Annotated in this window: 64 protein-coding genes, 2 tRNA genes and 1 pseudogene (2 of these 67 only partly in view); 26 read left to right on the forward strand and 41 right to left on the reverse strand. The window is 61.8% G+C overall.

The features are described from left to right. From ACYCCG_RS11990 to ACYCCG_RS12005, 4 genes are all read right to left on the reverse strand, one after another. On the reverse strand, positions 1–609 hold the start of the coding sequence (locus tag ACYCCG_RS11990) for an SLC13 family permease (protein ID WP_339443016.1). Its footprint begins 1,221 nt before the window's first position; only the first 609 of its 1,830 coding nucleotides appear in the window; its start codon is at positions 607–609; its stop codon lies off the left edge, out of view. A gap of 126 nt (positions 610–735) precedes the next feature. Continuing rightward, positions 736–1,128 carry a glycine zipper domain-containing protein gene (locus ACYCCG_RS11995; protein ID WP_016498896.1) on the reverse strand — a complete coding sequence of 131 codons (393 nt, stop codon included), beginning with the start codon at positions 1,126–1,128 and terminating at the stop codon, positions 736–738. 73 nt (positions 1,129–1,201) lie between these two features. Continuing rightward, positions 1,202–1,384, reverse strand: a complete 183-nt coding sequence (locus ACYCCG_RS12000; protein WP_176682320.1) for a hypothetical protein — start codon at positions 1,382–1,384, stop codon at positions 1,202–1,204. 244 nt (positions 1,385–1,628) lie between these two features. Continuing rightward, complete coding sequence (locus ACYCCG_RS12005; RefSeq protein ID WP_459670522.1) at positions 1,629–1,919, reverse strand: RcnB family protein; 291 nt, start codon at positions 1,917–1,919, stop codon at positions 1,629–1,631. Positions 1,920–2,036: 117 nt separating this feature from the next. Here ACYCCG_RS12005 and ACYCCG_RS12010 point away from each other — a divergent pair, with 117 nt between their 5' ends. Together ACYCCG_RS12010 and ACYCCG_RS12015 are read left to right on the forward strand one after the other, a co-directional pair. Further along, the gene (locus tag ACYCCG_RS12010; protein ID WP_176682322.1) at positions 2,037–2,387 is read left to right on the forward strand and encodes a hypothetical protein; all 351 of its coding nucleotides are present in this window, start codon (positions 2,037–2,039) and stop codon (positions 2,385–2,387) included. A gap of 182 nt (positions 2,388–2,569) precedes the next feature. After that, positions 2,570–3,391, forward strand: a complete 822-nt coding sequence (locus ACYCCG_RS12015; protein WP_176682323.1) for a class I SAM-dependent methyltransferase — start codon at positions 2,570–2,572, stop codon at positions 3,389–3,391. Here the strand turns inward: ACYCCG_RS12015 and ACYCCG_RS12020 are convergent, their stop codons facing one another. The 4 genes from ACYCCG_RS12020 to ACYCCG_RS12035 form a co-directional block, all read right to left on the reverse strand. Further along, on the reverse strand, positions 3,392–4,159 hold the full coding sequence (locus tag ACYCCG_RS12020) for an SDR family oxidoreductase (RefSeq protein ID WP_021782185.1): 768 nt from the start codon (positions 4,157–4,159) through the stop codon (positions 3,392–3,394). 36 nt (positions 4,160–4,195) lie between these two features. Next, the gene (locus tag ACYCCG_RS12025) at positions 4,196–5,263 is read right to left on the reverse strand and encodes a phosphotransferase family protein (RefSeq protein ID WP_459670525.1); all 1,068 of its coding nucleotides are present in this window, start codon (positions 5,261–5,263) and stop codon (positions 4,196–4,198) included. A gap of 184 nt (positions 5,264–5,447) precedes the next feature. Continuing rightward, positions 5,448–5,765 (reverse strand): SCP2 sterol-binding domain-containing protein, encoded by a 318-nt coding sequence (locus tag ACYCCG_RS12030; protein WP_003251077.1) that lies wholly within the window; start codon positions 5,763–5,765, stop codon positions 5,448–5,450. A 56-nt stretch (positions 5,766–5,821) separates the two neighbouring features. Continuing rightward, positions 5,822–6,532, reverse strand: a complete 711-nt coding sequence (locus tag ACYCCG_RS12035; protein WP_176682325.1) for a histidine phosphatase family protein — start codon at positions 6,530–6,532, stop codon at positions 5,822–5,824. A gap of 197 nt (positions 6,533–6,729) precedes the next feature. Here ACYCCG_RS12035 and sohB point away from each other — a divergent pair, with 197 nt between their 5' ends. The 4 genes from sohB (at position 6,730) to ACYCCG_RS12055 (ending at position 8,966) form a co-directional block, all read left to right on the forward strand. Next, positions 6,730–7,755 carry a protease SohB gene (sohB, locus tag ACYCCG_RS12040; RefSeq protein ID WP_339443011.1) on the forward strand — a complete coding sequence of 342 codons (1,026 nt, stop codon included), beginning with the start codon at positions 6,730–6,732 and terminating at the stop codon, positions 7,753–7,755. A gap of 154 nt (positions 7,756–7,909) precedes the next feature. Continuing rightward, a tRNA-Cys gene (locus tag ACYCCG_RS12045) sits at positions 7,910–7,983 on the forward strand. Between the two features lie 350 nt (positions 7,984–8,333). Beyond that, complete coding sequence (locus ACYCCG_RS12050) at positions 8,334–8,531, forward strand: hypothetical protein (protein WP_176682367.1); 198 nt, start codon at positions 8,334–8,336, stop codon at positions 8,529–8,531. Positions 8,532–8,666: 135 nt separating this feature from the next. Then, positions 8,667–8,966: a hypothetical protein gene (locus ACYCCG_RS12055; RefSeq protein WP_210023739.1), complete on the forward strand. Its 300-nt coding sequence runs from the start codon at positions 8,667–8,669 to the stop codon at positions 8,964–8,966. A gap of 127 nt (positions 8,967–9,093) precedes the next feature. On the opposite strand, the gene ACYCCG_RS12060 is transcribed toward ACYCCG_RS12055, so the two are convergent. Beyond that, complete coding sequence (locus ACYCCG_RS12060; protein WP_209966990.1) at positions 9,094–10,191, reverse strand: SDR family oxidoreductase; 1,098 nt, start codon at positions 10,189–10,191, stop codon at positions 9,094–9,096. 72 nt (positions 10,192–10,263) lie between these two features. Between ACYCCG_RS12060 and ACYCCG_RS12065 the strand changes: the two genes are divergently transcribed. Further along, the gene (locus tag ACYCCG_RS12065; RefSeq protein ID WP_209966988.1) at positions 10,264–10,635 is read left to right on the forward strand and encodes a MerR family transcriptional regulator; all 372 of its coding nucleotides are present in this window, start codon (positions 10,264–10,266) and stop codon (positions 10,633–10,635) included. A 31-nt stretch (positions 10,636–10,666) separates the two neighbouring features. Here the strand turns inward: ACYCCG_RS12065 and ACYCCG_RS12070 are convergent, their stop codons facing one another. The 3 genes from ACYCCG_RS12070 to adhP all read right to left on the reverse strand — a co-directional run bounded on the left by ACYCCG_RS12070 (position 10,667) and on the right by adhP (position 12,487). After that, complete coding sequence (locus ACYCCG_RS12070; RefSeq protein ID WP_245355039.1) at positions 10,667–10,903, reverse strand: hypothetical protein; 237 nt, start codon at positions 10,901–10,903, stop codon at positions 10,667–10,669. 277 nt (positions 10,904–11,180) lie between these two features. Beyond that, entirely contained in the window at positions 11,181–11,387 is a 207-nt protein-coding gene (locus ACYCCG_RS12075) for a DUF6434 domain-containing protein (protein WP_019438758.1), read from the reverse strand. An 89-nt stretch (positions 11,388–11,476) separates the two neighbouring features. After that, entirely contained in the window at positions 11,477–12,487 is a 1,011-nt protein-coding gene (gene adhP / locus ACYCCG_RS12080) for an alcohol dehydrogenase AdhP (RefSeq protein WP_459670530.1), read from the reverse strand. Between the two features lie 392 nt (positions 12,488–12,879). On the opposite strand from adhP, the gene ACYCCG_RS12085 reads away from it, so the two are divergent. Next, complete coding sequence (locus ACYCCG_RS12085; protein ID WP_003250932.1) at positions 12,880–13,074, forward strand: hypothetical protein; 195 nt, start codon at positions 12,880–12,882, stop codon at positions 13,072–13,074. A 1-nt stretch (position 13,075) separates the two neighbouring features. On the opposite strand, the gene ACYCCG_RS12090 is transcribed toward ACYCCG_RS12085, so the two are convergent. Together ACYCCG_RS12090 and ACYCCG_RS12095 are read right to left on the reverse strand one after the other, a co-directional pair. Continuing rightward, positions 13,076–13,489 carry a DoxX family protein gene (locus ACYCCG_RS12090; RefSeq protein WP_209966984.1) on the reverse strand — a complete coding sequence of 138 codons (414 nt, stop codon included), beginning with the start codon at positions 13,487–13,489 and terminating at the stop codon, positions 13,076–13,078. A 104-nt stretch (positions 13,490–13,593) separates the two neighbouring features. After that, positions 13,594–13,678, reverse strand: a tRNA-Leu gene (locus tag ACYCCG_RS12095). Positions 13,679–13,878: 200 nt separating this feature from the next. Here ACYCCG_RS12095 and ACYCCG_RS12100 point away from each other — a divergent pair. The 4 genes from ACYCCG_RS12100 to ACYCCG_RS12115 all read left to right on the forward strand — a co-directional run bounded on the left by ACYCCG_RS12100 (position 13,879) and on the right by ACYCCG_RS12115 (position 17,215). Then, a complete protein-coding gene (locus ACYCCG_RS12100; RefSeq protein WP_209966981.1) occupies positions 13,879–14,154 on the forward strand; it encodes a hypothetical protein in 276 nt (91 codons plus the stop codon). Positions 14,155–14,238: 84 nt separating this feature from the next. Continuing rightward, positions 14,239–15,399: a two-component system sensor histidine kinase NtrB gene (locus tag ACYCCG_RS12105; protein ID WP_339443009.1), complete on the forward strand. Its 1,161-nt coding sequence runs from the start codon at positions 14,239–14,241 to the stop codon at positions 15,397–15,399. A gap of 5 nt (positions 15,400–15,404) precedes the next feature. After that, positions 15,405–16,850 (forward strand): ATPase domain-containing protein, encoded by a 1,446-nt coding sequence (locus ACYCCG_RS12110; RefSeq protein WP_209966977.1) that lies wholly within the window; start codon positions 15,405–15,407, stop codon positions 16,848–16,850. Positions 16,851–16,861: 11 nt separating this feature from the next. Beyond that, positions 16,862–17,215: a response regulator gene (locus tag ACYCCG_RS12115; protein ID WP_339443008.1), complete on the forward strand. Its 354-nt coding sequence runs from the start codon at positions 16,862–16,864 to the stop codon at positions 17,213–17,215. A gap of 39 nt (positions 17,216–17,254) precedes the next feature. On the opposite strand, the gene csrA is transcribed toward ACYCCG_RS12115, so the two are convergent. From csrA to ACYCCG_RS12155, 8 genes are all read right to left on the reverse strand, one after another. Further along, complete coding sequence (gene csrA, locus ACYCCG_RS12120) at positions 17,255–17,452, reverse strand: carbon storage regulator CsrA (RefSeq protein ID WP_012051904.1); 198 nt, start codon at positions 17,450–17,452, stop codon at positions 17,255–17,257. 253 nt (positions 17,453–17,705) lie between these two features. Further along, entirely contained in the window at positions 17,706–18,728 is a 1,023-nt protein-coding gene (locus tag ACYCCG_RS12125; RefSeq protein ID WP_339443007.1) for a DNA topoisomerase IB, read from the reverse strand. A gap of 57 nt (positions 18,729–18,785) precedes the next feature. Then, positions 18,786–19,877, reverse strand: coding sequence for a molybdenum ABC transporter ATP-binding protein (modC, locus tag ACYCCG_RS12130; RefSeq protein ID WP_209966971.1), 1,092 nt, complete (start codon positions 19,875–19,877; stop codon positions 18,786–18,788). A 1-nt stretch (position 19,878) separates the two neighbouring features. Then, positions 19,879–20,559, reverse strand: coding sequence for a molybdate ABC transporter permease subunit (gene modB, locus ACYCCG_RS12135; RefSeq protein ID WP_209966969.1), 681 nt, complete (start codon positions 20,557–20,559; stop codon positions 19,879–19,881). Further along, entirely contained in the window at positions 20,559–21,317 is a 759-nt protein-coding gene (gene modA / locus ACYCCG_RS12140) for a molybdate ABC transporter substrate-binding protein (RefSeq protein WP_209966968.1), read from the reverse strand. Before modA ends, modB begins: the two co-directional genes overlap by 1 nt. A gap of 82 nt (positions 21,318–21,399) precedes the next feature. Continuing rightward, entirely contained in the window at positions 21,400–22,485 is a 1,086-nt protein-coding gene (locus ACYCCG_RS12145; RefSeq protein ID WP_459670536.1) for an NAD(P)H-dependent flavin oxidoreductase, read from the reverse strand. A gap of 51 nt (positions 22,486–22,536) precedes the next feature. Next, positions 22,537–22,707, reverse strand: coding sequence for a hypothetical protein (locus ACYCCG_RS12150; protein WP_012051910.1), 171 nt, complete (start codon positions 22,705–22,707; stop codon positions 22,537–22,539). 7 nt (positions 22,708–22,714) lie between these two features. After that, positions 22,715–23,017: a DUF1883 domain-containing protein gene (locus ACYCCG_RS12155; protein ID WP_003250918.1), complete on the reverse strand. Its 303-nt coding sequence runs from the start codon at positions 23,015–23,017 to the stop codon at positions 22,715–22,717. Between the two features lie 159 nt (positions 23,018–23,176). On the opposite strand from ACYCCG_RS12155, the gene ACYCCG_RS12160 reads away from it, so the two are divergent. From ACYCCG_RS12160 to gorA, 5 genes are all read left to right on the forward strand, one after another. Beyond that, positions 23,177–23,536: a hypothetical protein gene (locus ACYCCG_RS12160; protein WP_176682380.1), complete on the forward strand. Its 360-nt coding sequence runs from the start codon at positions 23,177–23,179 to the stop codon at positions 23,534–23,536. A 77-nt stretch (positions 23,537–23,613) separates the two neighbouring features. Continuing rightward, on the forward strand, positions 23,614–24,264 hold the full coding sequence (locus ACYCCG_RS12165; protein ID WP_459670537.1) for a c-type cytochrome: 651 nt from the start codon (positions 23,614–23,616) through the stop codon (positions 24,262–24,264). Further along, on the forward strand, positions 24,261–25,175 hold the full coding sequence (locus ACYCCG_RS12170; RefSeq protein ID WP_209966962.1) for a c-type cytochrome: 915 nt from the start codon (positions 24,261–24,263) through the stop codon (positions 25,173–25,175). The genes ACYCCG_RS12165 and ACYCCG_RS12170 overlap by 4 nt, the downstream gene beginning before the upstream one ends. 236 nt (positions 25,176–25,411) lie before the next feature. Then, positions 25,412–26,251: a UTP--glucose-1-phosphate uridylyltransferase GalU gene (galU, locus tag ACYCCG_RS12175; RefSeq protein ID WP_014590484.1), complete on the forward strand. Its 840-nt coding sequence runs from the start codon at positions 25,412–25,414 to the stop codon at positions 26,249–26,251. A gap of 97 nt (positions 26,252–26,348) precedes the next feature. Beyond that, positions 26,349–27,704, forward strand: a complete 1,356-nt coding sequence (gene gorA / locus ACYCCG_RS12180; RefSeq protein WP_021784247.1) for a glutathione-disulfide reductase — start codon at positions 26,349–26,351, stop codon at positions 27,702–27,704. A gap of 112 nt (positions 27,705–27,816) precedes the next feature. Here gorA and ACYCCG_RS12185 read toward each other — a convergent pair whose 3' ends face one another. From ACYCCG_RS12185 to ribBA, 6 genes are all read right to left on the reverse strand, one after another. After that, a complete protein-coding gene (locus tag ACYCCG_RS12185) occupies positions 27,817–29,124 on the reverse strand; it encodes a substrate-binding domain-containing protein (RefSeq protein ID WP_209966960.1) in 1,308 nt (435 codons plus the stop codon). A 156-nt stretch (positions 29,125–29,280) separates the two neighbouring features. After that, positions 29,281–30,429 carry an ABC transporter ATP-binding protein gene (locus tag ACYCCG_RS12190; RefSeq protein WP_209966958.1) on the reverse strand — a complete coding sequence of 383 codons (1,149 nt, stop codon included), beginning with the start codon at positions 30,427–30,429 and terminating at the stop codon, positions 29,281–29,283. 19 nt (positions 30,430–30,448) lie between these two features. After that, positions 30,449–31,258 carry an ABC transporter permease gene (locus ACYCCG_RS12195; RefSeq protein ID WP_176682386.1) on the reverse strand — a complete coding sequence of 270 codons (810 nt, stop codon included), beginning with the start codon at positions 31,256–31,258 and terminating at the stop codon, positions 30,449–30,451. Between the two features lie 6 nt (positions 31,259–31,264). Continuing rightward, entirely contained in the window at positions 31,265–32,182 is a 918-nt protein-coding gene (locus ACYCCG_RS12200) for an ABC transporter permease (protein ID WP_176682387.1), read from the reverse strand. After that, positions 32,179–33,204 (reverse strand): ABC transporter substrate-binding protein, encoded by a 1,026-nt coding sequence (locus tag ACYCCG_RS12205; protein ID WP_209966956.1) that lies wholly within the window; start codon positions 33,202–33,204, stop codon positions 32,179–32,181. Before ACYCCG_RS12205 ends, ACYCCG_RS12200 begins: the two co-directional genes overlap by 4 nt. 331 nt (positions 33,205–33,535) lie before the next feature. After that, a complete protein-coding gene (ribBA, locus tag ACYCCG_RS12210; protein ID WP_176682388.1) occupies positions 33,536–34,657 on the reverse strand; it encodes a bifunctional 3,4-dihydroxy-2-butanone-4-phosphate synthase/GTP cyclohydrolase II in 1,122 nt (373 codons plus the stop codon). A 78-nt stretch (positions 34,658–34,735) separates the two neighbouring features. Here ribBA and ACYCCG_RS12215 point away from each other — a divergent pair, with 78 nt between their 5' ends. Further along, positions 34,736–35,029: a DUF1330 domain-containing protein gene (locus tag ACYCCG_RS12215; protein WP_459670546.1), complete on the forward strand. Its 294-nt coding sequence runs from the start codon at positions 34,736–34,738 to the stop codon at positions 35,027–35,029. Between the two features lie 204 nt (positions 35,030–35,233). On the opposite strand, the gene ACYCCG_RS12220 is transcribed toward ACYCCG_RS12215, so the two are convergent. Beyond that, entirely contained in the window at positions 35,234–36,253 is a 1,020-nt protein-coding gene (locus tag ACYCCG_RS12220; protein ID WP_339444295.1) for an alpha/beta hydrolase, read from the reverse strand. A 146-nt stretch (positions 36,254–36,399) separates the two neighbouring features. Here ACYCCG_RS12220 and ACYCCG_RS12225 point away from each other — a divergent pair, with 146 nt between their 5' ends. The 6 genes from ACYCCG_RS12225 (at position 36,400) to ACYCCG_RS12250 (ending at position 40,435) form a co-directional block, all read left to right on the forward strand. Beyond that, positions 36,400–37,284 carry a LysR family transcriptional regulator gene (locus ACYCCG_RS12225; RefSeq protein WP_209966950.1) on the forward strand — a complete coding sequence of 295 codons (885 nt, stop codon included), beginning with the start codon at positions 36,400–36,402 and terminating at the stop codon, positions 37,282–37,284. A gap of 26 nt (positions 37,285–37,310) precedes the next feature. Then, entirely contained in the window at positions 37,311–37,712 is a 402-nt protein-coding gene (locus ACYCCG_RS12230; RefSeq protein WP_209966948.1) for a hypothetical protein, read from the forward strand. Positions 37,713–37,809: 97 nt separating this feature from the next. After that, positions 37,810–38,031, forward strand: a complete 222-nt coding sequence (locus ACYCCG_RS12235; protein WP_003256222.1) for an MbtH family protein — start codon at positions 37,810–37,812, stop codon at positions 38,029–38,031. After that, positions 38,028–38,747 (forward strand): thioesterase II family protein, encoded by a 720-nt coding sequence (locus ACYCCG_RS12240; protein WP_459670551.1) that lies wholly within the window; start codon positions 38,028–38,030, stop codon positions 38,745–38,747. The genes ACYCCG_RS12235 and ACYCCG_RS12240 overlap by 4 nt, the downstream gene beginning before the upstream one ends. Positions 38,748–38,804: 57 nt before the next feature. After that, on the forward strand, positions 38,805–39,356 hold the full coding sequence (locus ACYCCG_RS12245) for a hydrolase (RefSeq protein WP_176682394.1): 552 nt from the start codon (positions 38,805–38,807) through the stop codon (positions 39,354–39,356). Next, positions 39,353–40,435, forward strand: a complete 1,083-nt coding sequence (locus ACYCCG_RS12250; RefSeq protein WP_459670570.1) for a DUF1615 domain-containing protein — start codon at positions 39,353–39,355, stop codon at positions 40,433–40,435. The genes ACYCCG_RS12245 and ACYCCG_RS12250 overlap by 4 nt, the downstream gene beginning before the upstream one ends. Before the next feature lie 286 nt (positions 40,436–40,721). Here the strand turns inward: ACYCCG_RS12250 and ACYCCG_RS12255 are convergent, their stop codons facing one another. The 9 genes from ACYCCG_RS12255 to ACYCCG_RS12295 form a co-directional block, all read right to left on the reverse strand. Continuing rightward, the gene (locus ACYCCG_RS12255; RefSeq protein WP_339444298.1) at positions 40,722–41,585 is read right to left on the reverse strand and encodes a metal ABC transporter solute-binding protein, Zn/Mn family; all 864 of its coding nucleotides are present in this window, start codon (positions 41,583–41,585) and stop codon (positions 40,722–40,724) included. Then, a complete protein-coding gene (locus tag ACYCCG_RS12260; protein ID WP_252458560.1) occupies positions 41,582–42,481 on the reverse strand; it encodes a metal ABC transporter permease in 900 nt (299 codons plus the stop codon). Before ACYCCG_RS12260 ends, ACYCCG_RS12255 begins: the two co-directional genes overlap by 4 nt. Further along, a complete protein-coding gene (locus tag ACYCCG_RS12265) occupies positions 42,481–43,227 on the reverse strand; it encodes a metal ABC transporter ATP-binding protein (RefSeq protein WP_021784231.1) in 747 nt (248 codons plus the stop codon). Before ACYCCG_RS12265 ends, ACYCCG_RS12260 begins: the two co-directional genes overlap by 1 nt. Further along, a complete protein-coding gene (locus ACYCCG_RS12270; protein ID WP_459670554.1) occupies positions 43,224–44,126 on the reverse strand; it encodes a metal ABC transporter substrate-binding protein in 903 nt (300 codons plus the stop codon). Before ACYCCG_RS12270 ends, ACYCCG_RS12265 begins: the two co-directional genes overlap by 4 nt. 16 nt (positions 44,127–44,142) lie before the next feature. After that, positions 44,143–44,712, reverse strand: a complete 570-nt coding sequence (locus tag ACYCCG_RS12275) for a DUF6162 family protein (RefSeq protein WP_252458558.1) — start codon at positions 44,710–44,712, stop codon at positions 44,143–44,145. Next, a complete protein-coding gene (locus ACYCCG_RS12280; RefSeq protein WP_252458557.1) occupies positions 44,709–45,029 on the reverse strand; it encodes a hypothetical protein in 321 nt (106 codons plus the stop codon). The genes ACYCCG_RS12275 and ACYCCG_RS12280 overlap by 4 nt, the downstream gene beginning before the upstream one ends. Next, positions 45,026–45,565: a thiamine pyrophosphate-binding protein gene (locus tag ACYCCG_RS12285; RefSeq protein ID WP_459670557.1), complete on the reverse strand. Its 540-nt coding sequence runs from the start codon at positions 45,563–45,565 to the stop codon at positions 45,026–45,028. Before ACYCCG_RS12285 ends, ACYCCG_RS12280 begins: the two co-directional genes overlap by 4 nt. Then, the gene (locus ACYCCG_RS12290) at positions 45,562–46,755 is read right to left on the reverse strand and encodes a PepSY-associated TM helix domain-containing protein (protein WP_459670559.1); all 1,194 of its coding nucleotides are present in this window, start codon (positions 46,753–46,755) and stop codon (positions 45,562–45,564) included. The genes ACYCCG_RS12285 and ACYCCG_RS12290 overlap by 4 nt, the downstream gene beginning before the upstream one ends. A 174-nt stretch (positions 46,756–46,929) precedes the next feature. Beyond that, entirely contained in the window at positions 46,930–48,264 is a 1,335-nt protein-coding gene (locus tag ACYCCG_RS12295; RefSeq protein WP_209966927.1) for a lysine N(6)-hydroxylase/L-ornithine N(5)-oxygenase family protein, read from the reverse strand. A gap of 174 nt (positions 48,265–48,438) precedes the next feature. Here ACYCCG_RS12295 and ACYCCG_RS12300 point away from each other — a divergent pair, with 174 nt between their 5' ends. Then, complete coding sequence (locus ACYCCG_RS12300) at positions 48,439–48,885, forward strand: hypothetical protein (protein ID WP_459670562.1); 447 nt, start codon at positions 48,439–48,441, stop codon at positions 48,883–48,885. A gap of 361 nt (positions 48,886–49,246) precedes the next feature. Here ACYCCG_RS12300 and pbpG read toward each other — a convergent pair whose 3' ends face one another. Together pbpG and ACYCCG_RS12310 are read right to left on the reverse strand one after the other, a co-directional pair. Then, on the reverse strand, positions 49,247–50,173 hold the full coding sequence (gene pbpG, locus ACYCCG_RS12305; RefSeq protein WP_459670573.1) for a D-alanyl-D-alanine endopeptidase: 927 nt from the start codon (positions 50,171–50,173) through the stop codon (positions 49,247–49,249). 131 nt (positions 50,174–50,304) lie between these two features. Further along, positions 50,305–50,451, reverse strand: a pseudogene (locus ACYCCG_RS12310) (site-specific integrase); the annotation flags it as partial. Positions 50,452–51,071: 620 nt separating this feature from the next. On the opposite strand from ACYCCG_RS12310, the gene ACYCCG_RS12315 reads away from it, so the two are divergent. Next, a complete protein-coding gene (locus tag ACYCCG_RS12315; protein WP_021784220.1) occupies positions 51,072–51,551 on the forward strand; it encodes a carboxymuconolactone decarboxylase family protein in 480 nt (159 codons plus the stop codon). On the opposite strand, the gene pdxR is transcribed toward ACYCCG_RS12315, so the two are convergent. Further along, a protein-coding gene (pdxR, locus tag ACYCCG_RS12320) for a MocR-like pyridoxine biosynthesis transcription factor PdxR (RefSeq protein ID WP_367250743.1) crosses the window boundary here: on the reverse strand, positions 51,544–52,663 show its 3' portion. 314 nt of this gene lie beyond the right edge of the window; the window shows 1,120 of its 1,434 coding nt (coding positions 315–1,434); its start codon lies beyond the right edge, outside the window; it ends in the stop codon at positions 51,544–51,546. The genes ACYCCG_RS12315 and pdxR overlap by 8 nt on opposite strands.

A 52,663-nucleotide genomic window follows, 5' to 3' on the forward strand; every position in this document is an offset into this window, starting at 1 on the left:
TTCACCGTTGAGCCAGTGCCGGGTCAGCAGCATGTAGCCAATGCCCAGCACCAGCACCACCAGGCCGAACGGGGTAAAGCTGAAAAAACTGAACCCCGCTTCGCCATGGCGGACCAGCTCGCTGTGCACCACCACGTTGGGCGGTGTGGCGACCAGGCTGAGCATGCCACTGATGAGGCCGGCAAAAGCCAGTGGCATCATCAGGCGGCTGGGTGAGAGCTGCATGCGCGCAGCGATGCTCAGCACCACCGGGATGAAAATGGCCACCACGCCGGTGGAGCTCATTATCGATCCCAGCCCGGCCACCGCCACCATCAGCAGTACCAGCAGGCGTGCTTCGCTATTGCCGGCCCGCTCGCTCATCCATTCGCCGATGCGATAGGCAATGCCGGTGCGCACCAAGCCTTCGCCAATCACGAACAGGGCGGCGATCAGCACCACGTTGGGGTCACTGAATCCGGCCAGGGCCTGTTCTACGGTAAGGATGCCGAGTAGTGGCAGGGCGAGAATCACCAACAGCGCAACCACGTCCATGCGTGGGCGGTTGATGACGAACAGGGTAATCACGAGGGCCAGCAGGCCGAGGACCCAGAGCAACTCATGGTTCATGGGGAGGGGGTGTTCCTTCACACGGGGGCACGATAGACAGTAGCAGTCAGTGTGCCAGCTTGCAGTGAAGGGGGTGTTGATGTGCTGCAACAAAAAGGGCCGCTATGCGGCCCTTCGGTCACGGGCTCAGTGACGGTGGCGGCGGTGCTTCTTGCTGCCGCGGTTGTCGTCGCCCAGATGGTTGCCGAGGGCTCCACCGGCCGCGCCGCCCAGGCCGGCACCCACGGTCGAACCGGTCTTGCCGCCTACTGCGCCGCCCAGCAGCGAGCCACCGGCCGAGCCCAAGCCACCGCCGATGGCGGCTTCGGTACGGTTGCCCTTGCGTGCACCGACCGCGCTGCCGGCTGCGCCGCCAACGCCGGCACCGATGGCTGCGCCGGTCTTGCCGCCGAGCTGTTGGCCAACAACGTTGCCCAGGACACCCCCCAGACCGCCGCCAATGGCGGCAGTACCGTCACCGGCGAAAGCGCCCTGGCACAGCAGCAGGCCGAGGGCAAGGGAAGGCAGAGTCAGACGCATGATACGAACCTCAAAGGAATCATCAGGATAAGTCGCCGCGCAACGGGCGGCAGGTCAGGGCTGAAAGGACGCTTCAGCGGTAGTAGCGGTCACCGCGGTATTGCCGATCATCGTCGTCGCGGTCATGGCGATGGTGGTGGCGATGGTCACGGTCGCGGTCACGCCAGCCGTCGTCATCATGGTAGCGATGGCTATGGCAGCCTGCGGTCAGCAGGACAACAGCAACCAGAGAAAGGCTTGCAAGACGCGTGAGCACGATATAGGTCCTTGATCCGCATAGGTTTACGGGGCACCTTCTAAGACTGTGGGTCGATCGATTTGGTTTCCCGGACGGGCAAAAAAATTGTGCTTCACGCGATCAGCGCCAAGGCGCCCGCCTGCAACAACGGGCTGTGGCGCTGACCGGCATCGATCGGTCCAAGCGTATCAACGCGCTCTGAGCGTACCTGGCCGGCGGCGAAGTGCTCTGCAATGGGTCGCCTTGGTCAGGGTGTGCAGAATCAGGATGCCGGTTGAATCGCCAGCACCACGCCATTGGTGATCTGCACCAGCACGTAGTGCTTGCCCATGCGCACCCAGTGGCTTTCCTTTTCCGGCTCGGGCAGGCCCTTGGCTTTCCAGTCCTTGATGGCCTGGTCATCGCGTTTGTACTGGTCCGGAGCCTTGTCGCCGACGTTCAGTTCGCGGTTGTGGGTTTCGGGGGCGGTGATTCTCTCTTCGCTGGAGGGGGCGGCGCTGACGCTCAGAGGCAGGCAAGGCAGGGCGGCGAGTAGCAGATAGTGCAGTTTCATGATGCGTTCCTTGTGACGGCATGTCTTATCTGCGACAGCGGCAAGTGCCTGGCAATTCACTCGGGATGCCTGCCAGTGCTAGAGTCGCCTTCTTTTTCGCGACCCCGAGGATGGAACATGCGTGCGATTCTGCCGTTGGCTGCGGTGCTGATGCTGGCCGGTTGCGCTTCTGCGACCATGGAAACCGCGCGTGGCGGCAAGCCGACTGCGCAGTTCGACTCGCACAAGGCACCCGCGCTGGTTGCCCAGTGCATCCAGTTCAGTTGGCAGGAAGAGCAGGTGTTCGGTGACGACGCCAGTGGCTACATGGAACCGCGCAAGCAGGGCGGGTTCACCGTGTATACCCGTGAGGCCGAAGCGTTCGTGGACGTGTATCCGCAGTCGGGCGGGGCGCGTGTGGATTACTACGCGAAGAGCAACGACGGCGTGGCCCTGCAGCGCCGGGCGGCAGCTGCAACCTGCCTGTAACGGCTGGCGCTTGTGCTGGCTTTATCACCACTCCTGCAAGGGCCCGCGTATTCAGGGTAGTGAGCAAGGCATTTGTTGCCACAGCAGAGGGCGCGCGGGCTTTACACTTTTTATCAAGACAGTTGTGTTGCAGGGGGCGCGGTGACGGCTAGCATAAGGCGCTTCCACACAAGGACGACTCCATGGACCGCTCACTGCAACTCAACCGCATCAGCTGGGATGAACGTGCCCCGTTGCACGCCGCTTCGAAGGACTACGAAGTCGAACGCCTGGTCCAGCAACACGGGCACTTGTCCGAAACCGTACGCTTCGACCTGCCACTGCTCGGCGACATCGACGGGCTTGAGACGGTCCATTTGCAGTGCCACATCGGCACCGACACCCTCTCGCTGGCGCGCCTTGGCGCCAAGGTTTGCGGCCTGGATTATTCCAAGGCCTCGCTAGCCGAGGCACGGGCTTTGGCCGAGCGTTGCGCGCAGCCCATCTCGTATGTCGAGGCTGACGTCTATGCCGCCGACAAGGTACTGCCGGCGGGTACTTTCGACCTGGTCTACACCGGTATTGGCGCGCTCTGCTGGTTGCCTCGCATCGAGCCGTGGGCGCGCACCGTCGCGGCACTGCTTAAACCGGGCGGGCGGCTGTTCCTGCGCGACGGGCACCCGATGCTGATGGCCGTCAACGAAGACCATCAGGATCGCCTGCAGCTCGAATATCCGTACTTCGAGCACGAATCGCCGACGGTGTGGCACACCGACCAGACCTACGTCGAAACCGATCAGCGCCTGGCCCACACCGAAACCCACGAATGGAACCACGGCCTGGGCGAAGTGATCACTGCCTTGCTGGCCCACGGCCTGCAGTTGACTGCGCTGGTCGAGCACCAGAGCATCCCCTGGGAGGCGCTGCCGGGGCAGATGGTCAAGGGCGAAGACGGTGAATATCGCCTGCGCGAGCAACCGGCGCGCCTTCCCCTGAGTTACACCTTGGTCGCCGTCAAAGCCTGATCAGGACAGGAAACCACCGTCGACATTGAGCGTGGTGCCGGTGGTGTAACTGGAGGCATCGCTGGCCAGGTACAGCACCGCGCCCGCCATTTCCTTGGGGTCGGCCACGCGCTTGAGCGGGATCTGCTGCAAGGCGGCATTGAGGATGGCTTCGTTCTTCACCAGTGCCGAAGCGAACTTGGTGTCGGTCAGCCCCGGCAGTAGCGCGTTGCAGCGAATACCGAACGGCGCACACTCCTTGGCGAACACCTTGGTCATGTTGATGACCGCCGCCTTGGTCACCGAATAGATGCCTTGGAACAGCCCGGGCGAAACACCGTTGATCGACGCCACGTTGATGATGCTGCCGCCGCCGTTCTCGCGCATCAGCTTGCCAGCCTCCACCGACATGAAGAAGTAACCACGGATGTTCACGTCCACGGTCTTCTGGAACGCCCCTGGGTCAGTGTCCAGCACATTACAGAATTGCGGGTTGGTGGCTGCATTGTTGACCAGCACGTCCAGTCGCCCGAACTGTTCGCGAATGCCGGCGAACACCTGCTGAATCTGTTCCAGCTCACCAATGTGGCAGGCCACAGCCGTGGCCTTGCCGCCGGCGGCAATGATGGCGTCGGCCACCTGCTGGCACCCTTCAAGCTTGCGGCTGGAAACAATCACATGGGCCCCTTGCTGCGCGAGCAAGTGGGCGATGGCCTCGCCGATGCCTCGGCTGGCGCCGGAAACAAAGGCAATCTTGCCGTCGAGGTCGAACAGGTGGGTCTTGGACATGCTGTTTTCCTTGTTATCCGTCGTCGTGGGCAGTGCTCAGAAGCTGGACTTGGCGATGACCTGCAAGGTCATTTGTTCCAGCAAACGGTTCATGTGAATGAACTGGGCGAAACGCTTGTCCTGGGTCTGGCCGTGGTAGTAGCGGTAGTAGATTTGCTGAACGATCCCTGCCAGGCGGAACAGGCCATAGCAATAGTAGTAATCGAAGTTGTCCAGGCGGATGCCGGAGCGCTCGGCGTAGTAATCGACGAACTGGCGGCGGCTGAGCATGCCCGGCGCGTTGCTTGGCTGGCGGCGCATCAGTTGCACTGGCGCCGGGTCGCCGGCTTCGATCCAGTAGGCCAGGCAGTTGCCCAGGTCCATGAGTGGGTCGCCCAGGGTGGCCATCTCCCAGTCCAGCACACCGATGATGCGCATGGGGTTGTCAGCATCCAGGATCACGTTGTCGAAACGGTAGTCGTTGTGCACGATGCCTGGGCGCGGGTGGTTGGCGGGCATTTTGTCGTGCAGCCAGGCGGTTACTTTTTCCCAGCGTGGTGCATCCGGTGTCAGGGCTTTTTCATAACGGCTGGTCCAGCCCTCGATCTGGCGCTGCACGTAGCCCTCCGGCTTGCCCAGGTCGGCCAGGCCGCAGGCGGTGTAGTCCACTTGGTGCAGCTCGACCAGGCGGTCGATGAAGCTTTTGCACAGGGCTTCGGTCCGGCTGGCGTCCAGGTTCAGTTCGGCCGGGATGTCCGAGCGCAGGATGATGCCCTTGACCCGTTCCATCACATAGAATTCGCCGCCGATCAGGCGGGTGTCGGTGCAGTGTGCGTAGGCCTTGGGGCAATAGGGGAAGCCACTGTTGAGCTGGTTGAGGATGCGGAACTCACGACCCATGTCGTGGGCCGACTTGGCCTTTTGACCGAAGGGAGGTCGGCGCAGCACGAACTCGCGGTCCGGGTAGCTGACCAGATAAGTGAGGTTGGAGGCGCCGCCAGGGAACTGGCTGATGCTCGGCAGGCCGTGCAGGCCGGGGATATTGGCTTTGAAGTAAGGGTCGATGACGGCCGCGTCGAGTTCTTCGCCGGGGCGTACCTGGGTGGACTGGTCGGTGAGCGTCATGCGTCTTCCTTATTCTCGATAGCAAGTACTATTGGGTAATCTAATGGTCCGCCGAGGTTGGAACAATCGTGCCATATGCCATATAGGTGAGGGTGTTGCTGGTGGATCACTGCACCGAATGCAGGCCAAAAAAAACCGAAGCCTGGCAGGCTTCGGTTTTTTGATCATCCGGTACTCCCAGCCCTCAGGACGGGAACAGTTCGCTGAGTTTCATCGACAGCATCATGTCGCCCTCAACCCGCAGCTTGCCGCCCATGAAGGCCTGCATGCCGTCGGTTTCGCCGCTGACGATACCCTTCAGCGTTTCGGCGTCCATCACCAGGGTGCAGTTGGCATCCGGGTTTTCGCCTTCCTGCAGGTCGCAGGTGCCGTCCTTGACGATCAGCGCGTAGTGCTTGTCTTCGTCGGTGATGTTGAAGCCGAACACCAGGTCCAGGCCGGCGGCAGCGGATGGGTTGAATTTCTCTTGCATCTTTTTGACGGCATCAGCTACGGAGGTCATGGCGCATTCCTTATAGAGTGATTTACACGTCCCCGCAGGGACACAACAAGCCGGGCTTATCGGTAGGTGACAAGCTCCGGCGCCCTCAACAGCTGCACATGGGCCTGGCTGTTGAAGGAAGTCAGTGCCACGTCGCGGCCGCGAAACTTCAGCTGGCTGAGCGACGTGTTGATGATCTGCCAGTTCAGCGCGAACGCCTGGCTGGGGGTAATACCGGTAACCAGGTGGAGCAGGGCGGCAATGGTGCCACCCGAGGTGAAGATAGCAACATGATCGCCGCTGCCGGCGCTGTCCAGCACGCGTTGCAGGCCCCCTTGTACGCGTGACGTAAACGAATGCCAGGTTTCCAGGCCATTATCGGCATGCTCGCCATCGTGCCAGCGCTGCACCATCAACGCGAACAGACGCTGAAACTCGCTGCGGTGCTGTGCGGCATTGCGCAGCACATGCAGGGCATCGGGCTCTTCCGGCAGCAGGTCGGGCAATAGGGCACGGATCACACCGTCGGCATCGAACTCATTGAATGCGGCGTCGGTCTCAACCGCCGGCACCGGGCAGCCGTTGGCGTGCAGCGCCTGCAGCGCCAGCCGAGCGGTATCCTGCTGGCGGCGCAGGTCGCCAGCCACGCAGCGGTCCAGCCGCACGCCCAACTGGGCCAGGTGTTCACCCAAGGCCTGGCTCTGGCGCACGCCCACGGGCGAGAGGACGTCGTAGTCATCGGCACCGAAGGAGGCTTGGCCATGTCGAATCAGGTAGAGATTGCCCACGGAAGGTTCCGGCCTGTTGGAGGTTGCTGCGAGGTTAGGATGCGGCACACGGGCTGTCAACGAAAAAACATACAAGCGTTTGAAAAGGTTGTTTGAAAGATGTTGCCAGCGTTTACACCGGCTGGCAGCTCTACAGGCGCAACGGTATGCTTGCAACAGTGACGCGCCGTAGTGGCGCAGGCATTTAAGGAGTCAACGTGGAGTTTCTTGCCGAATACGCAAGCTTTCTCGCCAAAACCGCCACCCTGGTCATCGCCATCCTGGTGGTGCTGTCTGCCATCGCCGGGCTGCGTGGCAAAGGTCGGCGCAAATCGGGCGGGCAATTACAGGTCACCCGCCTGAACGATTTTTACAAGGACCTGCGTGAGCGCCTGGAGTCCGGCCTGCTCGACAAGGCCCAGCTCAAAGCACTGCGCAAGCGGCAGGCGAAGGCAGAAAAGCAGCAGAAGAAGGGCAAGGCCGAGGCCGAGGACAAGAGCCGGGTATTCGTGCTGGATTTCGATGGCGACATCAAAGCCTCGGCCACCGAAAGCCTGCGCAACGAAATCACCGCACTGCTGACGCTCGCCACCGCGCGTGACGAAGTGGTACTGCGCCTGGAAAGCGGCGGTGGCCTGGTGCACAGTTACGGCTTGGCTGCATCGCAACTGGCGCGTATTCGTCAGGCGGGCATCCCGTTGACCGTGTGCATCGACAAGGTGGCTGCCAGTGGCGGCTACATGATGGCCTGCATCGGCGAGAAGATCGTCAGTGCCCCATTCGCCGTACTGGGGTCTATTGGCGTGGTGGCGCAGTTGCCCAACGTCAACCGCCTGCTGAAAAAGCACGACATCGACTTCGAAGTGCTGACTGCTGGTGAATACAAGCGCACCCTGACCGTCTTTGGCGAAAACACCGAGAAGGGCCGGGAGAAGTTCCAGGAGGACCTGGACATCACTCACCAGTTGTTCAAGGATTTCGTCTCCCGCTATCGTCCGCAACTGCACATCGACGAAGTCGCCACTGGCGAAGTCTGGCTGGGCGTGGCGGCGCTCAATCGCAAGCTGGTGGACGAGCTGCAGACCAGTGACGAGTACCTGAGCGAACGCGCACGCAACGCCAACCTGTTCCACCTGCACTATGCCCAACGCAAGAGCCTGCAGGAGCGTATTGGCATGGCCGCCAGCGGTACAGTGGAGAACACGGTGCTGGGCTTGTGGAGCAAACTCAGCCGCCTGCGCTAACACCTTGAACCTGTTGAAATTTTTTTTCGTTCAGGGGGTTGCAAGGTTAAAAGAATGAAGACATAATGGCGCCCATCGAAACGCAGCAAACTTCGAAAAAGGTTCAGCGTTTCAAGGAGATAGCAAAGCGCAAGCAGCTAGATCCGACCTTTGAGGCCGAGTAGCAAAGTGGTTATGCTCCGGATTGCAAATCCGTCTACGCCGGTTCGATTCCGACCTCGGCCTCCACCATTCGAAAGCCCCGCAGATTAACGTCTGCGGGGTTTTTCTTTATGGGTCGAAAAAACCAAGAGCTCGGTAACTTTTGGCATGGAGTTCCGAAACCTCTTAGCCAACCTTGAGTCGCAGTACTGCGTGATCAGGGCCGGCGTGCTGGGGGCCATTATGTCTAGTCAAACACTGAGCGCAGCTGCTTGAACCCGTAGATGTTGGCGGATGACCCGGTCCGGCTTGCGCTCGTCGTGTTGTTGTTCGGTCACTTCGTGGTTCTTGCGTGCAGGCGCCGCCTTTGCCGGGGACGCGTTATCGTTGAATTAGCGGTGATATGCTTCGCCGCTTACCAAACAGGGAGGGTGGTAATGAAACTGCGGGAGGGGCACAAGGCGTTTCAGGAATGGTTCACGCCGAGGCGGCGTAGGCGAGCGGGCGGAATCTTACTCGCCATCTGGGCTGTCGGCATCTTCATCTACCCTGGCCAGCACTGGATCTATGTATTGACGCCAGGGATCATGTGGTTCTTGAGCGCATGGCCGCCGGAGCTTCACGACAAGCGCTGAGTCTCTGGCGGGGCTGCTGAATAGCCGATTGTCCGATTCAGCTCACAGATGAGTCAGACGAATTTGCGTAAAACTGCACGTTCGCTATGGTGGCAATAAACCACCTGACTACAACTAAAGTCGTAGGAGCGCCTCATGAGAATACGCGGTGATGTTTTCTGGGCCTGGGCTGACCCGACGCTTCATCACCGAACTCACGACGAGACACTCGACGATGGGACATACATTGATGTCCAGACGCGGCTGTCGCGGACAGGCAACACGCAGATGTTCATCGGGGTGTACGCCCCAGGCGGCATGGCTATCCATGAAGAGACCTTCGATTCTCGCCCTGGCGAGTCGATGACCAGGGCGTTGGCGTGGGGCGTTGGTCGGGCCCGACGTGTCGCCACTGAAGGTGCGCCTGCCGTAGGCGTTCTGGCTGCCTCGAAATAGCGGCCAGGCGCGCAGCGCCGGAGGTCGAGCGGTGACTTACTGTCATCAGCGAAGACGCAGTGCATGAAACCCCTGCGTCTCCAGACTTCCAGCAAGCCGGCAGGGAAGGCTTCATCGGCCTGGCCCGTTATCCTCGCTGGCCAGCGCCTTCTCTTTTGGACTTTTTCATCAAGTAGTCGCTGACATAGCGCACCGTGTTTTCCAAGGCCTGCGTCATGTCGGGATGGGTAAACGCGTACTTGCGCTCCAATTGCCTGCTGTTTCCCATGTCGAAGCGCTGCGTCTGAATAAAGTTCAAGGACTCGGCGCTGATCGCCAAGCGGGTCGCCAGTCCTGGAATCGTCAATATCGACCTGAGCAACCCTATGGGTACATGGCGGCGGGGGGCCTTGACCTTTAGCGTGTCTGCGATCTGCAAAAGCATTCCCTGCAAGTTCGGTGTTCGCTCATACAGCGCCAGAACTTGCCGGTTGGCCATGGAGGGGTCGAACGCCACGCAAGTTATCATGTTCACCAGATAATCGACGCTGACCAATGGCAACCAGTGACTGGCGGAACCGGGAACAGCTTTGAACCGGCCTTGTGCCAGATTGCGAATGAGTTCGGCAAGCGGTTGTCCGTCCAGGATATGCCCGTTCTCGCTGTGGCCGCACACCGTAGCAGGGTGAACAATCGTGTAATCCGCATCCGCGTCTTGCATATAGCGGATGACTGCAAAATGGGACTCGAGTTTGCTGCCTTCGTAGCCGCCTACACGGGCGTAGACCGCGGGCCAGTTTGTGTTTTCAGGGCACTGAATATCAACCCCGATACTGGCAAGGTGGTTGAGGTTTTGCAGCATGAAGCCGCCTACCATGAGCAATCGGATGCGCTGGTCGGCCGCAAGCCTGGCCACTCTCAAAGCACCTTGGACATTGACTGTGCGGGCGCGTTCCGGTGTCAGCCCCCAGGAAAATTCCGCCGCGAGATGGAAAAATACAGCGGCCGAAGTGACGCATTCTTTGTCTGATTTGCTGAGGCCAAGCCCCTCCTGGCTGATATCGCCTTCAACGGCATGGATATACTCAGGGTTACCCCCCAGTTGGCCTACCTGCTCCTTGAGGCGCTCGATGTTGCCGGGGCTGCGCATCAGCACCCAGGTCTTGTGTCCTTGCGCAGTAAGACCGGCCAGCAAGTGTTGCCCCACAAAGCCGCTGCCGCCGGTGACAAAGCATTCCACACTCATGTTTGAATCCTTGTTTGGATGATGGGCGCAGGCTAAGGTGTAGAGCCTGCTCTACAGTCAAGGATTTTTAACGTGAATATTGGAGAGTTGGAGCGCCGGAGTGGGCTCAGCCGCCATGCATTGCGCTATTACGAACAGCTCGGGCTTATCGAGCCACACCGACAAGCCAACAACTACCGCAGTTACAGTGAACAGACCGTTGTTGACTTGGCCTTCATACAGAGCGCCCAGAGCGGGGGCTTTTCACTTGCTGAGATCGGGGGCATCCTTGCGGCCAGGCGGGGTAACACGATCGACTGCGCGCAAGGCGCCGCCTTGGTCGCCGCCAAGATGGCCGAGATTCAAACGAAGATCACCACGCTACAAGCCGCTTATGTTTTTCTGGACGCGGAGCGTGCGAAGCTTGAAGCCAGTGCAATTGCCAATGGGCAGATGATTCCTTGACGTCCTGTCCATGACCCTTTTCGATCGAGCATCAGCCTTCAGGTAAGGTTACACCGCAGATAAACTCATGCGTCCCCAAGCGGTGCGAGCCGAATTCCACCACGTAGCCATCTCCTCTGCGCTCCGCCTCTGCCATGGCCGTTTTCTGGTCAGCATAAACGTCGACGAAATGCCATGGATGTCGGTCTCTCAGGACCCCCCATCCGATTACCCAGCCTTCCCGCGAAGGGTCCGGCGGCAGGTGCTTCGCCAAGCTTCGAATGGACATACCTAGCTCCTCAATATGCACAGGCTCGCCATTGCAGGCTGAGCACTTTTCTTGAACCTCACCTCGCGGGCGTCGGTCTTTAGCATGAAGGATGAGTGATATTTCCAGGTTTGCTGATCAAATATTGAAATGTTCGTAGTCTATGGTTGAACGCAAGCCAATTTCACCAGCGAGGGAGTGAGGAAATGGATTATTCCAGCATGGTTGAATCGTTGGACAAGATGTTGAAAGCAACGGCTGCAGCCAAAGGCTGCCTCCAGCCGTCAGATGCAAAGTGTCACCCATACCTCCGTAGCCATTCATCCGCGACGTCACCCATGGTTGATGGGGTGCCACTTTTGATCCAAAGCATGAATCCACGGTCGAACTTGAATGCCGCCCCGCACTCGCTGAGCAGAAACTGACGAACCTTCTGCGTGTTACGGTAATGCTTGTCCAGTGGAGTCGTACGGGTAATCGGCCCAGCGTGCCAGTCGACGGTCATGGTCTGTTCCTTGACTATTGAGAAGGCAAAAGCCCGTAGGTGGTCATCTACGGGCTTTGCGATGGTTTCAAATAATCTGGGTCGGCCTGTCAGCCTTCGAACTGTATCACCATCCGGCCTTTGATCTTGCCCTCGAGCATCTCGTCAAAGATCTGGTTGATATCCTCGATCGGTCGCAGCGTCACCTTGGGCACCACTTTGCCTTCAGCGGCGAACTGGAAGGCTTCCTGCAGGTCCTGGCGTGTACCTACCAGCGAGCCCACTACTTCGATCCCATCAAGCACCAGGCGGGGAATATTCAGGTCCATGGACTCCGACGGAAGCCCGACGGCCACCAGTCGCCCGCCAGCGCGCAAGGCATCGACGGCCGAGTTGAACGCGCCTTTGGCCACGGCAGTCACGACGGCAGCATGTGCGCCACCGGTCTTGGCCTGGATGACCTTCGCGGCGTCTTCGTTGAGCGGGTTGACGACCAGATCCGCGCCCATCTCGCTGGCGAAGCGCAGTTGCTCTTCGTTGACGTCGATGGCGATGACTTTGGCGTTGAACACGTTCTTGGCATATTGCAGGGCCAGGTTGCCCAGACCGCCGAGCCCGTAGATGGCGATCCATTGGCCGGCGCGAACGTTGGAGATCTTCACTGCCTTGTAGGTCGTGACGCCAGCGCAGGTGATGCTGCTGGCGGCAGCGGAGTCGAGGCCGTCGGGTACTTTAACCGAGTAGTCGGCCTTGACGATGCAGGCCTCGGCCATGCCGCCGTCCACGGTGTAGCCGGAATTCTTCACGGCGCGGCACAGGGTTTCGTTGCCGCTGTTGCAATATTCGCAGTGTCCGCAGCCCTGATAGAACCAGGCAACGCTGGCACGGTCGCCTGGCTTGAGCGAGGTGACGCCCGGGCCAACTTCCTGGACGACACCAATACCTTCGTGGCCCAGTACTACACCGGTCTTGTCACCAAAGTCGCCATTTTTCACGTGCAGGTCGGTATGGCACACCCCGCAGCACTGCATCTTCAGCAGCGCTTCGCCGTGTTCGAGAGGGCGCAGGGTTTTCTCTACCACGTCCACGCGACGGCCAGGTGCAACGACAGCAGCTTTCATAAGAGCCTCCGTGTATATCCGATGTGAGCTTGGGTTATCGCCGGGACAGCATAGACCTTGCCTGGCCAGGCAAAACTGCTTCAGGTCATGGTCGTGGTGGACGCGCCCATAAAATGCCTGCTTAGGCCTGACTGGCATGTGCGGAAAAAAGAAAAGCCCGCGGCAATGATGCGGCGGGCTGCAAGAACGTACGGAGCAGGGTCAGTGTGCCCATCCGGATGTCGGCATTTCGTGAAAACCATAAAAAAGCCCGCCATAAAGGGCGGGCAAAAGACGTTTGAAGGGAGAGCCTGCAGGCTGCGCCGTGCCGGTTAACCCAGGATTAAGCGACAATGCATTGACCCGGCACCCTGATCAGCCTATACAGGCCTGCCATTATCCCAGGAGCCAGCATGCGCGACGAAGACGACCTGCACGAGCCCGAGCACGATCACCTGCTCGACCACGAATTTCTCTACGACGACGTGGAGCCCGAGGCAGATGCCCAGGGCGCCGAGGATGAAGTGGAGGAAGACGAGGAAACGCTGGATGATCTCGATGATGAAGAGCGCGATCACCCAGCCTGGTTCGACGACTGCGACGACTGACTCAGCGACCGTCCACCGAGAACCGTCCGGGCCCGCTTACCGCCAGTAGCAGCAGGCCGCCCATGATGCTGAGGTTTTTCAGAAACTGGGTCATGTTGGTGCTGCGCTCGGGGTCGACCATGTTCCAGAACGGGTGGCCAAGCAGCGCCGTGCCCAGTACGAACAGCGCGAACAGGAACGCCAGTGGCCGCGTGTAGAAACCGAGGATCAACAGGATTGCGACGACGAACTCCATGATGACAGCAATCCCTGCTGCCAGCATCGGGGCAGGGGCGCCGAGCGAGGTCATGTAGCCTACCGTGCCTTCGAAGCCGGTCAGCTTGGCCCAGCCAGACAAGACGAACAGGATCATCAGCAGTATGCGGGCGATCAGGATAATGATGTCGCGTTGACCATCGAACAGGGAGTAGCGCATGGCGGCGTTCCAGTGGACGGGTACAAGCTCCACTTTAGCAGCTGCGCAAGACATTGCCGTCAGGCAGCAAAAAGGCGCCGCAAGGGCGCCTTTTCAACGAAGTTTGGTGCGAGTGGCGGGACTCGAACCCGCAAGGCTCACGCCGACAGATTTTAAGTCTGCTGTGTATACCAATTCCACCACACTCGCACGCTTGAAGGGGTCGCAACGACCAGCTCGCTTCTAGGCAGAAGGGCTTCGCAATCAAGCGCGCTTTATAACCCATTGTTATAGTTGAGTCAACTGCAGCACCTATGATCAACAGATAGAAGGGTCGATCGAACGGGCAATTGACACCTTGCCATCACTGCGCCAGTGTTGCCCATTAATGGATCCAAGAGTGCTCCGTAATGACTCAGGGCCGAGTTGGCGAAGGTGTGGTGCGTCCACGGTTATTCTGGCGGCTGGTGTTCGCGCAGGTGCTCGTGCTGGGTGCATTTCTTTACATCAGCCTGATCAGCCTGGGCGGGTACCTGTTGTTGCTGGGCTTCGATGCAGAGCACTCACAGCAGCAGCGTATGTTGGCACTGGCCGGCGGTGGTATGATCATGGTGCTGAGCCTGTGGTTGCTGAAAGTGGCCATGCCGCGTCGCATCAGCCCGGCGCTGACCGAGCCGGAACGCTGACAGCCTGTAGTCGTTCAGCGGTCTACTGGCAGGCGCTCCGGGCTACGCTCATTTCCTCCCTCCTGCTGTGCCAGTGGAGTTTGCATGGTTCCAGCTGACTGCCTCGACTATTCCGTCATGCCTGCCCATCGTTATGAACAGCTGGTTCAGTCGGTGGTGGATTATGCCATCTACATGCTCGACCCTTCCGGCCATGTGGTGTCGTGGAACGCCGGCGCACAACGGATCAAGGGTTACCGTGGAGATGAAGTGATCGGCAAGCACTTTTCGTTGTTCTTCACCCCCCAGGATTGTGCGGATGGCCGCCCCGAGCGCCTGCTGCGCCAGGCGCTGGAGCAGGGTGGGGCGCAGGACGAAGGCTGGCGGGTGCGCAAGGACGGTACACAGTTCTGGGCCCTGGCTGCACTGGATGTGATCCGTGATGAAAATGGCCAGATCATTGGCCTGGCCAAGGTGACACGCGATATCACTGACCGTCGCGAGTCGGCGCTGCAGCTGGACGCAGTGCGCGCCCAGCTGTTCCAGGCGCAGAAGCTTGAAGCCCTCGGCCAGTTGACCGGTGGTCTGGCGCACGACTTCAACAACATGTTGACCATCATCATCAGCTCGGCCCGCCTGGCGCTGGCCACCCAGGACCCGGCTCGCGCCCAGCGCATGTTGCAGCACATCCTCGATGCCAGCCAGCGCGGTACCGAACTGACCCAGCAACTGCTCAGCTTTGCTCGTCACCGCAAGTTCGATGTGGCCAGCGTTGCCCCGGCAGACGTGGTGACCGCTACGCGTGGCCTGCTTGAGCATGCTTTGCCAGGCTCAATTGACTTGGAGGTATTGCTGCAACCGGACCTGCCGCTGATCGAGGTGGATGCCGGGCAACTGCAGATGGTGTTGCTCAACCTGTTGTTCAATGCCCGTGATGCCATCGAGGGGCATGGCCGGATCAGCCTGACTGTCGATGTGGTCGAGCTGCTCGGCGAAGTTGAAGGGCTCAAGGGCAGCTTCGTACGCTTCAAGGTGGAAGACAGCGGCGAAGGTATACCCAAAGAGATACTGCCGCGTATCTTCGAGCCGTTTTTCACCACCAAGCCTTTCGGCAAGGGTACCGGCCTGGGGCTCAGCCAGGTCTATGGTTTCGCCCGGCAAAGTGGCGGTGCGATTTATGTCGACAGCGAGCCTGGCCGGGGAACTTGCATGCGACTGTACTTGCCAATGTATCAGGACCAGACGGATAGCCCACTCGACAGGTAGACAACATGGCACAGGCACTGAAGCGGCTGGTAACGGGGATCGACGGGCTCGACGCGTTGCTCAAGGGCGGCCTGATCGCTGGCGCCTCCTACATTATCCAAGGGCCGCCGGGGGCCGGTAAGACCATCCTTGCCAATCAGCTGGCCTGTGGCCACGTGCGTGGCGGTGGTCGGGTGCTGGTGGCCACGTTGCTGAGCGAGTCGCATGAACGCTTGTTCCAGTATCTGTCCACGCTGGACTTCTTCGACCCGGCGCTGGTCGGCGAACAAATCCAGTTCGTCAGTGCCTTTGATACGCTTGAGCAGGACGGGCTGGATGCAGTGGTGCGCTTGCTGCGTCAGGAAATTGCCCGGCAACAGGCCAGCCTGCTGATCGTCGACGGTGTGCTCAATGCTCGGGTACGTGCGGAAACCGCGCTGGACACCAAAAAGTTCGTCTCTGAGCTGCAGGGGCATGCAGCCTTTGCCGGCTGCACCGTTCTGCTGTTGACCAGTGCCCGGCTGGACGAGGGCAGCCCGGAACACACCATGGTCGATGGCGTGATCGAACTGGGTGAGCAACTGGTGGGCAGCCGCGCAGTGCGCCATGTTCAATTGCGCAAGACCCGTGGTAGTGGTGCGTTGTCGGGGCGTCACGAATGCCTTGTCGATGAGTCCGGCATGCAGGTTTATCCTCGCCTGGAAGCGTTGTTCAGCCACCCCAGCCAGTTGGGCAGCGGCACTTTGGCGCGTATCAGCAGCGGTGTGCCAACCTTCGATGAAATGCTTGGCGGTGGCTTGGCCACTGGGTCAGTCAGCCTGTTGATGGGGCCTTCGGGAAGTGGCAAGACGTCATTGGGCCTGGCCTTTCTCGGTGCCAGCACCCCGCAGGAACCGGGGTTGCATTTCGGTTTTTACGAAACGCCCGAACGCCTGCGCAGCAAGGCCGCTTCGCTCGGTTACGATTTTGCCGCGATGGAACAGGGTGGTAGCTTGCAACTGTGCTGGCAGCCGACCACCGAGGGGTTGCTGGACCAGGTTGGCGCGCGGCTGCTGGAGTGTGTGGCGGCGCAGGGCAGCAAGCGCGTGGTGATCGACAGCCTTGGCGCATTCAGCCGGCTGGCAATTGACTCGACGCGGCTCAATGCGTTTTTCCGCGCGCTGGCGGGTGAGTTGCGCGCGCGCGATGTCAGTGTGATCCTGACCTGGGAGATGCGCGACATCTTCGGCGCGGAAATCAGCGCCCCCGCACCGGACCTGTCGAGTATCGTCGACAACCTTATGCTGATGCGCTTTGTCGAACTGGACTCGCAACTACGGCGCATGCTGTCGGTCCTCAAAGTACGTGACAGCCATCATGACCCGGCATTGCACGAGCTGCTGATCGGGCCGCAAGGCATTACCTTGCGCAAGGCGTTCGAAGGTGCCTGTGGTGTGCTCTCGGGAACGCCGATGCCGCAGGGGAGCGGGTGACGGACGAGCCGATGAACACCATCCTGATTGTCGATGACGAATACCTGATCGCCGATATCCTCGGTTTTGCCCTGGAGGACGAAGGTTTCCAGGTGGAAAAGGCGAGCAATGGCTGCAAAGCACTGGAGGCGTTGAAGGAAAAACGCGTGCAGCTGGTGATTACCGACTACATGATGCCGCTACTCAATGGCGAGGAGTTGGCGCGTGCCATACGCGAGGACCCGGCGTTAAGCGAGTTGCCGGTCATCCTCATGAGCGGCGCGCAGGCCAGCCAAGGATGTCCGGCCCTGTTTGCCGCAATATTCGACAAGCCATTCGACATGGATGAGATGATCGCCACGGTGCATCAGTTAATGGGCGCCTGAGGCTGGCGGTCGAGCGCATCCATGCCCCTTAGGGGAGGCTCAATGCGAGTCTTCGTGTTTCTCCGGAGCCGGGCTGCCGGCCTGGATGCGTTTGAAGATCTCTTCTCGATGGACCTGGACATCTTTCGGTGCATCGATACCGATCCTCACCTGCATCCCTTTGACGCCCAGAATGGTGACTTTGATGTCATCGTTGATGACGATGCTTTCGCCAACCTTACGGGTGAGTATCAGCATGTAGTTCTCCTTGGTAATGTAAGAGTCCGCAGGGCTAGTTGCCGCGGCGGCGGGAGCTTGTCCCTCTTCCTTCTCATTAAAGACGCTTTCGGCGGATAGGAATTCCCCGACAGACAAATTCTGTTGCGTGTCTTCAGTTGCAGGTGCCAAAGCAAACCGTCAACGGTTTGTCGGCCAAGGCGCTCGCTGCCAAGAATAGGGGGGTTGGCGGCTAATGGGAAATTTCTTCGCATCATGGGCTGAATAGACAAGCTCAATGGTCGTCCTGTTCCTCGAGAGCCTGAAGAAACAACAGCAAGGCCACTTCCTCCGGGTCCAGGCCTTTGCGCGCACGTTTTTTCGGCAGATTGGCCAGGCGCCCCAAGGCATAGTGCTCCAGGACTGCCGGGTGGATGTAGCAGCGCCTGCACACGGCCGGCGTATTGCCCAAGCGTGTGGCGACCTGGCGGACTATCGCGGCGACCTGGCGTTTGGCTTCACTCTCCGGCTCCCAGGCCAAGGGCCTCAGCAGGTTCAATGCCAGGCTGCTGCCGGCCCAGGTGCGATAGTCCTTGGCGGTGAAGTCGGCGCCGGTCAACTGCTGCAAAAACTGATTGACCTCGCTGGAGCCGACACTATGGCGCTGGCCGTTTTCATCCAGGTACTGAAACAGCGCCTGCCCAGGCAGTTCCATGCAGCGTTTGAGCAAGTTGGCCAGGCGCCGGTCATTGACGGTGACGCTGTGTTCGACGCCGCGCTTGCCGCGGAACTGGAAGCGAATGTTGCTGCCTTTGACCTGTACATGGCGATTGCGCAGGGTGGTCAGTCCATACGACTTGTTATCGCGCAGGTAGCGCTGGTTGCCAATGCGAATCAGGGTGTGGTCCAGCAGGCTCACTACCAGCGCCATTACCTTTTCCCGGTCCAGCCCTGGCCGCGCCAGGTGGGCTTGCAACTGTGTGCGCAGCGTTGGCAGGGCCTGGGCGAACGCAAGCATGCGCCCATATTTGTGCTGGTCGCGCAGTTCGCGCCACTGCGCGTGGTAGCGGTACTGCTTGCGGCCACGGGCATCGCGGCCGGTGGCTTGCAGATGGCCTTGCGGATCGGCGCAGATCCACACATCGGTGTAGGCCGGGGGAATCACCAGTGCGGCGATGCGCGAGAGGGTGTCGCTGTCGCGTACCCGTTGGCCATCGGCATCCAGATAGATGAAGCGGTCGCGCCAGCGCCGACGGGTCAGGCCCGGCTGGCTGTCGTCAACGTAGTGCAGGGTGCGCGGCATGGGGCAGTCGAGCATGGGCTGCAGGCCTCGATCAGGTCACTGATCAATGGACAATATGCGCGCGAAGGATGCTCAACCCAAAAGGGCAACCGACTTGATCTGGGCGAACAGTACCTGCCCTGGATGCAAGCCGAGCTGGTCTGCCGAGAAGCGGGTGATGCGTGCAAGCAGGGCATTGCCCCCGGCATCCAGGCTGACCAGCACATGCGCCGGGTTGGCCGCCGGGCGGCTCTCGCGTACGCGCACCGGCAGGCGGTTGAGGATGCTCGATGCGCTGTCCGCCGCCAGTGCCAGGCTGACGTCCCGGGCCTGCACCTTGACGCGCAGGGTGCTGCCCATCTCCTGCGCAGCGTGGGTGATGCGCAGCAGCGGCCCGCTGCTGCCGGGCAGGCGTAGGTCAAGCAGGCCGTAGTGCGGGTCGTGCCCTACCACCATACCCTCGAACACTACGCCGGCATCGTCGCCCTGGGCCAGCGACAGGTCGAGGCGAGCCAGAGTCTCGCCGATCGGGCCGCTGGCGATCGCTCGGCCTTGTTCCAGCAACACCAGGTGGTCGGCCAGCCGCGCGACTTCATCCTGGGCGTGGCTGACATAGATCAGCGGGATGTCCAGTTCGTCGTGCAGGCGCTCCAGGAAGGGCAGTATCTCGCGCTTGCGCGGTCCGTCGAGGGCTGCCAGCGGCTCGTCCATCAACAGCAGCCGTGGGCTGCTGAGCAGGGCGCGGGCAATACCCACCCGCTGCGCCTCGCCACCAGACAGGGTTGCCGGGCGGCGGTCCAGCAAGTGGCCGATACCCAGCAGTTGGCAAGCCTGGTCGAGGCTGACCTTGCGTTCAGCGGGCGCTACCCGGCGCCAGCCGAACGCAAGGTTGCCGCGCACTGACAGGTGCGGGAACAGGCTGGCTTCCTGGAACACATAACCCACCGGGCGCAGGTGCGGTGCCTGGAAGTAGCCACGGGTGCTGTCTTCCCAGACTTCGCCGTTGACTTCGATATAGGCGCTGGCGGCCCGCTCCAGCCCGGCCAGGCAGCGCAGGCAGCTGGTTTTACCAGAGCCGGAGTGACCGAACAGGGCGCTGATGCCGCGCCCGGGCAGGTGCAGGTTGACGTCCAGGGTAAAGTCGTCGCGTGCCAGTTTCAGGCGCGCCACAATCGATGCGGTCATTTCAGCTCCAGCCAGCTTTGCCGCGGCGTCCAGCGTACAGCAGGAGCAGCACCAGGAAAGAGAACACCAGCATGGCACCGGCCAGCCAGTGGGCTTGCGAGTACTCCATGGCTTCGACGTGATCGAAAATTTGCACCGAAACCACGCGGGTCTTGTCGGGGATGTTGCCACCGATCATCAGTACGACGCCAAACTCGCCCACCGTGTGGGCAAAGCCGAGGATGCTGGCAGTGACGAAGCCAGGGCGGGCCAGCGGCAGCACCACATGAACGAAGGTGTCCCATGGGCTGGCGCGCAGGGTAGCGGCGACTTCCAGGGGCCGCTGGCCGATCGCGGCAAAGGCATTCTGCAGTGGTTGCACCACGAACGGCATGGAGTACACCGTCGAGCCAATCACCAGGCCTGTGAAGCTGAACACCACACTGCCCAGGCCCAGCGCCTGGGTGGCCTGGCCGAGCCAGCCGTGCGGGCCAAGGGCGATCAACAGGTAAAAGCCGATCACCGTCGGTGGCAGTACCAGCGGCAGTGCCACCACCGCGCCCACCGGCCCGCGCAGCCATGAGCGCGTGCGGGCAAGCCACCAGGCGACGGGTGTGCCGATAACCAGCAGGATCAGGGTGGTCAGGCTGGCCAGTTTTACGGTCAGCCAGATGGCGCCCAGGTCACTGGCGTCCAGTGGCATCAGCGTTCATAACCATAGGATTTGATCACCGCTGCGGCTTTCGGACCTTTGAGGTACTCGACCAGTGCCTTGGCGGCCGCATTGTCCTTGCCTTTGTTGAGGATGACGGCGTCCTGGCGGATCGGGTCATGCAGATTGGACGGCACGATCCAGGCCGAGCCATTGGTTACCTTGCCATCCCTGTAGATCTGCGACAGAGCGACGAAGCCCAGCTCGGCGTTGCCGGTGGAGACGAACTGGAAGGCCTGGGTGATGTTCTGGCCTTCGACGATCTTGCCTTTGGTGGCCTCGGTGAGCTTCAGCCTGTCCAGTACCTGGGTGGCGGCCAGGCCGTAAGGTGCCGCTTTCGGGTTGGCGATGGACAGGTGTTTATATGCGTTCTTCTTCAGCACTTCACCCTTGGCATCTACGTAGCCTTCCTTCGCAGACCACAGGGCCAGAGTGCCGATGGCGTAGGTAAAGCGCGAGCCGGGTACGGTTTCCTTTTCCGCTTCAAGCTTCTTGGGGGTGGTGTCGTCAGCGGCGAGGAACACCTCGAACGGTGCACCGTTCTTGATCTGCGCATAGAACTGCCCGGTGGCGCCATAGGCCGCGACCAGTTTGTGGCCGGTGTCCTTTTCGAAGGCCTTGGCGATGGCCTGGACAGGGGCTGTGAAGTTGGCTGCGACCGCGACCTGGACTTCGTCGGCCCAGGCCGTGTTGAACGCGAGCAGGCTGGCCAGGGCAGTGACGGCCAACTGGGGCGAGCGAATACGCATGAAGACAGCTCCTTGAGATTATCGTTATAGCCTTAACTATATAGCGATAAACCATTGGCCGTGAAGAGGGCAGGCCTGCTTGTCAGAATGCCTGGTGACCAATCACTGCCAGTGCTTTCCCGGCGATCTCCCGGGTCAGCTCACCCGCGGGCATGTGCCGCCCCAGCCGCAATGCCTGGCCCGACCAAAGATTGCTGAAGTCACTGTTACCCTGGGGATCGGTGATCGCCCGTAAAGGCATCAACGCCCCACCCGCCAGGGGGAAGCGCGGTGCAAGCTCACTCATCGGCCCCAGCTCACGCATGATGCGATTGTTGATGCCCCGCGCCGGGCGGCCGGTGAAAAGGTTGGTCAACGCGGTGTCGCTGGCAGGCGCGCTGTCCAGCGCCCGGCGATGCGCTGGCGACACCTTGGCCTCGGGGCAGAACAGGTAAGCCGTGCCGATCTGCACTGCCGAGGCACCCAGGGCCATTGCCGCCAACAGCCCACGGTGGTCGCCGATACCACCGGCGGCAATCACCGGCACGCTGACGGCATCGGCCACCTGCGGTACCAGAGCGAAGGTGCCTATCTGGCTGGTGATGTCATCGCTGAGGAACATGCCGCGATGGCCACCGGCTTCATAACCCATGGCGATGATAGCGTCGCATCCATTGCGCTCCAGCCAGACCGCTTCTTCCACGGTCGTGGCGCTGGACAGTACCTTGGCACCGCTGGCTTTTACCCGCTGCAGCAGTTCGGCCTGAGGCAGGCCGAAGTGGAAGCTCACCACCTCAGGGCGCAAGGCTTCGACCAACTGGCAGCTCTGCTCGTCGAAAGGCGCGCGGTTGGACACTGGCGTGGGCGCTGCGAAATCGGCGCCCACTTCGCTGTAATAAGGCTCAAGTGCCTGCTTCCAGCGCGCATCGCGCTCGGCATCGGGCGCTGGCGGCTGGTGGCAGAAGAAGTTCAGGTTCAGCGGGCGCCCCGGGCAGCCGGCGCGGAATGCAGCGATCTCGGCGCGCATCTGTTCGCCGCTGAGCATGGCGCAGGGCAGGGCGCCCAGACCACCTGCCAGGCCCACGGCAATGGCCATGGCCGAGCCGGTGGCCCCCGCCATGGGGGCCTGCAGAATGGGCAGCTCGATGCCCAGCAGGTCGAGGATACGGCGGTCTGGCCAATGGCTCATGCGATTCTCCTTGCGTAGGGCGAGCGATGCGGCGGGGGCTTGCGGCGAGTCTTACAGGGCCTTGCTGACCTGGATGTCGCTGATTTTCTCGGCGTCTTCGCCGTGGATCTTGCGCAGGGCTTCGAGGGCTTGCTCTTGCGAGGCATCGGGCATCAGCGCGAAATCCCAACGACGCTGGCCGTCGAGCTTGTATTTGATGACGTACTTGATGGTCTGGGTCATGGTGGCCTTATCTGAGTTTCGACGACGAACGACGGATGATCTTGATCTTGTGGGTCAGGGTTGGCTTGCGGGTGACCGAGATCGGGCGAGTAGTGACGGTATCGATGGTGATGTTCCAGAAGCCGGTGCTGGGTACGGTGATCTTTGCCGGAAACTTCTCGAAATGGCCGCCGTGGTAGGTATGACGGCCGCCGTTCTTGAAGCTGCGGAAGTTGGCGTCGTTCATCAGGCGGATATTGCAGCGCTGGGAGCACTCGATGACGACAATATCGTCCTCATTGAGGTGCTCGCGCTGGTGTACGAATTTCATGTGATGCTCCGCAAGGTTTGGATCTGCAAAAGCAAAAGATACCACGATGTGCCGTTAGACTGCCGCGTTGATCGCCGGGCGTAGATAATTCTGCCAAAGCAGGGAGCAAAACCGCCTGGATGTGGTCGAAGCGAATTCTTGAAGGCAGAGGTGCAGCAAATGAAGTGGATGGTGGCGGCGTTGTCGGTGACGCTCGGTGGCTGCGTGAGCGTCGCAGAGCTGGAGCAATCGCGTGAAACGATGGATGTGATCTCTGGCAAGAGCCCGCGCGCCTATGCCGATTGCGTAAAGGAGAAGCTGGCCGATACGCGTGACCCGCTGACCGAAGAGCCGCGTGGCGACGGCCTGCGGCTGATCGTCCCGCAGAAAATCACCTCAGGTGCTGGCCCGGCGGCGCTGGTGGATATCGACGAGCGCGGCAGCGGCAGCAGCATCAAACTGCACGAGCGGCTGAATAACTTCCCGCTGCGCCTGGGGGATGTGCGCACCGCCGCCACCGAATGCATCTCCGGAAGTTGATCTGAAGCAACGGGTGCTCCTTTCTCTGCTTATATGTTTTGAGCCTAAACATATAACAAAAGAAAAGGAGATTCGTGATGACACCGTTGAGACGCGTGGTGATCGGCAGCCTGCTGATCCTGGCCTGGCCCACGGCACATGCCGCTGACGGTCAGAAGGTGTTCACCCAGGGTGGGGCCAACCCCGCCGCCATGGCCTGCCTTGGTTGCCATGGCCCGGACGGCAAGGGTATTGCCGCTGCCGGCTTTCCACGTTTGGCCGGGCTTCCGGCCGGTTACATTGCCAAGCAGTTGCATGACTGGCGCAACGGCAGCCGCAAGCAGCCAGTGATGGAGCCCTTGGCCAAGGCCTTGAGCGAAGATGAAATCAAGGCCGTCAGTACCTACCTGGCCAGCCTGCCGGCAGCACCCGCTGGCGACCTGCGCCGGCAGCAGATTGCCAATGACCCTACCACCCGCATGGCCCTGTACGGCGACTGGAGTCGGCAGATTCCCGGCTGCGTGCAATGCCACGGGCCGGGTGGCGGTGGGGTGGGCGAACACTTCCCGCCCTTGGTCGGCCAGCCCGCCAGTTACCTGGTGGCACAGCTCAATGCCTGGCGCGACGGCAGCCGCAGCAATGACCCCAATCAGCTGATGGTCGGCGTGGCCAAGGCCATGACCGATGAGGAGGTCAAGGCCGTTGCCGAGTTCTTCGCCCGCCCCGTCAGCCAGGAGGTCACGCCATGAAAACCATGATTCCAGTCTTGTGGCTGCTGACCGTGGGCAGCGCCCAGGCCACGCCGATCGCCATGGAAGACCAGTCGCAGTTGAAGGTTCCCGGTGTGCAGGCGGCACCGCAGTTCGTGCCGCCCGCTGAGCGTGAGTTGCCCGATAATGCTTTTGGCAAGATGGTGCGTGAAGGCCATGCCTTGTTCGTCGACACCCGCCGATTGATGCCCGAGGCTGTGGGCAACGGCATGAACTGCAGTAACTGCCACCTCGATCAGGGGCGATTGGCGCATTCGGCGCCGCTGTGGGGCGCCTACCCGATGTACCCGGCGTACCGCAAGAAAAATGACAAGGTCAACACCTTCGCCGAGCGTATCCAGGGGTGTTTTCAGTTCAGCATGAACGGCAAGCCGCCGGCCGCTGACAGCCCGCAGATGACCGCGTTGGCAGTGTATTCATACTGGCTGTCGACCAAGGCACCGACCGGTGTGGAGATTGCCGGACGTGGTTATCCGGAGGTGGCACAACCCAAGGGTGGTTATGACTTCAAGCGCGGCCAGCAGGTTTACCGTGAACAATGCGCGATTTGCCATGGCGATAACGGTGAAGGGCAAAAGGTCGCAGGCGAATACGTCATGCCACCGCTGTGGGGCAAGGACTCCTACAACTGGGGGGCTGGCATGCACCGCATCAACACCGCTGCGTCGTTCATCAAGTACAACATGCCGCTGGGCAAGCCAGGCAGCCTAAGCGACCAGCAGGCCTGGGACGTGGCGGCGTGGATCAACCGCCACGAGCGGCCACAGGACCCGCGGCTGGTGGAAGGGTCCATCGAGAAGACGCGGGTGAAGTTTCATGCCAATGATGGGGTGAACCTGTATGGTCAGCAGGTCGATGGGGTGCTGATCGGACAAGGGACGGGGAGTTGATGTAAGTCTTAGGCGGCCTCTTTGCGGATGAACCCGTCGACGAGGCCGCCACAGGCACGCTGATTTGCCTGTCATCCAACGGTCATGTATGACAGCAATATTTACGATCCCCCGGAACTATCTACACTGGGATATCTCTATGATGGCATCGGTCGTTATCGGGGGCATTGTAAGGTCACTGCCGCCTGATTAGACTGCGCCGAATTCCACAGGCCTAGCCTTTTGTAAGGACGTATATGATCAAAAAATGCTTGTTCCCGGCAGCCGGCTACGGCACTCGCTTCCTGCCTGCTACCAAAGCCATGCCCAAGGAAATGCTGCCGGTGGTCAACAAGCCACTGATCCAGTACGGCGTTGAAGAAGCACTGGATGCTGGCCTGAACGAGATCTCCATCGTTACCGGGCGCGGCAAGCGGGCCCTGGAAGACCACTTCGACATCAGCTACGAGCTGGAAAACCAGATCAAGGGCACCGACAAGGAAAAATACCTGGTCGGTATTCGTCGTCTGCTCGACGAGTGCTCGTTCTCGTACACGCGCCAGACAGAAATGAAAGGCCTCGGCCACGCCATCCTCACTGGCCGCCCACTGATCGGCGACGAGCCGTTCGCGGTGGTGTTGGCGGACGACCTGTGCGTCAACCCGGAAGGTGACGGCGTGCTGACGCAGATGGTCAAGCTGTACAAACAGTACCGCTGCTCGATCGTCGCCATCCAGGAAGTCGATCCGCAGGAAACCAACAAGTATGGTGTGATCGCCGGTGAGATGATTCGCGACGACATCTTCCGTGTGACCAACATGGTCGAAAAACCGGCCCCCGAAGACGCGCCCTCGAACCTGGCGATCATCGGCCGTTACATCCTGACCCCGGATATCTTTGACATCATCGCCAATACCAAACCAGGCAAAGGCGGTGAAATCCAGATCACCGATGCCCTGCTGCAGCAGGCCAAAGATGGCTGCGTGATTGCCTATAAGTTCAAAGGCAAGCGTTTCGACTGCGGTGGTGCCGAAGGCTACATCGACGCGACCAACTTCTGCTTCGAGAACTACTACAAGACTGGCAAGGCATACTGATTAGCCCTGCTAGCCTCAAAGCCATCCTTCGGGGTGGCTTTTTTGTTTGCTGCGGCCAACGGCGGTATGCTGGACGCCTGCCTAGGAGAGTGAATACATGGCCTTCGATTTTGATCTGTTCGTGATTGGCGCCGGGTCCGGTGGTGTGCGCGCAGCGCGTTTTGCTGCCGGTTTTGGCGCAAAAGTGGCAGTGGCTGAAAGCCGCTACCTGGGGGGGACCTGCGTCAACGTCGGTTGTGTGCCGAAAAAGCTGCTGGTGTACGGCGCGCACGTTGCCGATGAACTGGAGCAGGCCGCAGGTTACGGCTGGACGTTGGAAGAGGGGCATTTCGACTGGGGCACCCTGATTGCCAACAAGAATCGGGAAATCGAGCGCCTTAACGGTATCTACCGTAACCTGCTGGTCAACAGCGGGGTGACCCTGTTGCAGGGCCACGCGCGTCTGACGGGTGCCAATGAAGTGGAAGTGGACGGTCAGCGCTACACCGCCGAGCACATCCTCATCGCTACCGGTGGCTGGCCGCAGGTACCGGACATCCCCGGCAAGGAACTGGCCATCACCTCCAACGAAGCCTTCTACCTCAAGAGCCTGCCGCGCCGCGTGCTGGTGGTGGGCGGGGGTTATATCGCCGTCGAATTCGCCGGCATCTTCCAGGGCCTGGGTGCCGACACCTCACTGCTGTACCGTGGCGACCTGTTCCTGCGCGGCTTCGATGGCTCGGTGCGCACCCACCTGAAGGAAGAACTGGAAAAGCGCGGCCTTGACCTACAGTTCAACGCCGACATCCAGCGCATCGACAAGCTTGAAGATGGTCGCCTCAAAGCCACGCTCAAGGACGGTCGCGAGCTGGTCGCCGACTGTGTGTTCTATGCCACTGGCCGGCGCCCGATGCTGGACAATCTGGGCCTGGAAAACACCGGCGTCGAGCTGGATGCGCGCGGCTACATCCGGGTTGATGAGCAGTACCAGACCACCGCGCCCTCGATTCTTGCCATTGGCGATGTGATCGGCCGTGTGCAGTTGACCCCAGTGGCCTTGGCTGAAGGCATGGCCGTGGCGCGGCGCCTGTTCAAACCCGAGCAATACCGCCCGGTGGATTACCAGAACATCCCCACTGCGGTGTTCAGCCAGCCGCCAATCGGTACCGTGGGCTTGACCGAAGAACAGGCGCTGGAGGCCGGGCACAAGGTGCAGGTATTCGAAAGCCGCTTCCGGGCCATGAAGCTGACCCTGACCGACATTCAGGAAAAGACCCTGATGAAGTTGGTGGTGGATGCCGAGACCGACAAGGTGCTGGGCTGCCACATGGTCGGTCCAGACGCTGGCGAGATCATTCAGGGCCTGGGCATTGCGCTTAAAGCCGGTGCGACCAAGCAGCAGTTCGACGAAACCATCGGCGTGCACCCGACGGCGGCTGAAGAGTTCGTCACCATGCGTACAGTCACCCGCTGATAACGCGGAACCTGCTGTACAGCCTGTAGAAGCAGCCTTGTGCTGCGATGGGGCCCTTGCTCGGGCCTCTTTGCAGCAAAAAGGCTGTTACAGGGATGTGTACGGGGCCGGATCAATACACCCACACTTCGACCCGCCGGTTGCGCAGCCGGCCTTGCTCCAGTTCATTCCCGGCCACTGGCAATTCATCGCCCATCCCGGTCACCTGAAGCACCTCCACTCCACCGCGTGCCAGTTCGCGGCGCACCGCTTGCGCGCGCAGGCGGGAGAGCAGGGCTGCGCGCCCGGGGGTTTCCTTGGGGTCGCCGAACCCCACCAGCACTGCCTTGCCCTGCAGCTTTCCGGCCAGGCGCAGGTACTCTGCCACCCGCTGCACGTCGCGCAGGGCCTTGTTGTCCAGGTTGGCGCTTCCTTCCTGGAACCGGAAGTTCACACTCAGCCGCTGCGCCTGCTGGGCCAGGGTGCGATAACGCGGTGGCATGTCGCGTTGGGGGGCGACAGACAGGGCCTTGATCTGCTGCGAAACGAAACCCTGCTGGGCGATGATCGCCTGGCCGGCCGGGCTCTGAGCGAAATCGGCCAGGGCCTTGGCCTGGGGCTTGGGGTTGGCTGGCAAGTAAAAATACAGGCGCCGCGAGAGCGGGTAGTCCTCACTGGCCACCCGTGCGCGCTCCGGCAGCATGGCCGGTGCGTCGCCCTCGGCCACCGCCAGCACCTTGGCCCCGTGTACGGCGGCCAGGCTGCTGAAACCGATGGCCTGGCGGTCGGTACCCACGTGTACCGCCAGTTCGTCGCTGGACTCGAAGCGCCTGGCCTTGGCCGAAATTTCGGCGTGCTGAGGTTCCAGCACCAGTGCCTTGAAGGTCTCGAAAGTCCCGGAACGGTCGTCTCGGGCATACAGGTGAATGGCCCCGCCAGGTACGCCCAGTTGTTCCCAGCGCTGGATCTGCCCAGAGAAAATTTCCGCCAGTTGCCGGGTGTTCAGTTGGGGTATTGGGTTGTCGGGGTGGACGAAGACTGCGACGCCGTCGAGGCCGATCACGTGTTCGGCGCCAGCTGCGCGCAGGTCACCCAGCGCCTGCAACTGGCGGACTTCACTGTCGTTGATCGGCCGCGAGGCAGCGGCCAGGTCCGCTTCGCCACGGCCCAGCGCGACAAAGCCGGTGCTCGAGCCGTGGGCGGCAATGTCGATGCGCAAGCGCTGGCCGTGCACGTCGCGGGCGGTAATCACCCGCTCGTTGGCCACCTTGCCCGGCTGTTGCTCGATGGCTGTGGCCTGCTGCGCGCGCAATTGCCCCTGTACCAGCGCCGGCAGCAAGGCCGCACCGATGGTATTGGAGCCTTGCACGCGCAGGTGCAGGGGCTCAGCCAAGGTTGCGAGAGGTAACAGGGTGAGCAGCAAGACAAGCAGGCGGGGCATGCCGGGTGGCCTGTGGCATAGAGTTGGCCGGCAGATTACGACAGTGGCGTGATGATAATGTGACGGGGGCGTACGCCTCCAATCGTGCAGCGCCTGTCGGATCGTGCGCCGCGCGGACGGTGCTCGATCTGGCAGGCGCTGCAACGCAGAAGAGCGTTAGTGCGCCCCGGCTGACTTGCTCAGGTCGCTCTCGGCCCATTCGGTATAAATGCACGCGTCTGCCACTGCCCAGCGCACCTTCACGCTGTCGCCCGGCTGCATTGGCATGCCCGCAGCCGACAGTGCCTTCACGGTCAGCTCGGTACCCCCGGAAGTCACCACATGGCAGGTCTGGCTTTCACCCAGGAACAACACTTCGCCAACCTTGGCACTGACCTCGTTCCAACCCGCCGGCAGCGGTTCACGCGTGGCCTGTTCAGCGGTCAGGGCCACGGCCTTTTCCGGGCGCACCATGATCAGTGCATCCTGCGAGGCGGCCAGCCCCGGGGTCAGGCGAATAGCCACTGGCTGGCCCTCGAAGCTGCCCGCGCCGTTGCTGCTGGCCTTGATCCGCAGGAAGTTGGAGTTGCCCAGGAACGATGCGACAAAGGCATTCGGCGGATTCTGGTACAGGTCGTAACCGGTGCCCAGGCCGACGATCTTGCCGTGGCTGAAAATGGCGATGCGCTGGGACAGGCGCATGGCTTCTTCCTGATCGTGGGTGACGTAGACGATGGTGATACCCAGGCGGCGGTGCAACTGGCGCAGTTCGTCCTGCAGGTCTTCACGCAGCTTCTTGTCCAGTGCGCCGAGCGGCTCGTCCATCAGCAGGATGCGCGGCTCGTACACCAGCGCTCGTGCAATCGCCACGCGCTGCTGCTGGCCGCCCGACATTTGCGAGGGTTTGCGGTGGGCGAACTGCTCCAGTTGCACCAGCTTGAGCATGGCGTCGACGCGCTTGGCTGTTTCGGCAGCGCCGAGTTTGCGAATGGCCAGTGGGAAGGCGATGTTGTCACGCACATTCAGGTGCGGGAACAGCGAATACCGCTGGAACACCATGCCGATGTCACGCTTGTGCGGCGGCACGTTGACCAGCGACTGGCCGTCGACCAGGATCTCGCCGCTGCTCGGTGTTTCGAAGCCGGCCAGCATCGACAGGGTGGTGGACTTGCCCGACCCGCTGGAACCGAGGAAGGTCAGGAACTCGCCGTCCTGGATCTCCAGGTCGAGGTTGTCCACGGCGGTGAAGTCGCCGTAGTGCTTGTTCAGGCCGCGCAGGCTGACCAGGGCCTTGCCGTGCGCGTTGTCTTTGATCACTGCACTCATTGTTGTTATCTCCGCGCACTCAGGCGTTGGTTTCGGTGCGCCGGCGCAAGGCGGCGGCAATGAACATGACAAGCAGCGACAGGCCTATCAGCAGGGTCGAGGCCACGGCGATCACCGGGCTGAGGTCCTGGCGCAAGGTGGTCCACATCTTGACGGGCAAGGTCTGCAGGTCGGGGCTGGCCATCATCACGCTCAGCACCACTTCATCCCACGACACCAGAAAGGCGAACAGGCCACCTGCGATCATGCCGGGGCGAATGGCCGGGAAGGTCACCTTGAAGATGGCTTGCAGGCGCGAGGCGCCGCAGATCACCGCGGCATCCTCTATCGACTGGTCGAACAGCTTCAGCGAGTTGATGATCGAGATGATGGTGAACGGCAGGGCGACGATCACGTGGCTGACCACGAACGCAAACAGCGTGCCGGTATAGCCAAGCTTGAGGAACAGCGCGTACACCGCCACGGCAATGATCACCAACGGTACGATCATCGGCATGGTGAAGAGCCCGTACAGCAGCTCGCGGCCCGGGAAGCGGCCACGCACGAGGGCGAACGCGGTGGGCAGGCCCAGCAGTACGGCGGCGACCGTGGTCAGCGCGGCCACCTTCAGGCTGGCCAGCGCGGCCTCCATCCACTCCGGGTTGGAAAAGAACTGGCTGTACCACTTCAAGGTCCAGCCGGGTGGCGGGAACACCAGCCACTGGGATGAGCCGAACGACAGCAGCACGATGAACACCACCGGCAGCAGCAGGAAAGCCGCAATCGCCCCGGTGGTCAGGTACAGGCCCGTACGCAGCGGGCGGCCCATGGCATTGGGAGACAGGAGCATGGCGGATTACCTCGGGTTGCCAACCGGGGATTCCGGCTGCAGCTTCAGGTACAGGTAGAAGAGCACCAGGGTGATCGCTACCAGGAGTGCGGCGGCGGCGCTGGCCAGGCCCCAGTTGAGGAACGACTGCACCTGCTGGATGATGAATTCGGGCAGCATCATGTTCTGCGCACCCCCCAGCAGCGCCGGGGTGACGTAGTAACCGAGCGACATCACGAACACCATCAGTGCCCCGGAGAACAGCCCCGACCGGCACAGCGGCAGAAACACCTTCCAGAAGTTGGTCCACGGGCTGGCGCCACAGATCGAACCTGCCTGTAGCACCATCGGGTCTATGGCGTGCATGGTCGCCTGCAGTGGCAGCACGATGAACGGGATCATGATGTAGCTCATGCCGATCACCACGCCGGTGAGGTTGTGCACCATTTCCAGCGGGGCATCGATGATGCCCATGGCCATCAACGCCTTGTTGATCACCCCCGAGCCTTGCAGCAGCACCAGCCACGAGTAGGTGCGCGCCAGCAGGCTGGTCCACATCGACAGCAGCACGATGTTCAGCAGCCAGCGGCCCCAGCCCTTGGGCACCAGGGTGATTGCCCAGGCCAGCGGGAAGCCCAGCAGCACGCTGATCAGGGTAACCACGCCGGCCACCGAAAAGGTGTTGAACAGCACACGCGCGTAGGCCGAGTTGGCAAAAAGCTGCTCGTAATTACCCAGCCCCGGGGTGGGTTCCAGCACCCCGCGCAGCAACAGGCCGATCAGCGGCGCGAAGAAGAACACGCCGAGGAACAGCAGGGCGGGCAGCAGGTTGCGGCTGCCTTTCCAGCGCTGGCTCAGGCTTGCGCGGCGTGGGGCGGTGCCCGGGGCGCCGGCACCCGTGGGGGCACCTTGCGCATTGTGCAGGGCGTTGATGGCGACTTTCATTTGACCAACCACTCATTCCAGCGGGCCGCGATGGCTTGACCGTTCTTGGCCCAGTAGGCGAAGTCGAGGGTGACCTGGTCCTGGGCGTAGGCAGTCGGCAGGTTTGGCGCGAGGTCTTTGTCCAGTTTGGCCACGCTGTCGACGTTGACCGGCGCGTAGGCAGTCTTGTTGGCGAATTCGGCCTGGCCTTCGGCGCTGCTGGCGTTGGCCAGGAATTTCATGGCCGCGTCCTTGTTCTTGGCGCCTTTGGGGATGACCAGGAAGTCGGCCATGACCAGGTTCTGCTTCCAGCTCACGCCCACCGGTGCACCGTCTTGCTGCAGGGCGTAGACACGGCCATTCCAGAACTGGCCGAGCGAGGCTTCACCCGAGGCCAGCAGTTGCTGCGACTGGGCGCCACCGCCCCACCAGACGATGTCTTTCTTGATGGTGTCGAGCTTCTTGAAGGCGCGGTCCAGGTCCAGCGGGTACAGCTTGTCGGGGGCTACGCCGTCCGCCAGCAGGGCCAGTTCCAGCACGCCTGGGCTGGGCCATTTGTACAGGGCTCGCTTGCCGGGGTAGGTCTTGGTGTCGAACAGCGCGGTCCAGTCCACCGGCTTGTTGGCGCCGAGCTTGCCTTCGTTGTAGCCGAGCACGAAGGAGAAGAAGAATGAGCCGACGCCATGATCGGAGACGAAGCGTGGGTCGATCTTGTCGCGCTTGATCTGGGTGAAGTCGAGGGGTTCGAGCAGGCCTTCACTGGCAGCACGCAGGGCAAAGTCGGCTTCGACGTCGACCACGTCCCACTGCACGTTGCCACTCTCGACCATGGCCTTGAGCTTGCCATAGTCGGTGGGGCCGTCCTGCACGACCTTGATGTTCGTGGTCTTGGTGAACGGTACGGCCCACGCTTCTTTCTGGGCGTCCTGGGTTGTACCACCCCAGCTGACGAAATTGAGGCTGTCGGCGGCCTGAGCGGCCTGACATGCCAGGGTCAGCAGGCTGGCAGACAGCACTGCGGTTACACGTTTGCTTAACAGCATGGTTACGCCCTCGTTGCTTTTGTTATTCGAGGCGGGGCTCTTGGTGCGCCCGCCAATGGTGTTCGGGGAGCAGCTAAAACAAAGTGTTCTGGTGGCCGTTTTTAATTGTAGGTGCCGGCCTGCAGACTCAAGGTCTACGGGATATCATATTATGGTATTCCAAGATTTTGGCAAGAGGTCTGGGGCGACCGGCCATCACTCCGCCCTGTCAAAAGCACCAAGGGCCCTGTAGGAGCGGGTTCACCCGCGAATGCGTCGGTGGCGTCGCCATCGCATTCGCGGGTGAACCCGCTCCTACAGAGCCTCGATAAATCAGTTGCTTATGTTGCTTTTAGCTTGCAATCCCGGGCTCGAACGGGATGCTCTGCACCACCTCCAGCTCATACCCCGCCAGACCCGCGTATTTAAGCGGAGGCCCCAGGTGACGCAGCTTGCCCACGCCAAGGTCCTGCAGAATCTGCGCCCCGGTGCCCACTTCGGAATACACCTTGGACTGGCCACGTTGATAGGGCCGCACAGGGTGGGTCAGTTGTGGTACGCGCTCCAGCAGGGCCTGGGAGGATTCGTGGTTGGCCAGGATCACCACCACGCCAGCACCTTCATCGGCCACCCTCTGCAGCGCCGCCCACAGCGTCCAGTTGGCGGGGCCTGCGTATTCGGCACCTACCAGGTCGCGCAGCGGGTCAATCACATGCACCCGCACCAGGGTCGGTTGTTCGCGGCGAATGTCGCCCATGACCATGGCCATATGCACGCCACCTTCGATGCGGTCTTCATAGGTGACCAGGCGGAAGGTGCCATGCACAGTCGGTAGCTCGCGCTCGCCGATGCGCTTGATGGTCTGCTCGGTGCTCAGACGGTAGTGGATCAGGTCGGCGATGGTGCCGATCTTGATGCCATGCCGGGTGGCGAACACTTCCAGGTCGGGGCGGCGGGCCATGGTGCCGTCGTCGTTCAGCACTTCAACGATGACCGAGGCCGGGCTGAAGCCGGCCAGGCGCGCCAGGTCGCAACCGGCTTCGGTGTGGCCGGCACGCGTCAGCACGCCGCCTTCGCGGGCGCGCAGGGGGAAGATGTGGCCAGGTTGCACCAGGTCTTCGGGGCGGGCGTTGGGGGCCATGGCGGCTGCCACGGTGCGTGCCCGGTCAGCGGCGGAAATGCCGGTGGTGACTCCGGTGGCCGCCTCTATCGACACGGTGAACGCGGTGCTGAACACGCTACCGTTGGCCGGAACCATCTGCTCCAGGCCCAGGCGCTGGCAGTGATCGTCGGTCAAGGTCAGGCAGATCAGCCCGCGCGCCTCGCGGGCCATGAAGTTGATGGCCTGGGCGTCGCAACGCTCGGCGGCGATCAGCAGGTCGCCTTCGTTTTCCCGGTCCTCGTCATCCACCAGCAGGACCATCTTGCCTTGCCGGTAGTCCTCGAGAAGTTCCTCGATGGTGTTGAAAGCCATGGTGCACGCTCACTGTGGTGGGGTGAATTTTATGGTATACCATCATACACAAATATCGCCGTAACAGGAGAGCAGCACATGAAGGCCTACTGGATCGCCCATGTGGACGTGACCGACCCCGAGCAATACCAGCAGTACACCCAGCGCGCCCCGGCTGCCTTCAAGGCATTCGGTGGCCGCTTCCTGGCCCGTGGCGGGCGCAGCGAAGCGATGGAAGGGAGGGTTACGCCTCAGCGTAGCGTGGTGATCGAGTTCGATTCGTACGAGCAGGCCGTCGCCTGTTACCGCTCTGCGCTGTACCAAGAGGCATGCAGCCATCGCCAAGGGGTGGTGAAGGCTGAGGTGATCATTGTGGAAGGGTTCGAGCCCTGAGCAGGATTTGCCGGCCCTTTCGCGGGCAAACCCGCTCCTACACAGGCCACCACAGAATTTGACGGTTGTGGTGGCTGTGTAGGAGTGGGTTTACCCGCGAAAGGGCCGGACCTGCCGCACCGATGGCAGATTCATTGAAGCCTGCGGGCCGTTTCCGCAAATAGAAGCAAAAGACCCGCCCAGGCGGGTCTTTTGCTCATCGCCTCACTGCAGATGCACTTTAAGTTCGTTGCCCGCCTGCCGCAGCGCCGCCTTTACTGCCGGCACTTGGCTCAACGGGTTGAGCAGCCCATAGTCATGAATCATTCCGTTGTAGCGCACCGAGGTTACTGTCACGCCCGCCGCATTCAACTTGCGGGCATACGCCTCACCTTCATCCCGAAGCACATCGAACTCAGCCGTTTGCACCAGGGCCGGTGGCAAGCCCTTCAGCTGTTCGGCGGACGCCCGCAGCGGCGAGGCGTAAATCTGCGCCCGCGCCTTTGCATCAACGGTGTAGTTGTTCCAGAACCACTTCATCATCCCGGTGGTCAGGAAGTGTCCTTCGGCAAACTGCTTGTACGACGCTGTCTCGAAGCTGGCATCGGTCACCGGCCACAGCAGCAACTGGAAGCGCAGGGCAGGGGTACCGGCCTCTTTGGCCTTGAGTGCAACCACCGCCGCCATGTTGCCGCCAACGCTGTTGCCGGCTACAGCCAGGCGCTTGCCATCCACGCCGAGCTCCTTGCCATGCTCGGCCACCCAACGGGTCGCGGCGTAGGCCTGGTTGATCGCCGTCGGGTAATGCGCTTCCGGTGACGGCGTGTAGTCCACATAGACCGCCACCGCACCCGAGCCGACCACCAGGTCGCGGATCAGTCGCTGGTGGGTCGGGAAGTCGCCCAGCACCCAGCCGCCGCCGTGGAAGAACATGAACACCGGCAGATCACCTTTCACATTGGTCGGGCGTACCACTTGCAGCTTGATCGAATGGCCATTGGCCTGAATGGTGCGTTCCTTCACTTCGATCCCCGAGAGGTCGACCTTGACCGAGGCCTGGGCGCCGGTCAGTACCGCGCGGGCATCGTTCGGGGTGAGCTGTTCCAGCGGTTTGCCACCCCCTTTCTCCAGGGCTTCGAGGAAGGCCTGGGTGTGTTGTTCCACACCTGGGCTGCCGGCGGCGAAGGCACTGGAAACGGACAGGGCCAGAAGGGAGGTGGTGAGGACTTTGTGGACAATGTTCATGAGCGAATCCTTTTCTGTGCAAGTGTTGGAAGTGGGCGTCTTGCCTGGCCTGTGGGGCCATCGCTGCGACTTGTGCGTAGATTAGGCAGATGCGCTTGTGGGAAAAAGCCGCTATAAAGTGTTTGACTGTCACCAAGAACGAGACAATGAACCCTTACGAAGACATGCGGATCTTTGCCCAGGTGATGGAGGCCGGCAGTTTCACCGCTGCCGCCGACCGTCTGGGCATGTCCAAGCAATCGGTCAGCCGGCGCCTGATGCAGCTTGAAGAGCGCCTGGGCGTGCGCCTGCTCAACCGCTCCACCCGGCGCCTCGATGCCACGCCACTGGGGCAGCACTACTACCAGTCTGCCCTGCGCCTGCTGGGTGAAGTGCAGCAGGTCGAGCACGACATCAGCGGCCAGGCCCAGGTCCTGCGCGGCACCTTGCGCCTCAGCGCACCGCTGTCGTTTGCCATGGCGCACCTGGGCTGCCTGCTGACCGAGTTTCTGCAGTTGCACCCCCAGGTCGATGTGGAGGTAGACCTGAGCGACCGCGCCGTGGACCTGATTGGTGAAGGCTATGACCTGGCGCTGCGGATTGGTGCACTGGAGGACTCCAGCCTGATCGCCCGGCGTATCGCCAGTGTCGAGCGGGTCTACTGTGCGAGCCCGGCGTATTTGCAAGCACGGGGAGTGCCGGGAAAACCGGATGAGCTCGCCGCGCATGATTGCCTGCCCTATGGGCATTCGCGGCAGGTGCAGTGGCAGTTCCACAAAGGTGGCAAAGCCCAGGCAATTCAGGTGACCGGGCGCATGCGGGCGAACAATGGTGAGTTGCTGCGGGGCGCTGCGATTGCCGGGATGGGGGTCACTTACCTGCCGACCTTTATCGTTGGGCAGGCGTTGGCGGAGGGGCAACTGGTGGCGGTTCTGGATGAGTGGCGCCCGCCCGCGCTGCAGCTGTCGGCGGTGTATCCGCAGCACCGGCAGGTGGCGCGGCCGGTGCAGGGTTTTGTCAGCTTCCTGCGCGCGCGGTTGGCGCAGCTCTGACCGTCGCTACAGGCTATGCTTGCCCTATGAGTACACCTGTTCCTATACGCCAACCTTGCCCTCCTGGTGCCTGTGACTGCGGCCGCGAACAGCTGGCCGACCATCCGCAGGCCGCCCGGCGCATTCTCCTGCTGACTCGGCAGGAAGAAAAACGCCTGCTCGAACGCCTGGAAAACCTGAAGGACCTGGAAGACCTTCAACGTCTGCAGCAGCGGCTGTACGAAAACCTCGGCATCCGCGTGCACATCGCCCCCGGTTACAACGAGGTACGGACCATGCGCGGCATCGTCATCGAACTGGACGACCAGCCCGGGTTGTGCCGCAAGACCCGGCAGTCTATCCCTGCGGCGATCCGGCGCGGGCTGGAGCGTAATCCGCAGGTTGCGTTCCGGTTGCTCGATACGCACGACCTGTTGCGCGATACCTGAGCGTCAATTCCGTTAATTTTTACACCGCTTGCTACGTCTACTTGAAAGCCACCCTGCGCCAGGCGCGCAGCGGCATCATCACTTAAGGAGACAGGCAATGACTTCCGTTTTCGACCGCGACGATATCCAGTTCCAGGTAGTGGTCAACCACGAAGAGCAATACTCGATCTGGCCCGACTACAAAGCTATCCCCAACGGCTGGCGTGCCGTGGGCAAAAGCGGCCTGAAGAAGGACTGCCTGGCCTACATCGATGAAGTCTGGACCGACATGCGCCCGCTGAGCCTGCGCCAGAAAATGGCCGAAGCTGCCGCCCAGTGACCGTGCTGAACCTGCTGTGCCTGCCGTACTCCGGGGCCAGCGCCATGGTCTACAGCCGCTGGCGGCGCAAGCTGCCAGCCTGGTTGCAGGTGCGCCCGGTAGAGTTGCCCGGGCGGGGTGCGCGCATGGGCGAGTCGCTGCACACCGACATGCAAGGTCTGGCGCGGCAACTGGCCAGCGAGCAGCGCCTGACGGCAAGCGCTCCTTATGCGCTGCTCGGCCACAGCCTGGGCGCTCTGCTGGCCTTTGAGCTGGCCCATGAGCTGCAGGCATTGGGCTGCCCGGCGCCGCTGGCCTTGTTCGCCTGCGGCACCGCGGCACCTACCCGGCGTGAGGACTACGATGGCAACAACTGGCGCGAGCCCAAGAGCGACGCCGAGCTGATCAGCGAGTTGCGTGAGCTGCAGGGCACGCCTGAGGAAGTGCTGGCCAACGCAGAGCTGATGAGCCTGACCTTGCCGACCTTGCGCGCCGATTTTCTGTTGTGCGGCACTTACACATACCGCCAGCGAGCGGCGTTGCAGTGCCCCCTGCATGTGCTGGGTGGTTTGGATGACCGGGCCAGCGATGAGCAACTGCAGGCATGGCGCAATGAAACCCACGGCGCGTTCTCGCTGCAGATGTTCCCGGGTGGCCATTTCTTCATCCATGAGCAGGAAGACCGTGTGCTCGCTGCGCTGACCGCGTCGCTGCAACCGCTTCGGCTGTCCGCCTGATTGACGTCACCGCTTGCCTGGGGGAGGCTAGGGTTTTTCCCAGGCAAGAGGCAGGCAATGCTGATCGATCCACTCAAGGCCACGCTGCTGGTCGTCGACATCCAGGAAAAACTCATCGGTGCCATGAGCGACCCCGAAGGCACTCGGGCACGGGCCCGCTGGTTGCTGGCGGCGACTGCCGAGCTGGCGCTGCCGACGGTGATTTCCGAGCAGTACCCCAAAGGCCTGGGTCATACCCTGGCCGAACTGCTGGTCGCAGCCCCGACAGCCGACGTGGTGGAGAAAAGTCACTTTTCCTGCGTGGCCGCCGAGTGCCTGCCAGCCAGCTTGATGGCGCGCGAGCAGGTGATCGTCTGTGGCATGGAAACCCATGTTTGCGTGCTGCAGACCGTGCTCGGCCTGCTGGCGCTGGGCAAGCAAGTGTTCGTGGTCGAGGATGCCTGCGACAGCCGCACCCCGGCCAGCAAGGCCGCAGGTCTGGCGCGCATGCGTGCCGCCGGCGCGCAGGTGGTGACCCGCGAGATGGTGCTGTTCGAATTGATGGGCAGTGCCGGGCACCCGCAGTTCCGCCACATCAGCAAAACCTACCTGATCGGTGAACAGCCCTGAACGGCCGGTTACTCGCCATTGCGGTGACGGCCGTGGCGCTGTTGCAAGGCTGTGCCGGGCGCCGCGAAGACGCGCCCGAAGCGGACCCGGCCAAAATCCGCGCGCAACTGCTGCGGCTGTTGCCCGCCCAGGTCAAGGACCGCGAGGGTTGGGCCAAAGATATCCAGACAGCCTTCGAAGCCCAGCGCATAGCGCCTAGTAAAAGCAACCTGTGCGCCGTGCTTGCGGTGACCGAACAGGAGTCGACCTTCACTGCGGACCCGCAGGTGCCCAACCTTGGGCGTATCGCCCGCCAGGAGATCGACCGCCGCGCCGCGCGCCTGCATATTCCCAAGCTGCTGGTCGACGGTGCGCTGAAGACGCCGTCGGGCAACGGCCAGAGCTACCAGCAGCGTTTGCGGGCGGTGCGCAGTGAAAAGCAGTTGAGCGAACTGTACGACGAAGTCGTGGCTCGCGTGCCGCTGGGCAAGACCTTGCTGGGTGGGCTGAATCCGGTGCACACCGGCGGGCCGATGCAGGTCAGCATCGACTTCGCCGAAAAGCATGCAAGGGATTACCCCTACAGCCATGAAGGCACGATCCGCCAGGAAGTGTTCAGCCGGCGCGGCGGCATGTATTTCGGTATTGCCCACCTGTTGGACTACCCGGCCAACTACGAGCGCCAGCTTTACCGGTTTGTCGATTTCAACGCGGGCTGGTACGCCAGCCGCAATGCGGCATTCCAGGCGGCGTTGAGCAAGGTCACGGGGGTGAAGTTGGCACTGGACGGCGACCTGGTGGCGCCGGGGGCGATCATGCCGGGGAGCACCGAACTGGCTGCGCGCAAGCTAGGGGTAAAGCTGGGGCTGCGTAACCCGCAGATCCGAAGCCAGCTGGAGGAGGGTGACAGCCTGGCGTTCGAAGACAGCAAGTTGTACAGCGGGGTGTTCGCCCTGGCAGATGCCAAAGCCGGCAAACCGTTGCCCCGCGCGGTGCTACCGGGCATCGAGCTGAAGAGCCCGAAGATTACCCGCAAGCTGACCACGGCCTGGTTTGCCGGGCGGGTGGATGTGCGCTATCAGCGGTGCATGAAGCGTTAGCCCGGCAGTTACCGCGATCCTTGAGCGGGTTACCCGCGAATACGGTGGCGGCTGCAACAGTAAACGGCGGGTGTAAATTGGCCAGCCGGGCCGGCCCTTTCGCGGGTGAACCCGCTCCTACGAACCACCGATGCGTGTGTAGGAGCGGGTTTACCCGCGAATACGGTGGCGACTGCAACAGTGAACGGCGGGTGTAAATTGGCCAGCAGGCCCGGCCCTTTCGCGGGTGAACCCGCTCCTACGAACCACCAATGCGTGTCCACTGCAGCCGCGCGACCCTGTGCGATCAGCGCTCGCCCAATGCCCCGACGACCTGGTCGACACTGGCCTTGAGCCCCGCAATCGCATCCTCAGGGTCACTCTCCACCACCACCAGCCTGGCCCCGGCTGCCTTGATCACCTCGGCCACCGCCGCACTCGGCTGACGATGGTCCAGCACCAGCGCCACGTCCTGCGCCTTCAGGTTCTCCCCCAGCGCCTTGAGTGCGGCCGCATCCCAATTGGCCGGCAGCGGCTGCTCGACCGCATCCAGGTTCAACCCGTTGACCAGATACCCCAGTCGCTCCGACAGGCTCACCACCGTCAGGTTGTCGACTTTGGCCAGCCGCGTCTGGCTGCTGGCCGAAAGCTCCAGCAATTGGCGCTTGAGCCCTGCCAGGTTGCCCTGGATCTTCGCCTTGTCGTCCGGCGCCAGGCGCTCCAGGTCATTGGCTACCACGTCGGCCATGCGCCCGAGGTTGGTCGGGTTGAGCCAGGGGTAAGCGCCATAGGCATCGTCACCGCTCACCGCAATGCCCGGCAGTGCGCCATCCACCGGTCGCGCGGCATCGATCTCGACAATGCGGATATTGCTGCGCCGAGCCATCGGGTACAGCGGGTCGTCACGCCAGATCGATCGCACGCCGACCACCGCATCTGCCTGCTGGGCGGCCTTGTGCAGGCCAGCGCCACCACGCCCGCTGAAATATGACGGTTGACGGCTGGCAGGCAGGTTGGCCGGTGCTGCCCGCTTGAGCTGCACCGCAGTACCGTCGAGCAGGGCGCTGGCCAGGCTGTGGGTGACGGGCAGGGTCGTCAGCACTTGCGTGGCGAAAGACAGTGATGGCAGCCCGGCCAGTGCCAGCGCCAGGGTCAGGTGTTTGAAGTTCATGCCGGGTTTCCTTGCAAGCGGGGAACGAGGGCGCGGGCCAGGGCTGCCAAGGCAAAGCAGATGCCGGCGACCAGGATGATCGCGGCCCCTGAGGGCACAGGCAGGTCAAAAACGATCGGCAGCAGGATGCCGAACAGGGTACTGATGGTGGCAATTAGCACCGACAGGAAGAAAAAGCCCTTGAGCGACTGGCTCACCAGGCGAGCGGCGGCGGCCGGGATGACCAGCAGCGCACCGACCAGGATGGCCCCGATCACCTTCACCGCAGCCACGGTCACCAACGTGACCAGCACCACGAACAGATAGTCCAGGGTCTTCACTGCTACCCCGCGCACAGCCGCCAGCTGCGGGTTGAAACTGGCCAGCATGATGCGGTTGTACAACGGCAGGGCCAAGGCCAGCACCAGCACCGCGACGATGCCCAGCACGACCAGATCCTGGGCGCTAACGGTCAGCACCGAGCCGAACAGTACGTTTTCGAGAATGTGCACGTTGATCTTGCCCGCCAGCATCAACAGCAGGCTGGCGCCCAGCGCCAGCGACACCGAAAGGAACACGCCAATCAGCGTGTCCGGCGACAACCCGGTGCGGTTGCGCAGGAAGTTGAGCAGGATGCCGAACAGCAGGCAGTAGCCGAAGAGGCTGCCGTAAGGGCCGGTATAGGGCTCACCCAGCAGGATACCGATGGCCACGCCGGTCAGCGCCGCATGGCCGACCGCTTCGGAGAAGAAGGCAAAGCGCTTGACCACCACCAAGGTACCCAGGCCGCCCAACACCGGGCCGATCATCAGGCCGGCCAACAGGGCGTTGACCACGAAGCCGTAGGCCAGCGCCTCGGGCAGATAGCCGGCAGTGGCCCAGTCCTGGACCGTTTGGCGAAAGAATTCAAAACTCATCAGGCAAGGCTCTCGCTACGCGGGTGAACGGAGAACAGGCCAAGCAGGCGCTCCGGGGTCAGGGCTTGGGCAGGCGGCGCATCGAACAGCACCTGGCGGTTAAGGCCTGTTACCCGGTCCGCCAGACGCAACACGGCTTCCAGGTCATGCTCGATCCACAGAACGGTAGTGCCGGCCTGGCGCCAGCCCTGCAATAACTGTTCGAACACCTGGATACCGGCTTCATCGAGGGCCGACATCGGCTCGTCCAGCACCAGCAACTGCGGCTCGGGGATCAGGCCTTGGGCCAGCAGCACGCGCTGGCGCTCACCGCCGGACAGTGCACCCATGCGCCGCGTGCGCTTGTCGAGCATGCCAACCTGAACCAAGGCTGCATCAATGGCTGGCTTCACGCGCCGCGACAGGCCGAGGAAGGCCGGGCGGCGCTGGCACATGGCGGCCATGAAGTCGTCCACGGTCATTGGCAGGCCGCGGTCGAACTCCAGTGCTTGCGGCACGTAGCCAATCACTTCGCGCTCACCTGGCCAATGCAGGGTCAGCTGGCCCTGGTGTGGCATCTGTCCGAGCAGGGTCTTGATCAATGAGCTCTTGCCGCCGCCGTTGGGGCCGACGATGGCGTGCACGCTGCCTGCTGCCACGCTGAAACTGACCTGTTCGAGGATGCGTGTGCGGCCCAAGGTCAGGTCGATGCCGGCGAATTCGATGCGCGGCCCGCAGGCTGTCACCAGCTTGGCGGCAGCGGTCATGCGCGGTTCTCCTGAATGGCGCGGACCACCGTGTCCAGGTTGCGCTTCATTTCCACCTCGTACTTGTCCTTGGTGTAATCGCCGTAGGAGATATGCGTCAACGGATACAGGCGCACGCCGGACTCACGCTGGATGGTTTCGACATAGGCCGACGGGAAGTCCATTTCCGAGAAGATCACCCGCACGTCCAGCGCCTTGAGCTGGTCGATGGTCTTTTTCAGCTGTGCCGGGCTGGGCTCGATGCCATGGGCAGGCTCGACGACGGCCGTCACCTCCAGACCGAAGTCGCGCACGAGATAGTCATAGGCAGCATGGATAGTGGCGACCCGGAACGTTGCGCCAGGGGCTTCGGTGACCTTGGCCAGGGCGTCGGCACGCAGGGCGCGCAGGCGCTTGGCGTAGGCACGGGCGTTTTGCGTGTAAAGCCTGGCGTTGTCCGGGTCGAGTTTGCCCAGTTCACGGGCGATGTTGTTCACCTGGGCGATGGTGGTGCTGATCGACAGAAAGGTGTGCGGGTTGACCACCTTGCCGGCACCGCGCGCGGCAATGCCGGTGGCCGCCAGCAACGGCACGTTCTGATTGGCTTCGATAGTGGCGATGTCGGGCTTCTCGCTGGTGGCGATCATGCGGTCTGCGAAGTCGTCATGGCCAACGCCGTTGAGCACCACCACGTCCAGGGTACCGATGCGCTTTATGTCTTCGGCCCGCGGCTCGTAGGCGTGCGGGTTGAAGCCCGCCGGAATCAGGGGAACCACCTCGGCTTTGTCGCCGACAATATTGCTCACGTAGCTGTAGTAGGGGTGCAGGGTGATGCCGATACGCAGTGGCTTGCTGTTATCGGCCAGGGCCAATGCCGGCAAGGCAAAGGCCAGGAGCAGGGCGAAGGCGGAGCGAAACATGGGCGAGTCCTTGGGTTCAGTGACGGTGTTCGCGGGTAACCCCGGCGTCGTAGTGGCTGACCACTTGTTGCCAGCCAGCGGCGATCAGGGCGGCCTGTTCGAGGTCCTCCGGGATCACGGCAGCGCTGTCGCGGCGTAGCCAGACATCGGCTTGGCCTGAACTGTCGGGTGGCAGGATCAGCAGCAGGCTGCCGGCAATTTCCGGGGCCTGGCTGCGGCCCAGGTAGGCGCCGGGCTCCAGCCATGACCATTGGTGGCCGCCACGGCTCTGGCTGCCAGCATCGACCACGAACGGCGGCAGGCCTTCTTCGGCCAGGCTTTGTACGCTGGGGGCGACGGCGTTTTCTTCGCGCAGTAGCTGGATCTCGTCGAAGGCCACCCACAGGTCGGTGTACAGGCCTTGCTCGGCGGCGGTGAGGTCGCGGCGAGCGTCGATCTGGTGGCTGGCGATGGCCTGTTCGTCCTCGCGCTCACCGCGCAGCAGTACCACGCTGGCGGCGAGCACCACGATCAGCAGGCTTGCCAGCAGCACATACAGGGTTTCGTGCCCGGCACCGGCCGGGCGAATGATTTGGGCGCGGCTCATGGCTGGGCGATATCGGCGTAGTCCACTTCCACCACGTGCCCGGGGCCAGCATCGAACAGCACGTAGAATTCGCCGTCCGGGCGCTTGAAGGTCAGCGTCGAGTCGTCGCCAAGCTTGCCGCCGACCAGCACCTCTTCGTCATAACCGATCACATCCAGGGTCACCCCGGGGGCACCGCTGCCGTCCGAAAAACCGCCGGTACACTTGACCTGGCCGCTGGCCAGTTCTTCGCATTCGCACATCGGGTTGTGCGCCAGCGCAGGGCCGGCGGCCAGTACCAGGACGGGCAACGCCAGGGTGCGCATCAGGTGTTTCATTTGTTGTCTCCTTGTTTCTCGAGCCATGTCACGGTGGCTGGCGATGCCTTGGCCAGAGGGATCGACGCCTGGTGCATGCTGCCGTCCCAGCCTTCCAGGGTGATCCAGATCTGCGCGTCGGGTTTGGTGCGCGGCGGGATCGGCAACGAGGTGCCCATGTTGTACGGTGCACCGAAGAAAAGGGTGCCGGCGGCGCGCAGGCTGCGTGGCTTGCCGATGCGCAGGTAGGCTGCCTTGACGTCCTTTATGCAGGCCTTGCACAGCGATGCATTGAACGATTTGAAGTAGCCGGCCGGGCCGTCGGCGCGTGGCGCCTCGTCACGCAGTTCGGCAAGGTCGAGGCTGTAAGGGCCGACCTGAATGTCACTGATCACGTTGGCGCCAAGGCCGGCGTCACCGCGGAACAGCCTGGCGTCGGCGAAGTACTTGGGCATGAAGCCCAGCGGGATCAGGATCAGCAGGATGTTCAGGTGAAAACGCCACTTCAGCCAAAGCTGCTTCAGCGGGCTGGCGGGCAGGGCCTGGGCCTGGCTCATGAGTGGACCTCCACGGTGGTTTCACTGCGTGCCGCACGCGGTGCGCGCTCGCTACGCTTGAGGGCTGCGGCGGTGGCCTGGGCGGTGCGTTTGGTCCAGATCAGCAGGCCGCTGAGCACCATCAGGGTGAGGATCAGGCCGAAGAAGAACCACACCAGCTTGATCGGCAAACCGCCGAAGTCGCCAGTGTGCAGCGGGCGCATGGACTCGGTGACGAACTCCAGGGCCGAACGGTCGCTGATCAGGAACTGGCTGTCGACATTGCGTGTGTACGGATTCACCGAAGCACTCTGGAACATCAACGGGTACCAGCCCGGGCCAGACAGCGTGACGTGGCTGTAGGCAGTGGCGGGGAGCGAGATGGAGGTCACTTCCAGCCCCGGGATCGCCAGGCCGGCAAGGCGCGCCGCTTCATCCAGGTCGATGCGCGAGGCGGGGCTGCCATCTGGCGTTTGCGGCACCTCCTCACGGGCGATCACCGGCACGATGGGGCGGCTGGAAAGGGTGATGTGGTTGTCAGACAGGATCGCCTGGATCAGGAACCAGGTGCCGGTGATGGAAATGACCGCAATGAACCAGATTGACCACACCCCGGACAGACGGTGCAGGTCACCCCAGAAAATTCGCGAACCATGGCCGGTGCGCACGGGTTTGAAAAAGCCTTTCCAGAACTTCTTGTAAACCACCAGGCCGGTGACCAGCGAGGCCAGCATCGGCAGGCCGAGCAGCGATACCAGGTACCAGCCCCAGCTGAAACCATTGGTGAACGGCACCAGCCACCAGCCGTGCAGGGCGCGGGTGAAGGCTTCGAAGTTGAAGTCTGGGGTCTTGCCCTGGATGGCCCCGGTGTAAGGGTTTACATACAGCGTCGGGCTGGTGCCGTCAGGCAGGGTGACATTGGCCTTCACCGCGAAGTGCGAACCATCCGGCTGGCTCAGGCGCTCCACCACCATGTCCGGCTCGGCCTTGTTCAAGGCCTCCAGTACCTGCTGAAAGCTCATGCGCTCGGTGTCCGCGTCTGGCTTGTTGGCGCGCACGGCCGGGTCCGCGAGCCAGACGATTTCCTGACTGACCACGGCGAGCATGCCGGTGAAGCAGACGATCAGGACGAAGAACCAGATCGGCAGGGCGAGCCAGCTGTGGACCAGGAACCACAGCCTGGATTTGGATTTTTTCGGTGATTTGGCCATCAGACGGTCTTCTGTTATTGGTGGTCGAGCGTGTGCCAACCAAAGAGGGCTGTACTGATAAGGACGAATGAGAATTGAAAACCTGCAGGTTTAAATGAAAGCAAATGTTTCAAAGCGCAAAAGCCGGACTGCGCACAGGCATCAGTCCGGCCTTGATGGCTTGTTGCAGAGGAGTCAGGCGCGGGTCAGTGCCGCGGCTGCTTGGGGCTTTTCGTGCAACTGCTCCAGGTCCTGGTACAGCGCCCGGCCAATTTCCGCAGCGCGGGCCGGCAGGACCGAAAGCAGGGTGTCACTCAGACCGTGGCTGTTTTCGCAGAAGCCCTGCAGGTACACCGAGGCTTGCATGTCCGGGCTGGCCAGTACGCGGTAGTTGCGGTCGACGCTGAAGTCCTCCAGGTAATCGGCCAGCGGCGCCAACAATTCACGGTGTGAGCGGCGCTCGTAACCGGTGGCGAGGATAACGGCATCGTAGCGGTGGGTTTGCTGCTGGGCGGTGGCGAGGTCGCGCAGGGTCAGTTCCAGGCCTTCGCGGGTAGCCACCACTGCTTCCACCTGGCGCCGGCACAGCACGTTGTGGCGGGGCTGATGGGCAACCTTCTGCCGGTAGAGGATGCCGTAGATGCGCTCGATCAGGTTGAGGTCGACCACTGAATAGTTGGTGTTGTGGTATTCGCCCAGCAGTTTGCTGCGCTGGTCGGCCGGTTCGTTGTAGACCAGGTCGGTGTAGTCGGGCGAGAAGATCTCGTTGACGAAAGGGCTGTCGTCGGCAGGTTTGAGGGCCGAGCCGCGCAGAATCATGTCGACCTTGACTGACGGGTAACTGTCGTTGAGGTCGATGAACGCCTCGGCGGCGCTCTGGCCTGAGCCGATCACGGCAATGCGCATCGGTTTGCCAGCCGTGCACGGCAGTTTGGTCAGGCTGCTCAGGTACTGCGAGTGGTGGAAGACCCGCGGGTCGTCCTTGAAGGCACCGAAGTTTTCCGGGATTTTCGGCGTGCCACCGCTGCCCACCACCACCGAGCGGGTGCGGCGGCTGTATTCGCGGCCCTGCGTGTCACGCGTGACCACGCGCAGGTGTTCGACCCGGCCTGCATGCACGTGCGGTTCGATGCGCAACACCTCCTGCCCATACACCGCCTGGGAGGCGAAATGCTCGGCGGCCCAGCGCAGGTAGTCGTTGTACTCCAGGCGGCAGGGATAGAAGGTGCCGAGGTTGATGAAGTCGGCCAGGCGCTGCTTCTGGTGCAGGTAGTTGACGAAGCTGTACGGGCTGGTCGGGGTGCGCAGCGACACCAGGTCCTTGAGGAACGAGATCTGCAATTCGCTCTGGGTAGCCAATGTCTCGCCGTGCCAGTGGTAGTCTTTCTGCTTGTCGATGAACAGTGCGTCGAGCGCATGACCCCGGGATTCGGCGAGTTCTTCCAGGGCGATGGCCAAGGCCAGGTTGGAAGGACCGAAGCCCACGCCGATCATGTCTTTGATGGTTTCCTGCTGTGAGGACTGGCTCATGGCTGCGATTTCCTGAATGGTCGAATATGGACGCCCGCCGGGGCTCCGGCTCCTGCGCAAGTACATGAGTTGGAACGAGCCAACCGGGGAGGAATTTAAGCGGGCTAAAGAACAGCGCGAGGCGGCCGATGTGGTGGTTACGGCAAGGACCAAACTTTCAGGCAAGGAATCGACATGAGCGGCATCACGGCAAGCAACCTGATGATCAATGGCGTTTCAGCGCAGACGCTGAGCGCGAATGCAGCAACCGAACGCGAACAGGCGAAACAGGCCGGTGAGGCGGTGGGGCCGTTGAGCATCAGCAGTGACAGCATGAAGGTGTCGGCGGGTAGCCAGGCGCAATCCACCGACACTGAAGAGACTAGCGAGTCGGGGGCTGTGAGCGAGCTGCGTCAACTGATCAAGGACCTGCAGAAGCAACTGGCAGAAGAGCAGAAACAGTTGGCTGCATTGCAGAACAGCAAGTTGGACGAGGCTGCCAAGGCGGCAGCGATAGGTGCCAAGCAGGCAAGCATTGCCACCATCAACGGGCAGATCATGGCAGCCACGGCGCAGTTACTGGAGCTGTTGCAGCAAGAGGGCGGCAGCAGTGCGGGTGGCATGGTCAGCGCTACGGCCTGACTGGACATGCACAGGCCGCTGTAGGCGCGGGTTTACCCGCGAATGGGCCAGGCCTGCTGGCCAATCTCCACCCGCCGTTTACCGTTGCTGCCGCGACCGTATTCGCGGGTAAACCCGCTCCTACACACATGCACAGGCCGTCGTAGGAGCGGGTTTACCCGCGAATGGGCCAGGCCTGCTGGCCAATCTCCACCCGCCGTTCACCGTTGCTGCCGCGACCGTATTCGCGGGTAAACCCGCTCCTACACACAATGCACAGGCCGTTGTAGGAGCGGCTTCACCCGCGAACACGGGCGAAGCCCGTGCTATCCGCCGCGTTGTCTGTTTCGTGAACAAGCCCGCACGCTCCAGGATATGGCGGTTATTCGACCGCCAACCGCCCCTTGTTCTGCCGCTCGGCCTTGTACTGCATGGCCACTGCCGGTGCCGGCTTGGAGGTACCGGTTTCCAGCCATTGTCGCATGCGGCTGGCATCGGCGAAGTGGGTGTACTTGCCGAAGGCATCGAGAATGACCATGGCCACCGGCCGGTTGTCCATGCGGGTCAGCAGTACCAGGCAGTGCCCGGCTTCGTTGGTGAAGCCGGTCTTGGTCAGCTTGATGTCCCAGTTGCTCTTGTTCACCAGGTGGTCGGTGTTACGGAAGCCCAGGGTGTAGTTAGGCTTGCGGAAGGCCACGGTCTTTTCGCGGGTGGTCGACAGCTCGCTCAGCATTGGATACTTGCGCGAGGCCATCAGCAGCTTGGCCAGGTCGCGGGCAGTGGAGACGTTCTGCGTCGACAGGCCGGTCGGCTCGACATAGCGGGTATGGGCCATTCCCAGGCTGCGGGCTTTGGCATTCATTGCCTTGATGAACGCAGGGTAACCGCCGGGGTAGGCGTTGGCCAGGCTGTTGGCCGCACGGTTTTCCGACGACATCAGGGTAATCAGCAGGGTTTCGCGACGGTCCAGCAGGCTGCCCAGGCGCACGCGAGAGTACACGCCTTTCATTTCCGGGTTGTTGGCGATGGTCATGGTGAGCATTTCATCCATGGGCAGCTTGGCATCCAGCACCACCATCGCCGTCATCAGTTTGGTGACCGAAGCGATGGGCACCACGCGGTCGGCGTGGTTTGAATACAGCTCCTTGTTGCTGTTCAGGTCGATCAGCAGGGCGCTGCCTGAAGCCAGATGCAGTTTGGATGGGTCACGTTGAACCTGGGCCGGGGGTTGTGCAGCAGCAGTCGACGGAAGGGTCGCGGTACCTGTGAGCAACAGCAGCAGGCTGAGGATAGACAGGGAAGTTTTCACGTTGAGGCTCACTAAAAGTTTGTATGTCGTTGGCTGTGCAAGGGTTTTCCCCCTAGAAACCGATGCATTCTGGAGTATGGCTGAATTGCTGTCGAATGCCTTATGACTAAAGGGCGCAAGGTGAACGATATTTAATCCTGTACCAATTCTGTACCAATTACGTTCGCTTCCAGCTTCGCCAGTTCGGCCCAGTCGTTGGCGGAATTCAGCCATTTGGCGTAGGTCGAGAGAAGCACCTGCACCGAGTGTCCAAGCTGCCCTGCGATGAATGCCGGATTCGTGGTGACGAGCCAGAAGGCTGGAAGGTGAATGGCGACTCCGTCGAGGATCGTGTCCTGGGAAGTGGTGTAACTCATCATGGTTCTGGCCGCTAAGTTCGCCGTTTAGTTGATCACGGCCGGCCGACAGCTTGGCCTGTGGATTATCGCTGACTGCCTCAAAGGCCTCCAACTGCATGTAACGCCGTTGCAGGCACCACTCGTCGTTCTGCTCCAGCAGCATCGCGCTTACCAGATCGAGCGCCGCCCGCGCGGCGCTCGATCTGGTAAGCGCCAAAAACCGCATGACGTAAAATTCCAGGCCCCACCGAACCCAGCGCCATGATCGTCCGCTTCGGGTCCAGGCTGCGCACCGAACGTTTTCACACAGCCTGGGTCGATAGCCGCAAACCGCACCTGACCGCATTCGACCCTTCGCAGCCGTTCGAGGTGTCCAGGACACCTGTGGCGATTCAAATCAACGGCTAGGGCCGCCCTCCGAAGTCAGCGCTAATCAGGACGGGACAAATATCCGTCGAGTCAACATGGCCTAGTTCGAAGTCGCAATCTTGGTTCTGTCAGGCAGGGCCATGCATAACTACAGTGGGCACCGACAACACCTTCACTGCGAGTAACTACCTATGAAAAGCCGCATCGATTACTTCAAACTGTCCCCCCAGGCGTCCAACAAGTTGGTGGACCTTACCCTGCACCTGAGCAAGAAGCCGCTGCTGGCTGAGCTTGCTCACCTCGTCATGCTTCGGGCTTCCCAGCTTAATGGCTGTGCGTTCTGCGTGGACATGCATGTGAAAGAGGCCAAGATTCATGGCGAGCGCGAGTTGCGTCTTCACCACGTTGCCGTCTGGCGTGAGTCGCAGCTGTTCTCGCCTGTCGAGCGCGCCGCGCTGGAGTGGGCCGAAGCTCTGACCCAGTTGCCACCCCATGGCATTCCTGAAAGCTTGTATGCGAAGGTGCGTGAACACTTTTCCGAACAGGACTTGTCGGATTTGACGTTCCTGATCGTCGCGATCAATGGTTGGAATCGCCTGAACGTGGCCTTTCAGGCGATCCCGGGTTCGTCCGATGAGGCATTCGGTTTGACCAAGGCCAACCTCAACTGAGCATCTTGCTGATCAAAGCGCCAAGCTGCTCGCTTTGGGCAGCCGTGGCGCAGTTTGTAAAGCTCAGCAGCAGCCCCGAATGACGTTGAGACGATAAATACCAGCGCGACAATGCCTGTACCGACATGCCCCTTGCCAACAATTGCTCGGCCAGGGCCGTGTCGCTTGTCTCTTCTGGTAGACGCAGCAGCAAATGCATGCCGCCTGGGGAGCGATCAACCTGAATGCGCTTCGGCAAACTTCGTTCCAGCGCTTCAATGGTCATCACTCGTCGTTCGTTATAGAGCCGGCGCATGCGCTGGATATGGCGGGTGAAATGACCCTCTGCGATGAACTCCGCCACCAGGGCCTGGGTAATCGATGGTGAACCGGCGGAAAATAACGTCCGACCCACGCGTTCAAACGCCGCTACCTGCGCCTGGGGCACCACCAAGTAAGCCAGGCGGATACCGGGAAACAGCACCTTGCTGAATGTGCCGGCATACAGAACCCTCCCATTGCGATCCAGACTGGCGAGCGCCGGAAGCGGACGACTGACATAGCGATACTCGCTGTCGTAGTCGTCCTCGACAATCCAGGCGCCGGTGCGGGCCGCCCAATCCAGGAGCAGCTGCCGTCGAGGCAGCGACAAGGCCATTGACAGCGGGCTCTGATGCCCCGGTGTAACCGTGGCTACCTGCGCAGGCTTGGACGTGGCGATAGCCTGTTCCACATTCATCCCATCACCATCAACCGGGACTGCCTCCAAGTCCATGCCGAACTGGCGAAGTACCTGGCGCGTAATGGGATAACCTGGGTCTTCCACCCAGGCGCGCTCGCATGACTGCAACAACGTCTGAGCGACGAAGGACAGGCTGTTTCGCCAACCACTCGTGATAAATACCTGATGGGCACCGCAATCGATACCTCGGGACATCTGCAAATACGAGGCGATGGCGCTGCGCAATGCCGGCAGACCGTGGGGCGCCGGATAATCCAGATCGCCCAGACGCATGCCGCGTAGATATCGAGCACCGAGACGTGCCCATATCTTTCGCGGAAATGCATCCATTGCTGGCACACCCATCTGGAACGGCAAAAGCTGTAGCGGTCGACGTATGGAGTCAGAATCG

This window comes from Pseudomonas sp. VEM90 (genome assembly GCF_054611535.1).

Bases quoted from the DNA above. Each gene is read 5' to 3' on its own strand.
- ACYCCG_RS11995 (WP_016498896.1), bottom strand. From the start codon at position 1,128: ATGCGTCTGACTCTGCCTTCCCTTGCCCTCGGCCTGCTGCTGTGCCAG.
- ACYCCG_RS12005 (WP_459670522.1), bottom strand. From the start codon at position 1,919: ATGAAACTGCACTATCTGCTACTCGCCGCCCTGCCTTGCCTGCCTCTG.
- ACYCCG_RS12010 (WP_176682322.1), top strand. From the start codon at position 2,037: ATGCGTGCGATTCTGCCGTTGGCTGCGGTGCTGATGCTGGCCGGTTGC.
- ACYCCG_RS12015 (WP_176682323.1), top strand. From the start codon at position 2,570: ATGGACCGCTCACTGCAACTCAACCGCATCAGCTGGGATGAACGTGCC.
- ACYCCG_RS12020 (WP_021782185.1), bottom strand. From the start codon at position 4,159: ATGTCCAAGACCCACCTGTTCGACCTCGACGGCAAGATTGCCTTTGTT.
- ACYCCG_RS12025 (WP_459670525.1), bottom strand. From the start codon at position 5,263: ATGACGCTCACCGACCAGTCCACCCAGGTACGCCCCGGCGAAGAACTC.
- ACYCCG_RS12030 (WP_003251077.1), bottom strand. From the start codon at position 5,765: ATGACCTCCGTAGCTGATGCCGTCAAAAAGATGCAAGAGAAATTCAAC.
- ACYCCG_RS12050 (WP_176682367.1), top strand. From the start codon at position 8,334: ATGAAACTGCGGGAGGGGCACAAGGCGTTTCAGGAATGGTTCACGCCG.
- ACYCCG_RS12055 (WP_210023739.1), top strand. From the start codon at position 8,667: ATGAGAATACGCGGTGATGTTTTCTGGGCCTGGGCTGACCCGACGCTT.
- ACYCCG_RS12060 (WP_209966990.1), bottom strand. From the start codon at position 10,191: ATGAGTGTGGAATGCTTTGTCACCGGCGGCAGCGGCTTTGTGGGGCAA.
- ACYCCG_RS12070 (WP_245355039.1), bottom strand. From the start codon at position 10,903: ATGTCCATTCGAAGCTTGGCGAAGCACCTGCCGCCGGACCCTTCGCGG.
- ACYCCG_RS12075 (WP_019438758.1), bottom strand. From the start codon at position 11,387: ATGACCGTCGACTGGCACGCTGGGCCGATTACCCGTACGACTCCACTG.
- adhP (WP_459670530.1), bottom strand. From the start codon at position 12,487: ATGAAAGCTGCTGTCGTTGCACCTGGCCGTCGCGTGGACGTGGTAGAG.
- ACYCCG_RS12085 (WP_003250932.1), top strand. From the start codon at position 12,880: ATGCGCGACGAAGACGACCTGCACGAGCCCGAGCACGATCACCTGCTC.
- ACYCCG_RS12090 (WP_209966984.1), bottom strand. From the start codon at position 13,489: ATGCGCTACTCCCTGTTCGATGGTCAACGCGACATCATTATCCTGATC.
- ACYCCG_RS12100 (WP_209966981.1), top strand. From the start codon at position 13,879: ATGACTCAGGGCCGAGTTGGCGAAGGTGTGGTGCGTCCACGGTTATTC.
- ACYCCG_RS12105 (WP_339443009.1), top strand. From the start codon at position 14,239: ATGGTTCCAGCTGACTGCCTCGACTATTCCGTCATGCCTGCCCATCGT.
- ACYCCG_RS12110 (WP_209966977.1), top strand. From the start codon at position 15,405: ATGGCACAGGCACTGAAGCGGCTGGTAACGGGGATCGACGGGCTCGAC.
- ACYCCG_RS12115 (WP_339443008.1), top strand. From the start codon at position 16,862: ATGAACACCATCCTGATTGTCGATGACGAATACCTGATCGCCGATATC.
- csrA (WP_012051904.1), bottom strand. From the start codon at position 17,452: ATGCTGATACTCACCCGTAAGGTTGGCGAAAGCATCGTCATCAACGAT.
- ACYCCG_RS12125 (WP_339443007.1), bottom strand. From the start codon at position 18,728: ATGCTCGACTGCCCCATGCCGCGCACCCTGCACTACGTTGACGACAGC.
- modC (WP_209966971.1), bottom strand. From the start codon at position 19,877: ATGACCGCATCGATTGTGGCGCGCCTGAAACTGGCACGCGACGACTTT.
- modB (WP_209966969.1), bottom strand. From the start codon at position 20,559: ATGCCACTGGACGCCAGTGACCTGGGCGCCATCTGGCTGACCGTAAAA.
- modA (WP_209966968.1), bottom strand. From the start codon at position 21,317: ATGCGTATTCGCTCGCCCCAGTTGGCCGTCACTGCCCTGGCCAGCCTG.
- ACYCCG_RS12145 (WP_459670536.1), bottom strand. From the start codon at position 22,485: ATGAGCCATTGGCCAGACCGCCGTATCCTCGACCTGCTGGGCATCGAG.
- ACYCCG_RS12150 (WP_012051910.1), bottom strand. From the start codon at position 22,707: ATGACCCAGACCATCAAGTACGTCATCAAATACAAGCTCGACGGCCAG.
- ACYCCG_RS12155 (WP_003250918.1), bottom strand. From the start codon at position 23,017: ATGAAATTCGTACACCAGCGCGAGCACCTCAATGAGGACGATATTGTC.
- ACYCCG_RS12160 (WP_176682380.1), top strand. From the start codon at position 23,177: ATGAAGTGGATGGTGGCGGCGTTGTCGGTGACGCTCGGTGGCTGCGTG.
- ACYCCG_RS12165 (WP_459670537.1), top strand. From the start codon at position 23,614: ATGACACCGTTGAGACGCGTGGTGATCGGCAGCCTGCTGATCCTGGCC.
- ACYCCG_RS12170 (WP_209966962.1), top strand. From the start codon at position 24,261: ATGAAAACCATGATTCCAGTCTTGTGGCTGCTGACCGTGGGCAGCGCC.
- galU (WP_014590484.1), top strand. From the start codon at position 25,412: ATGATCAAAAAATGCTTGTTCCCGGCAGCCGGCTACGGCACTCGCTTC.
- gorA (WP_021784247.1), top strand. From the start codon at position 26,349: ATGGCCTTCGATTTTGATCTGTTCGTGATTGGCGCCGGGTCCGGTGGT.
- ACYCCG_RS12185 (WP_209966960.1), bottom strand. From the start codon at position 29,124: ATGCCCCGCCTGCTTGTCTTGCTGCTCACCCTGTTACCTCTCGCAACC.
- ACYCCG_RS12190 (WP_209966958.1), bottom strand. From the start codon at position 30,429: ATGAGTGCAGTGATCAAAGACAACGCGCACGGCAAGGCCCTGGTCAGC.
- ACYCCG_RS12195 (WP_176682386.1), bottom strand. From the start codon at position 31,258: ATGCTCCTGTCTCCCAATGCCATGGGCCGCCCGCTGCGTACGGGCCTG.
- ACYCCG_RS12200 (WP_176682387.1), bottom strand. From the start codon at position 32,182: ATGAAAGTCGCCATCAACGCCCTGCACAATGCGCAAGGTGCCCCCACG.
- ACYCCG_RS12205 (WP_209966956.1), bottom strand. From the start codon at position 33,204: ATGCTGTTAAGCAAACGTGTAACCGCAGTGCTGTCTGCCAGCCTGCTG.
- ribBA (WP_176682388.1), bottom strand. From the start codon at position 34,657: ATGGCTTTCAACACCATCGAGGAACTTCTCGAGGACTACCGGCAAGGC.
- ACYCCG_RS12215 (WP_459670546.1), top strand. From the start codon at position 34,736: ATGAAGGCCTACTGGATCGCCCATGTGGACGTGACCGACCCCGAGCAA.
- ACYCCG_RS12220 (WP_339444295.1), bottom strand. From the start codon at position 36,253: ATGAACATTGTCCACAAAGTCCTCACCACCTCCCTTCTGGCCCTGTCC.
- ACYCCG_RS12225 (WP_209966950.1), top strand. From the start codon at position 36,400: ATGAACCCTTACGAAGACATGCGGATCTTTGCCCAGGTGATGGAGGCC.
- ACYCCG_RS12230 (WP_209966948.1), top strand. From the start codon at position 37,311: ATGAGTACACCTGTTCCTATACGCCAACCTTGCCCTCCTGGTGCCTGT.
- ACYCCG_RS12235 (WP_003256222.1), top strand. From the start codon at position 37,810: ATGACTTCCGTTTTCGACCGCGACGATATCCAGTTCCAGGTAGTGGTC.
- ACYCCG_RS12245 (WP_176682394.1), top strand. From the start codon at position 38,805: ATGCTGATCGATCCACTCAAGGCCACGCTGCTGGTCGTCGACATCCAG.
- ACYCCG_RS12255 (WP_339444298.1), bottom strand. From the start codon at position 41,585: ATGAACTTCAAACACCTGACCCTGGCGCTGGCACTGGCCGGGCTGCCA.
- ACYCCG_RS12260 (WP_252458560.1), bottom strand. From the start codon at position 42,481: ATGAGTTTTGAATTCTTTCGCCAAACGGTCCAGGACTGGGCCACTGCC.
- ACYCCG_RS12265 (WP_021784231.1), bottom strand. From the start codon at position 43,227: ATGACCGCTGCCGCCAAGCTGGTGACAGCCTGCGGGCCGCGCATCGAA.
- ACYCCG_RS12270 (WP_459670554.1), bottom strand. From the start codon at position 44,126: ATGTTTCGCTCCGCCTTCGCCCTGCTCCTGGCCTTTGCCTTGCCGGCA.
- ACYCCG_RS12275 (WP_252458558.1), bottom strand. From the start codon at position 44,712: ATGAGCCGCGCCCAAATCATTCGCCCGGCCGGTGCCGGGCACGAAACC.
- ACYCCG_RS12280 (WP_252458557.1), bottom strand. From the start codon at position 45,029: ATGAAACACCTGATGCGCACCCTGGCGTTGCCCGTCCTGGTACTGGCC.
- ACYCCG_RS12285 (WP_459670557.1), bottom strand. From the start codon at position 45,565: ATGAGCCAGGCCCAGGCCCTGCCCGCCAGCCCGCTGAAGCAGCTTTGG.
- ACYCCG_RS12290 (WP_459670559.1), bottom strand. From the start codon at position 46,755: ATGGCCAAATCACCGAAAAAATCCAAATCCAGGCTGTGGTTCCTGGTC.
- ACYCCG_RS12295 (WP_209966927.1), bottom strand. From the start codon at position 48,264: ATGAGCCAGTCCTCACAGCAGGAAACCATCAAAGACATGATCGGCGTG.
- ACYCCG_RS12300 (WP_459670562.1), top strand. From the start codon at position 48,439: ATGAGCGGCATCACGGCAAGCAACCTGATGATCAATGGCGTTTCAGCG.
- ACYCCG_RS12315 (WP_021784220.1), top strand. From the start codon at position 51,072: ATGAAAAGCCGCATCGATTACTTCAAACTGTCCCCCCAGGCGTCCAAC.